Source organism: Rhodococcus spelaei (assembly GCF_006704125.1).
Taxonomy (GTDB): Bacteria; Actinomycetota; Actinomycetes; order Mycobacteriales; family Mycobacteriaceae; genus Rhodococcus_G; species Rhodococcus_G spelaei.
This window is the reverse complement of record NZ_VIGH01000010.1, coordinates 1-56,475: the sequence shown is the minus strand read 5'-3', so window position 1 is coordinate 56,475 and position 56,475 is coordinate 1. Positions and strand designations below refer to the sequence as shown.

Here is a 56,475-nt window from a genome sequence, read left to right as displayed (position 1 = left end):
CCGCAGCATGAAGTGGATGGTGTTCTCCGCGTCGACCGCGACCGCCAGTTGATGTGACTCGCCCGGCCGGGCCATGTCGATCCACACGCCGAGTTGCCCGTCGAGCCGGATGCCGATGATCCGGGCCGCGTCCACGAAGTGGTACCGGCGTTGCTCCCACGGGGTGCTCTGCGAGTAGCCCTGCTCGAGGACCTGAATCAGTATGGTCATGCGGCGCTCCCGACCTGGTGGTGGCCAATGGCCATTATCTCGCTGGTCAAGCCGACAAATCCAGTGCCAACCGGGACCGTCGGACCCGGGTGATTGGATGGGCGGATGGTGCACGCGCTCTGGTCTCCCGGATCGGGGTTGATGCTGTGGCGCGACGCCGGCGCGGCACAGACGCCGGACGGGGCCACCGACCTCCCCTCGGCGGCGCTGAACGCGGTCCTCGAGCGCAGGCCCCGGCACCGCGTGACGGTCTCCCTGCCCAACGGCGACGGCACGCTCGCCGACCTCACCCTCCCCGCGCTCGCCCTCGCCCCGGCTGCCGCTGCCGACGTGCTGCTCGGCCTTCCGACCGCCGACCCTCGGCTGTCGGGCGACCTCCGGTTCCTCGCGCACGTCGCGCAGGGTGTGCTGCGCTGGGTTCGCGCCGGCCGGGTGGTGCCCGCGATGTCCCGCCAGGACGGGCAGTGGTGGGTGCGGTGGCGCCTCGTCGGCGGCGAACGCCAACGGGCCTGGGTGTCCGAACTGGTCGTCGCCATGCCGGGCGCGCTCCGCAGTGCGCGCGGGGGCCGAAAGATGTTGGAAGATTTCATCTTCGAGATCACCGACCCGATCGTGCGGTCGGCACTGGGCGATCGCGGGGCCGAACACCCGCTCCTGCATGCCCTGCTCACCGACACCGCGCTGTCGGAGGGCACCCAACAGGTCGCGACGGACCTGCAGGAGTGGCGGAAGAGCCTCGCGGTGGACGAGCCCGACCTGGTGCTGCGACTGGTCGAACCCGAGGAGGTGGACGGCGACGAGCACGAGCCCGACGACGTGCTCTGGCGTCTCGAGGTCTGTCTGCGCCCGACCGGTGAGGCCCCGGCTCCCGTCCCCGTGCATCTCGCCGACCCGGTGGCCCTCAAGATCGGCGTCCGCAAGCTGGGCGAGGCCATGGACGCGTATCCCCGGCTACGCGGCGTGCCGTCGGACCCGGACAGCCTGGACCTGCTGCTCCCGCTCGCCGTGGTCACCGACCTGGTCGCGCACGGTGCGACGGCGCTGGCGGATGCGGACGTCACCGTGCTGCTGCCGCGGGCCTGGAGCGTGGCGTCACCGTCGCTGCGGCTGCGGGTCTCGAGCCCGCCGGTGCTGCTCGACACCGACGAGCGTGCCGTCGGCCTCGGTCAGCTGGTCACCTACAACTGGGAACTGGCCCTCGGCGAGATGGTGCTCACGAACGCCGAGATGGCGAAGCTCACCCGCACCAAGACCGACCTGGTCCGGCTGCGCGGACAGTGGGTGCAGGCGAACCAGGCCGTTCTGGCGAAGGCCGCCGCGTACGTCACCCGGCAACAAGCCGGACGCGAGCGCACGCTCGGCGAGCTGCTCGGTGAGCTCACCGCGCTCGATCCGCCGCCCGCCCCGGTGGAAGAGATCACCTCGACCGGATGGGTTGCGGGCCTGCTCGATTCGCAGGCACGGCCGGTCGGCGTTCCGGTCCCGGCGGGACTGACCGCCACCCTGAGGCCGTACCAGCGGCGTGGCCTGGACTGGCTCGCCTACATGAGCGACCTCGGGCTCGGCGCGGTGCTGGCCGACGACATGGGTCTCGGCAAGACGATCCAGTTGCTGGCGCTGCTCGCCCACGAGCGGGCCGACGCGGCCACGCGCCCCGATCCGACGCTGCTGGTGTGTCCGATGTCGGTGGTCGGGAACTGGCAGCGCGAGGCGGCACGGTTCACGCCGGGCCTGCGTGTGCACGTGCACCACGGCGTCGACCGGTTGCGAGCCGACGACCTCACCGCCGCCGTCGCCGAGCACGACCTGGTGATCACCACCTATGCGCTGCTCGCCCGGGACGTCGCGGCGCTGCGCGAGCTGTGGTGGGGCCGGATCGTGCTCGACGAGGCGCAACACGTCAAGAACGCCGCCACGAGGCAGGCTCACGCCGCCCGGGCCGTCCCGGCGCGGCACCGGCTCGCGTTGACCGGTACCCCGGTCGAGAACCGGCTCGACGAACTGCGCTCGATCCTCGACTTCGTGAACCCGAACATGCTCGGCTCCGCGCAGCAGTTCCGCGCCCGGTTCGCGGTCCCCATCGAGCGCGAGCACGACGAGGGAGCGCTCAGCCGACTGCGCGCGGCGACCTCCCCGTTCGTGCTGCGACGGGTCAAGACCGACCCCGAGGTGATTTCCGACCTGCCCGACAAGTTCGAGATGACGGTGCGCGCCAATCTCACCGTCGAGCAGGCCGCGCTGTACAAGGCGGTGGTCGAGGACATGGTGGCCAAGCTCCGCGAGGCGGAGGGGGTCGCCCGCAAGGGGGTGGTGCTCGCCGCCCTCACTCGGCTCAAACAGGTCTGCAACCATCCGGCGCACTTCCTCGGCGACGGCTCACCCGTACTGCGGCGCGGCCGGCACCGGTCGGGCAAGCTCGGACTGGTCGAGGACATCGTGGACTCGGTGCTCGCGGACGGTGAACGGGTGTTGCTGTTCACTCAGTTCCGCGAATTCGGGGCGATCGTCGCGCCGTACCTGTCGGAGCGGTTCGGTACCGAGGTCCCGTTCCTGCACGGCGGCGTCGCGCGCGGCAGACGAGACGCGATGGTGCGGGACTTTCAAGCCGAGCGCGCCAACGGAGACACTGCGCCGATCATGTTGCTCTCGCTCAAGGCGGGCGGCACCGGCCTCAATCTGACCGCCGCCAATCACGTTGTGCACCTGGACCGCTGGTGGAACCCGGCGGTCGAGAACCAGGCCACCGACCGCGCCTTCCGGATCGGCCAGCGGCGCGACGTCCAGGTCCGCAAGATCGTCTGCGTCGGCACCCTGGAAGAGCGGATCGACGCGATGATCGCCAGCAAGTCGGAGCTGGCCGACCTCGCCGTCGGCGCCGGCGAGAAGTGGATCACCGAGATGAGCACCGAGGAGCTACGCGAGCTGATGTACCTGAGCGAGGACGCGGTGGGCGAATGAACGCGTCACGGGGACACGGCTCGGGTCGTCGTCGCGGGCCGGACTTCAGCCAGTTCGACAGGCCGCGCAGGGCAGGCGGGGGAGCGCAGGCGACGCCCCGGCGCGGCGCGTTCGCGCAGTCGTGGTGGGGCCGGGCGCTGGTGTCGTCGATCGAACGCATCGCGGATGCAGGCCGGATCAGCCGCGGTCGCGGTCACGCGCGCGCCGGTCAGGTGATCAGCTTCCGGATCGCGCCGGGCGCGGTCGTCGGCGAGGTGCAGGGAAGTCAGATCGACCCGTTCACCGCGACGTTCACGCTGCGCCCGCTGGACCGGGACGTTGTCGACTCGCTGATCGGGCGGGTCCGGGGCACGCCCGGGATGCTCGCGGCGCTCGCCGCGGGCACCGTGCCCGCCGAACTCGGCGACCTGTTGCTGCCGCAGGACTCCGGCGAGATCGACTTCGGGTGCACCTGCCCCGACCCGGGCTGGCCCTGCAAGCACGCCGCGGCGGTGGTGTACCTGACCGCCGAGCGGCTCGACACCGACCCGCTGGCGATCCTGACGCTGCGTGGCCTGGACCTGGACACGCTGATCCGCGGCGTCGAGGACGGCGGCGAGGAGGCGGCGATCGACTTCGACGACTACTTCGGCGACCGCACCGCGCTGCCGGCGCTGCCCCGGGTGGAGTTCCGCCCCGCGCCCGAGGACCTCGACCCGGCGCTGCTGCGCAAGGCGCTGCGGGCGTTCCGGGTCGAGGAGCCGGCGGTCGCGCGGGCCCAGCGCGACCTCGACGCGCTGTACCGCGCGCTCGGGCGGGACTAGTTACATCCGCTGCGAGGAGATGTTGCCGCCGTCGACGACCAGTTCGGTGGCGGTGATGTAGCTCGCCTCGTCGGAGAGCATGAAGCGGACCGCGCGGGCGACCTCCTCCGGCCGTCCGAGTCGGCCGAGCAGGATGCGTCGCTCGAACGTGCCGGCGGGGAGGGCGTCGACAGTCGGCTGCAGCATCGGTGTCAGGATCTGGCCCGGGGAGACGCAGTTGATGCGGATCCCGTCCGGGCCGAGCCGGTCGGCGAGCGAGCGCACGACCGCGAGCATGCCGCCCTTGGCCGCGGAGTAGACCGGGTTGATCGCGTTGCCGAGGTGCGCGTTGATCGAGGCGACACCCACGATCGCCGAGCCCGGGTTGGCCTGGAAGTCCGGGAGCAGTTCCTTCGTCAGTAGCACCAGCGGGCGCAGGTGGGTGTTGATGCCGAGATCCCACACGTCGACGGTGACACCCTCGAGTGAACCCTGGTCGACGACGCCCGCGGCGTGCACCAGTCCGCCGATGTTCGGCAGCGCGGCGCGGGTGGTGGCCAGCGCGTCCGCGTACAGGTCGGGATTGCTCAGGTCGACACCGACGCCGATCGCCTCGACGCCGAAGTCGGCGGCGATCGCGGCGGCACCGGACTTCGCCTTCTCCTCGTTGATGTCCCAGAGGGCGACGGGCCGGCCGGCCTCGGCGAGCGAGCGGGCGGACGCCAGGCCGATGCCGGACGCCCCGCCGGTCACGATGACGGCGGTGGTGGGGGAAGTGGATTCAGACATGCAGCCAGCGTCTGCCGGTCTGCGGCCGTCCACAACCCCCGCTTCCCGCTGAGCGGCCACGCCGACCGTGAGTCCTTGTGGTCCCGTGGTGGGCCAGAAGGACTCACGGGCGCCGGAGGCGCCTCTGGACATAGATGGACATCCAACTATAGGATGGCAACATATTCAGAACTTCGCCGCCGGTCGCGGGCCGCGCGGGCTGTCTTCGAGTCAGGACGGGTCGAGAAAATGGTTCAGGAACTTACGCACTTCGTCGGTGGCAAGCGTGTCCCCGGCACCTCCGGCAGGTTTGGGGACGTGTACGACCCCAACACCGGTCAGGTCCAGGCGACGGTGCCACTGGCAGACAAGTCCGAGGTCGAGGCCGTCATCGCCGATGCGGCCGAGGCGCAGCGCGAATGGGCTGCCTGGAACCCGCAGAAGCGCGCCCGCGTGCTGATGAAGTTCGTGGCCCTCGTGCAGGACGAGATGGATTCGCTCGCCGAGTTGCTGTCTTCGGAGCATGGCAAGACGGTCCCGGACGCCAAGGGCGACATCCAGCGCGGCCTCGAGGTCATCGAGTTCGCCATCGGCATCCCGCACCTGCTCAAGGGCGAGTACACCGAGGGCGCGGGCACCGGTATCGACGTCTACTCCATGCGGCAGCCGCTCGGCGTCGTCGCCGGCATCACCCCGTTCAACTTCCCCGCGATGATCCCGCTGTGGAAGGCGGGCCCGGCGCTGGCATGCGGCAATGCCTTCGTGCTCAAGCCCTCCGAGCGTGACCCCTCGGTACCGCTGCGCCTCGCGGAACTCTTCGTCGAGGCCGGTCTGCCCGCAGGCGTGTTCAACGTCGTCAACGGCGACAAGGAGGCAGTCGACGCGCTGTTGCACGACCCCCGCATCAAGGCGGTCGGCTTCGTCGGCTCCACCCCGATCGCCCAGTACATCTACGAGACCGCCACCGCGAACGGCAAGCGCGCGCAGTGCTTCGGCGGCGCCAAGAACCACGCGATCGTGATGCCCGACGCCGACCTCGACGACGTGGCAGACCAGCTGATCGGCGCCGGCTACGGCTCCGCCGGTCAGCGCTGCATGGCCATCTCAGTGGCCGTGCCGGTCGGCGAGGACACCGCGGACAAGCTCGTCGAGAAACTGACCGAGCGCGTGCACAAGCTCAACGTCGGTCACTCGCACGACAAGGGCGTCGACTTCGGCCCCCTCGTGTCCTCGGATGCGGTCCAGCGGGTCGCCGACTACGTGCAGATCGCCGTCGACGAGGGCGCCGAGGTGGTGGTCGACGGCCGGAACCGGACGATCGACGGTGCGGGCGACGGGTTCTTCACCGGCGCAACGCTGCTCGACCGGGTCACCAAGGACATGCGGGTGTACAAGGAGGAAATCTTCGGCCCGGTGCTGCAGGTCGTCCGGGCGCACGACTACGAGGAGGCACTCGCGCTGCCCACCGACCACGAGTACGGCAACGGCGTCGCGATCTTCACCAGCGACGGCGACACCGCGCGGGACTTCGCCACCCGCGTCCAGGTCGGCATGGTCGGCATCAACGTGCCGATCCCGGTGCCGATCGCCTACCACACCTTCGGTGGTTGGAAGGCCTCCGGCTTCGGCGACCTCAACCAGCACGGGCCGGACTCGATCCGCTTCTACACCAAGACCAAGACGGTCACCCAGCGCTGGCCGTCGGGCAAGAAGGAAGAATCTGCCAACCACTTCGTCATCCCGACGATGGACTAGGACCGATCATGTTCACCCTCACCGACGACGAGCGGGCGATCAGCGACACCGCCGCCGACTTCGCCGCGGAGTACCTGGCCCCCAACGCAATCGAGTGGGACCAGACCAAGCACTTCCCGGTCGACGTCCTGCGCAAGGCCGCCTCGCTCGGCATGGGCGGAATCTACATCCGCGAGGACGTGGGCGGGTCGGGACTGTCCCGCCTCGACGCCGTCCGCATCTTCGAGCAGCTCGCCACGGGTGACCCGTCGATCGCGGCGTACGTCTCCATCCACAACATGGTGACGTGGATGATCGACACCTACGGCACCGACGAGCAGCGTCACCGATGGGTGCCCGGACTGTGCTCGATGGACCAGTTCGGCAGCTACTGCCTCACCGAGCCCGGTGCCGGGTCGGACGCGGCGGCGTTGTCCACCAAGGCGGTTCGCGACGGTGACGACTACGTCCTGACCGGGGTCAAGCAGTTCATCTCCGGTGCGGGCACCTCCGAGGTCTACGTGGTGATGGCCCGCACCGGGGAGCCCGGTCCGCGGGGCATCTCGGCGTTCGTCGTGCCCAAGGACTCGGCCGGGCTCTCCTTCGGCGCCAACGAGAAGAAGATGGGCTGGAACGCGCAGCCCACCAGGCAGGTGATCCTCGACGAGGTGCGGGTGCCGGCCGCGAACCGGCTCGGCGCGGAGGGTGACGGCTTCAAGATCGCCATGTCCGGGCTCAACGGCGGCCGACTGAACATCGCCGCCTGCTCGGTCGGCGGCGCCGAGGCCGCGCTGCGGATGGCGGTCGGCTACCTGGCCGATCGCAAGGCCTTCGGTGCGGCGCTGCTGGATTCGCAGGCGCTGCAGTTCCAGCTCGCCGACATGCGCACCGAACTCGAGGCCGCCCGGACCCTGCTGTGGCGGGCCGCGGCCGGACTCGACGAGGACGTGCCCGACAAGGTCGAACTGTGCGCGATGGCGAAACGCTTCGCCACCGACACCGGTTTCGATGTGGCGAACAGGGCGTTGCAGATGCACGGTGGCTACGGCTATCTCGCCGAGTACGGACTGGAGAAGATCGTGCGCGACCTGCGGGTGCATCAGATCCTGGAGGGCACCAACGAGATCATGCGGGTGGTCATCGCCCGCAGTGTCATCGGAAAGGCAGGCGCAGCGTGAACGAAGTGAGCAGCGTGAACGATGTGAACGGCGCCGAGGTCCTCGTCGAGCGGGCGGGCGCCCTGGGGAGGCTGACGCTCAACCGGCCCAAGGCGATCAACGCGCTCAACCACGCGATGGTCCGGTCGATGGCGTCGGCCCTGCTCGAGTGGGAGTCCGACCCCGAGGTGCGCGCGGTCGTCGTCGACGGGGCGGGCGAGCGCGGACTGTGCGCCGGCGGCGACATCGTCTCGATTTACCACGACGCCCGCAGCGGGGGCACCGGCTCGCGGGAGTTCTGGCGCGACGAGTACGTCCTCAACGCGGCGATCGGCCGGTACCCCAAGCCGTACGTGGCGATCATGGACGGCATCGTGATGGGCGGTGGGGTCGGGATCTCCGCGCACGGCAGCGTCCGGGTGGTCACCGAACGCTCGACCATCGCGATGCCCGAGGTCGGCATCGGGTTCGTGCCCGACGTCGGTGGTACGTACCTGCTCTCCCGCGCGCCCGGCGAACTCGGTACCCACGTCGCCCTGACCACCGGACGACTCGGTCCCGGCGACGCGATCGCACTCGGCTTCGCGGACCACTTCGTGCCGTCCGAGGCGATCGAGAAGTTCGTCACCGCACTGGAATCCGACTCGGTGGCCGATGCGCTCGACGAGCACTCCCGGCCCGCACCCGAGTCCGACCTGATGGCGCAGCGGTCGTGGATCGACGCCGCCTACTCGGCGACGACCGTGCCGCAGATCGTCGCGCGCCTACGAGAGAGCGAGGTCCCCGAGGCCCGGGCCGCCGCCGACCAGATCCTCGCCAAGTCCCCGGTCGCGCTGGCGGTCACCCTGCGCTCGCTCCGTCACGCCCGCGAACTCGACACGCTCGAGCAGGTGCTCGACGAGGAGTTCCGGGTGTCGGTCGCGGCGCTCGGGTCACACGACCTGGTCGAGGGCATCCGCGCGCAGGTCGTGGACAAGGACCGCAACCCGTCCTGGTCGCCGGCCAGCCTCGCCGACGTCACGGACGCCGACGTGGACCGTTACTTCCAGCCACTGGGCGAGCTCGAACTGGGCCTCGCCGCATCCGATCTCGAAGGGATCTGACATGAGCACCCAGCCGACGGTGGCGTTCCTCGGACTCGGCCACATGGGCGGACCGATGGCCGCGAACCTGGTCAAGGCCGGCTACCGGGTGACCGGGTACGATCCGGTCCCGGCCGCTCTGGAGCAGGCAGCCAGGGACGGTCTCGCCGTGGCGGATTCGGCGGTCGTGGCCGTCGCGGACGCCGACGTGGTGATCACCATGCTGCCCAACGGTCGCCTGGTACTCGATCTCTACGACGAGATCCTGCCCGCAGTGAAGGGCGACACCCTGTTCGTGGACAGTTCCACGATCGACGTCGCCGACGCGAGGGCCGCGCACGACAAGGCGCTGCAGGCCGGGCACCGCGCCGTGGACGCCCCCGTCTCGGGAGGGGTCGCCGGCGCCACCGCCGGGACCCTCGCGTTCATGGTCGGCGGCTCCGAGGCCGACTTCTCGTCGGCGCACCCCCTGCTCGACGTGATGGGCCGAAAGGTCGTGCACTGCGGCGCCTCCGGCGTCGGACAGGCCGCCAAGATCTGCAACAACATGATTCTCGGTGTCTCGATGATCGCGATCAGTGAGGCGTTCGTGCTCGGCGAGAAGCTCGGCCTGTCGAACCAGGCCCTGTTCGACGTGGCCTCCAACGCATCCGGCCAGTGCTGGGCGCTGACCAGCAACTGCCCGGTGCCCGGACCGGTGCCGACCACGCCGGCCAACCACGACTACCAGCCGGGATTCGCGGCTGCGCTGATGGACAAGGACCTGGGTCTCGCCGCGAATGCGGTGCGCGCCAACGGCGTCGACGCCGAACTCGGACTCCGCGCCGCGGAGTTGTACCACCGGTTCAATACCGATGGCGGCGGAGCATTGGACTTCTCCGCCATCGTGACCGACATCCGTACCCGCTCGAGCCAGGAGAGTGCCGGTGAGTGAGTTCGACACCATCCTCCTCGACCGCAGGGGCCGCGTCGGCGTCGTCACGCTGAACCGCCCGAAGGCGCTCAACGCCCTCGACAGCCAGCTGATGCGCGAGGTCGTGGCGGCGGTCGAGGAACTCGACGCCGATCCCGGAATCGGGGCGATCCTGCTCACCGGGTCCGACCGCGCGTTCGCGGCGGGCGCCGACATCAAGGAGATGCAGCCGAAGACGTTCGCCGAGGTGCATGCGGAAGATCTGTTCTCCCAGTGGGACCGGTTCTCGTCCGCCCGTACCCCGATCGTCGCGGCGGTCGCCGGGTACGCCCTCGGCGGTGGCTGCGAGCTGGCGATGCTGTGCGACTTCATCATCGCCGCCGACACCGCGAAGTTCGGGCAACCCGAGATCACGTTGGGTGTGATCCCGGGAATCGGTGGCTCGCAACGGCTGACGAGGGCGGTCGGCAAGGCGAAGGCGATGGACATGTGCCTGACCGGGCGGACCATGGACGTGAACGAGGCCGAGCGCGCCGGGCTGGTCTCGCGCATCGTCCCGGCGGCGGCCCTGCTCGACGAGGCGCTGAAGGTCGCGACGACCATCGCCGAGATGTCGCTCCCGATCGCGATGATGGCGAAGGAGGCGGTCAACAGGTCGTTCGAGACCACTCTCGCCGAGGGCGTGAAGTTCGAACGCCGGGTATTCCACTCGACGTTCGCCACCGCTGATCAGAAGGAAGGGATGGCTGCCTTCGTCGAGAAACGGTCGCCCCACTTCACCAACAGCTGAGCCTCACCGACAGCGCAGCCTCACCGACAGCGCGGCCTCATCGAAGCGCAGCGTCACCAGCGGCGCAGCGTCGACCCCGCCGCGGTGGCGGCGGCGAGGAGCACCGCTCCGCGCCCCGCGACCGAGGCCGGGTCCGGCGGCACCGTCACCGGGAGCCGCAGGAAAGTCTCGAGCCAGTCGCGCAACGCGGCGACGTGTCCGCCCCCGCCCAGCAGCACCACCGCCGCCGGCGACGCCGCGGACTCGCGGATCATGGTGCGCAGCAGGGACACCGAGTGCATCACGCCGTCCCGGGTCAGCGCGGCCAGGTCGTTGTTCGTCAGCACGGTCATGGCTCCGGTGCTCGGATCGGAGGCGGTCACGACCCGTTCGAACGACAACTGTTCCTTGAGGTCCCGGCAGGCCGTGAGATCGATCCGGACGCCGCTCGCGGCCAGGTGATCCTGCACCAGTCGGTCCAGCTGGTCGCCGCCGACCACCGCGCTGCGGCGGGAGGACAGGATCTCGCCGGACGGCGCGTCGGCCACACACACGGACAACCCGGAGCCGCCGACGTCGTAGATCACCACGGCGCCACGCCGGGGGAGTTGACCGGTGAACCGCAGATACCTCAGCTGGGCGGCAGTTTCGGGCAGCACCCGCACGTGGGCGCGGGTGGTCGAGGCCGCGGTGAACTCGACCACCTCCGGATCGATGCCGGTGCGCAGGGTGACTGCGGTGGCGGAGACGAGCTCGCCCTGCTCGACGGCCGTCGCGCGCAGGGTGCGGATCGCCGAGATCACGGGCTCTCCGATGGGGCTACCCGGTCGGCGTCGGACGTCGCAGCGGGCCAGCGGATCGTGATGCGGTCGATCCGAATGTGCCAGCACCGCACGCGCTCCGCTCGCCCCCGCCGACACGCCAAGAACCAGCACCACCGTCGCACTCCTCGTTGCTGTCGTATGTCACCACTTGGTGGGTGCGTCTCCGGTGTCGAAGTCGCCGGCGGTCCGGCGCAGCTCCGCGAGGATCCGCACGAGGGTGTCGAGCTTATCCGCGGACAGGCCGGGGCGCGCAAAGACCTGCGTGTTGAGCTGCTCGGTCGCCGCGAGCGCCAAACTGCGTCCCGCTTCGGTGATTTCGATCAGGGTGGTGCGGCGGTCGCTCGGATGCGGCACCCGCCGGACCAACTCGGCGGCCTCGAGCCGGTCGACGGCGTTGGTGACGCTGGTCGGGTGAACCTGCAGTCGCGCACTGGCCTTGGCCATCGGCAGCGCGCCGGTGCGGGTGAACGTCAGCAGGGTCAGCAACTCGTAACGCGAGAAGGTCAGCCCCGTCGGTTTGAGCACCTCCTCCACGCGGGCCATCATGATCTGCTGCGCGCGCATCAGCGAGGTGACCGCGGCCATCCCGTCCGCGACCTCACCCCAGCCGTGCTTCTCCCACTGGCGGTGCGCCTCCTCGATCGGGTCGAGCGGCAGCGGTTGCGAGGGCATGCCGCCATCATTCCACGAAGCGGCTGCGCCGCCCGTGCGCGCGGTTCATCCCAGCTGGGGTAATTCGCGCGCACAAGCGCGGAGCGCCTACCCGGGAGGCAGGTGGCCGGTCAGGCGATCCGCCCGTCGACGCAGCAGCTCGTCCGCACGCTCGGCGTCGGTGTAGATCCAGAACTCGCCCGTGGCCAACCCCTCGAACAGGGCGTCGGCGGCCGCGGCGGGTGTCACGCCGCGCTCGCGCAGGAAGTCCCGCATCCGGGCGCGCAGGGCATCGCCCGCGACGCCGTCCGCGTCGGCCCTCGCGTAGATGTCGGTGTGCACCGGGCCGGGCAGGAACGCCGCCACCCGGATCGGTGCGCCCGTCTCGGCGAGTTCGACTGCCAGGCACTCGGTCAACGCCAGCGCCGCGTGCTTGCTCGCCACGTACGCCGCCTGTGCCGGCATCGTGGTGACCGCGCCGACCGACGTGGTGTTGACGATGATCGCGTCGGTGGCGTCGGCGATCATCCGCGGCACGAAGGCGCGGATCCCGTGGAAGACCCCGGTGACGTTGACCGCGAGCACGCGCTCGAAGCGGTCCGGGGCCATTTCCCACAGGCGTCCGGTGCTCTCGACGCCGGCGTTGTTGACCAGTAACCGGACCGGGCCGAACCGGTCCGCTGTCGCGGCGGCCAGTCGGTCCACGTCGGCCGCGTCGGTGACGTCGCAGCGGACCGCGAACACATCGGCGTCGGCGAGTTCGGCGGCGATCCGCGCGAGCCCGTCGGCGTCGAAGTCGGCCAGCACCACGTGCATTCCGAGGGTTGCGGCGCGCCGCGCGAGTGCCGCACCGATCCCCGAGGCCGCGCCCGTCACCACCGCCGTGCCGCCCGCCAGGTCCCGCAAGTCGAGTGCAGTCATGCCCACACGGTATGAGCGCAGCCCAGCGGCGGCACCGCCTCTTCCCTGTCAGCGGGAGCCGTGCCGGCCGATCCGGCGTGGCGCAGTACCTTTGGTCGCGGAGGCGAGGAACCGTGACACAGCAACAGACACCCTGGCGACAGCACGGGCTGATCCAGGCGGTGTTCTTCCTGATGGGGGCAGAACTGTTCCTGGCCTCCCCGCTGTTGCCGACCATTTCCGGGGACTTCGGCACCAGCATCGCCGCCACCGCCTGGGTGGTCACGGTGTTCGGTCTGTCCTATGCGATTGCCAGCCCCCTCGTCGGTGCGCTGACCGAGCACCTACCGCGGCGACGGGTGATCGTCTCCGGCATAGCGGTTTTCGCGACCGGTGAGCTGCTGTGTGCGCTCGCTCCGGGGCTCGGCTGGCTCCTGGCGGCGCGGGTGATCGGCGGTATCGGCGGCGCGTTGGTCGGCCCGGCCATGTGGGCCTACCTCGCCGAGACTGCGGCGCCCCGTGAGCGGGGCCGGGCGATCGCGCGCGGGTCCGCTGCCTACGCGGGTGGTCAGATCGTCGGGGTGCCGTTGGCGACGTTCGCTGCGGCGGCGTCGAGTTGGCGGTTCGCGTTCGCGGTCGTCGCGCTCGGACTCGTGGTGGCGGGCACACTGATCGCGCTGCGGCTGCGCGAATCCATCAGGGCCGCAGGATCGTCCGCCCGCCCGCTCGGTGCGCTGCGATCGTCGTTCGGGCTGTGGAAGGTCGGTGTGTTCCGGACGATCATGGCCGGCAACTTCTTCGTGCAGGCCGCGAGGCTCGGCACCTACGCGTACGCGGGCGCGCTGTTCGCGACCCGATTCGACTTCGGGACCGGGGTGCTCGGGCTGGTGGGCATGGCGGTCGGGGTCGGTTCGCTGATCGGATCGCTGATCGCCGGTCCGCTGATCGACCGGTGGAGTTCGGCGGGCAGGCACGTGTCGCAGCTGAGCGTCGGGTGGGGACTGGCGCTGGCGGTCGGACTGGCGGTCGCGACGACGGCGGACAGCTGGCAGCTGATGCTGGCGGGATTCGTGCTCGCCTTCTTCTGCGGCACCGCGTTCTTCAGTACCGCCCAGGTGTACCTGACGACGGTGATGGCGGACCGGCGCGCTCCGGCGGTGTCCTGGAACAACTCGGTGCTCTACATCGGTACCGGTGCGGGTACGACCGCCCTGGGCCTCACCACGCTCGGCGGCACCGCCTTCGCGGTCTGCTCGGTGGTGTTCGCGCTGTGTGCTGCCGGATTCAGTGCGGTGCTCGCGCTGCGCCGCCCGGACGCCCGCATGCGGACTTCGGATCAGGCTGAGCGCAACTCTGGCCGACCTGCTCGCGGCCCGGCAGAGTGACTCATCGATGCGGGTGTGGCTGAGTGGCTAGGCACCGGCCTGCAAAGCCGTTTACACGGGTTCGAGTCCCGTCATCCGCTCGAAGGTCACCCTGCCGTTCGTCCCAGCGTCCGGCAGGGTGACCGCAGGTCGCCGGGGCGCTCAGGCGACAGTCGGAGGCTGGTCGACGGTCTGCGCGAGGTAGAGCTGCTCGCCCAGCTTGTCGATCAGTTCGAGCTGCGTCTCGAGGTAGTCGACGTGGTCTTCCTCCTCGGCGAGGATCTTCTCGAAGATCCCGGCCGACGTGTGGTCGCCCTTCGCCCGGCACATCGTGATGCCGGGTCGGAGACGTTCGACGACCTCCACCTCGACGGCAAGGTCCGAGGTGAACTGCTCGCGGAGGGTCTGGCCGACGCGCAGCGGCAGCAGTCGTTGGTAGTTCGGCAGCGCCTCGAGCATGAGAATCCGGTCGGTGAGGATCTCCGCGTGCTGCATCTCTTCGAAGGACTCCTGGCGGGTCCGCTCGGCGATTCTGGTCAGGCCCCAGTTGGCCTGCATCTTCGAGTGCAGGAAGTACTGGTTGATGGCCGTGAGTTCACTGGTGAGCTGCTCGTTGAGAAGTGCGATTACTTCGTCGTCGCCGCGCATGACGCCTCCACTGGGGGTGGGCTGAACCGTAGTGTCAGCCTAACGCCCAGCAGGCGAATTCACGCGCTGATCTGTCCGACCTCGTCGACCTCGCAACTCGAGAAGTGGTTTTCGATCATGGACTTGATCCGGTCGCGGCACAGTCCGCAGCCGCGGCCTTTTCCGGCGCCGCATCCCATCGCGACCTGCTTGGCCGTCTGCGCCCCAGCGGTGATGCACAGCTGCACCTGCTCTTCGGTTGCTGCCGCGCATATGCACACGTACATGTCGTACTTCCTCCGGCGCTTTCGGTTCCACAGGGCAGGCTACGCTAAGCGCACGAGAAAGAAAAGGGTAGCCTAACCGATCTTGATTTCGGGCTGGTCGAGCGGCGTTCGCGCCCGTCGTTGACTTCCCCTCCGAGCCATCTGTAACCTCCGGTAACACACAATCCTGTGAGGGGTGCAACATGGCGGAGTACGACATCGTGGTCAACGGCGGACTGTGGTTCGACGGGACCGGCGGCCGCCCGCTGCTGCGCAACCTCGGCGTCCGCGACGGCGTGGTCACCACCGTCTCGGCCGAACCGCTCCCCGTCGGACCCGACACCCAGGTCCTCGACGCGGCCGGCAAGTGGGTGCTGCCCGGATTCGTCGACGTGCACACGCACTACGACGCGGAGGCGCTGGTCAGTCCCGGTCTGCCGGAGTCGGTGCGGCACGGCGTCACCACCGTCGTCCTCGGCAACTGCTCGCTCTCGACCGTCTACTCGACGCCCCGCGAGTGCGCGGACCTGTTCAGTCGGGTCGAGGCCGTGCCGCACGACTCGGTGCTGCGGATCCTGGAGGAGAACAAGACCTGGCACCGGCCGGCCGAGTACGTGCAGGCGCTCGACGCGCTGCCGCTCGGACCCAACGTCGCCGGCTTCATCGGCCACTCCGACATCCGCACCCACGTCCTCGGGCTCGGTCGCGGCACCGACCGGAAGACCAAGCCCAGTGCCGCCGAACTCGACCGGATGGGCGCGATGCTCACCGAGGCGATCGACGCCGGACTCCTCGGACTGTCCTCGATGACCAATGCGCTCGACAAGATCGACGGCGACGAGTACCGGTCGCGGTCGCTGCCCTCGACCTACGCGCGCTGGCGCGAGTTCCGCTTCCTCAACCGCATCCTGCGCGACCGCGGCAAGATCCTGCAGAGCGCGCCGACGATCAACCTGCACCCGAACGTGGCGTCGTTCTTCGTGGAGAGCTCCGGCATCGGACGCCGCAGGCCGCTGAAGACGTCGCTGCTCTCGGGCGCGGACTCGAAGGCGTACCCCGCGATCGTGTACTTCATGCTCGCCGCCGCGCCGCTGCTCAATCGCTTCGCCAGGACCGACTTCCGCTGGCAGCACCTGCCGGTGCCCTTCACCGTCTACGCCGACGGCATCGACCTGGTCGTGTTCGAGGAGTTCGGTGCCGGCGCCGCGGCGCTGCACCTGAAGAACGAAGTCGAGCGCAACGAGCTGCTCCAGGACGAGGAGTATCGGCGCTGGTTCCGCAAGGACTACGACAACAAGTGGTCCCCGCGAATCTGGCACCGCAACTTCTACGACGCGGTGATCGTCAAGTGCCCCGACGAGACGCTCGTCGGAAAGACTTTCGGCCGGGTGGGTGACGAGCGGGGGGTCCACCCGGTCGACGCGTACCTCGACCTCGTCGTCGAGTACGGCAAGAACCTGCGCTGGCGCACCACGGTGGCCAACCACCGCCCCAAGTTCGCGCGCAAGTTGGCGGCAAGTCCGGGCGTGCAGATGGGATTCGGCGACGCGGGCGCGCACCTGCGCAACATGGCGTTCTACAACTTCCCGATCCGACTTCTCAAGCGCGTCAACGACGCCCAGCGCGAGCGCAAGCCGTTCCTGACCGTCGAGCGGGCGGTGCACCGGCTCACCGGTGAGCTCGCCGACTGGTACGGGATCGACGCCGGGCACCTGTGTGAGGGCGACCGCGCCGACCTGGTGATCGTCGACCCGGCGGGGCTCGACGACACTGTCGACGGTCTCTTCGAGGAACCGGTGGCCGAGTACGGCGGGCTGCGCCGCATGGTCAACCGCAACGACCGGGCTGCGGTGGCGACGGTGATCAACGGAAAACTGGTGTACCGCAACGGGGAATTCGAGCCCGGCTTCGGTGTCGAGAAGACCGGACAGTTCCTGCGCGCGGGCGCTCAGGCGCGCACGGTCGCCGGACGGGCCCGGGCCGCGGTCTCGTCGTGACCCCCACCCCGGCGCGGATCTCGTCCTTCACCCGGGACGGACTGGTCTTCGACATCCGCGACGAGGGGCCGATCGACGGGGTCCCCGTGGTGCTGCTGCACGGCTGGCCGCAGGACGCACGATCCTGGGACCGGGTGGCGCCGCTGCTGCACGCGCGTGGCCTCCGAACCCTCGCGCCGGACCAGCGCGGCGCCTCGCCGGGCGCGCGGCCCCGGTGGCGGTGGGCCTATCGCAGCACGCAGGTCGACGCCGACGTGGTGGCACTGATCGAGCGGGCCGGATTGGGCCCGGTGCATCTGGTCGGGCACGACTGGGGCGCAGCGGTCGCGTGGAGCGTGGCCGCTGACCGGCCGGACCTGGTGCGCACCCTGGCCGCGGTGTCGGTGCCGCATCCCGCGGCGTTCGCACGGGCGATGCTCACCAGCAACCAGATCGTCAAGTCCTGGTACATGTTCGCGTTCCAGCTGCCGGTCCTCCCGGAGTGGTTGATTCGCACCGGTGGCCGGGTGCGCCGGCACCTGCTCGCCAGCGGCATGAGCGCCGAGGCCGCCGACCGTGACCTCGAACCGATGCGGGACCGCGCGCGGGCCCGCGGGGGACTGCACTGGTACCGCGCGATCCCGTTCCGCAGGCCGTGGCGGGTGGCCTCGCGGGTGAGCGTGCCGACGCTGCACGTGTGGAGCGACCGCGACACCGCGCTGGGCCCGAAGGGAGCCGCATTGTCGTCCGGTTACGTCGACGGCCCGTACCGCTTCGAAGTCTTGAGCGGAGTGAGCCACTGGATCCCGGACGAGGCGCCGGACCAGCTGGACGCACTGCTCGGGGAGCATTTCCGGCAGGCCTGAGCGTTGCCGAGCGGGAACGCTCGCGCGGGGCTACTGTCCGACCCGTGCACTGCTGTAGGCCGCCGCGACGTCGGGTGCTCGGGCTGTTGGCCGCGGCCGCGGTCCTGCCGGTGCTCGGCAGTGCGCGCGGTGGCGTCGCACACGCCGCGGGTGAGCCGATGTGGGCCCGCGACCTCGAGGTCGTGACGATCACCGACACGTCCGTGATCGTCACGTGGGCCACGGTGTCGGCGGTCCGGGTCGACGACCACGGCATGCCGCTCCCGCTCGCTGCGGACACCGAACTGCGGCTCGCGCCGGCGGACTCACCCACCGCGCCGCGAGTGGTGATCCACGAGGACGTCCCCACCCCGTTCCACTACGCGGAGGTGCACGGACTCGAGCCGGGGCGCGAGTACCGGTTCGAGGCCTACTCGAACGGATTGCGCGCCGCCCCTACCCTTCTCGCGACCGGACGGCCCGGCGTTCCGGAATCGACGGGCCGCGTCACGACATTGGTGCCACCGCCCGGCCGCCTGCTGCGCACCATCGCTCTGTCCAACGACGTGCACTACGGCGAGGAGTTCAGCGGCATCGTCGCTGCCGGACTGCCGCCCGGATTCCGGCAGGATCCGGGACTGTTGCCGTACCCCGAGGTGATGCTGACCGCGATGCTCGCCGACCTGCGGGCCGCCGACCGGGACGCCGACCACTTGGTGGTCGCGGGCGACCTGACCGACGAGGCGTCGGCGCAGGACTCGACGGCGGTTCGCGCGATGCTCGACGGCTGGGGCGGCGCGGGAACGGACTACTTCGTCAGTCGTGGCAATCACGACCGCCCGCACGTCGGCGCCGCGTACGCAGGCTGCTCGGTCTTGCCCTCGGCCCGCGATCACCACGACTGCTGGGGCGACGTGTTCGCGCCCCGTCAGGTGATGCGGTCGTTCGACCTCGGCGGACTGCGCCTGCTGTCCGTCGACACCACCGCGGTCGACGGCTCCGGCGGCGTCGTCGAGCCCGCCCAGATGGCGCAGATCCGCGACTCCCTGCGCGCCGATCCCGACCGTCCGACGCTGGTGTTCGGCCACCATCCCGTCACCGCGGAGGCCGGGCTGACCAACGTCGCGGGTCCGAGTTTCGTACTGAATCAACCGGATTCGCGTCAGCTGCAGGACCTCTACGCCCGCGCGCCCGGGGTGTTCCTGCACCACGCCGGGCACACGCACCGGAACCGTCGCACCCGGCCCGACACCGCGGCGGCGGTCGAGTTCCTCGAAGTGGGTGCGGTCAAGGAGTACCCGGGCGGCTACTCGTTGCTGCGGGTGTACGAGGGCGGGTACACGGTGAACTTCTACAAGACCCGCGCAGACGACGCACGGCGGTGGAGCCAGCGCAGCCGGGGGGAGTTCCTCGGGCAGATGCCGGAGTACACCCTCGGTACCGCGGAGGACCGCAACCACGTGGTGTTGCGCGACCTGACGGGTCTCGTGGCGGCCTGAACGGGGGTCACGCGGCGCGTCGGACGGGAGACTGGGCGCGGCCGGCGCCCGTCCATGCCCGCAGCAGCGATTCGGTCAGTTGACGCTTGATCGTCGCGATGTGGTCGGCGGCGCCGTGTGGGTCGAGTGACTCGTGGAGCATCTGGAGGAACCGCGCGTGCGTGACGCCGAACGTCTCGAGCAGTTCCGCCGGGCTCGCGCCACCGAACGGCGCCCACGTGATGGCGAAGTTGATCACCCACCCGCCGTGGGGACTGACGGCGCCGGTGCGTTGCAGGACGTCGCAGACCCGACGCCACGCTCGAATGCGCTCGGCGTCCTTCCCGTCTGCGGCGCTCATGCGGCACCTGCCGGCACCAGGGCCGGGCGCCCGGTGGCGGCTGCCGCGCAGACGGCGAACACCGGGAACCGCTCGCCCCGCTCCGTCGGCCGGAACGTGACGCGGACCGGCCGGTCCGGACGCAGTGGGATGTCACCCTCGATCCACGTGTAGATCCGCGGTCCGTCGTCGAGTTCGACGATCGCGTTGACCGGCGGTGCCGCGGTGGTGTGCGGTTCGTCCGTCCCGGCGGGGGCGGGCTTCCACGACACGATCGACCCGGTGCCGGAGCATGGCGCGATCCCGAGGTCGGTGCCGAGGCAGGACGTGCAGGTCGCGGTCAGCGGGGCGAGCAGAGTGGCGCAGTTCGTGCAGCGCTTGAGGAGCAGCGCATCCGGCGGGAGGGTGCGCGGGCGCATGGTGTCGGACGCGGTGTGTGGGGAAACGTGCTGGTCCTGGTGCATCGGAACCTCGGTGGGTGGCGGATGGTGATACGAGTCACACTGTCCACCTGTCCGTCGTCGCCGGGGACGGCCGAAGTACGGGGGTACCTACCTGTTTCCGTGCCTGCGACGACTCCCCGGCCCGCGCGGGGGCAGCATCGCGGTTCGACCGGAGCGCGGAGCGGGGACCAGATCGCAGCAGTCCTGCTGGATCTGATCCCCGCACTCGGTGTGCCTGCGCCCCGGCGCTGAGCCGCCTCAGCCGGCGAAGCGCTCCTGGACCTCGGCCTCGGTCAGCCCGTACTCCTCGAGGGTGTACCGGTGCACCGGCTTGCGGTCGCCGGTCTGGGACTCGGCGTGCAGAGCCTCCATGTTCTGCTGAGCGCCGGAACTCAGGGGAATGCCGAAACGCGAGTAGATGCCCTCGACCGTGCCGAGCGGGTCGGCGTGGAAGTCCCCGAAGTCGACGTCGACGAACTGGGCCGGGTCGTACTTCGCGCGGGCGGCGGTGAATGTCTCCAGGCCGCGGGCCCAGAGTTCGAGCTGCCCGCGTCCGATCACCTCACCCGTGAACTTGTTGGACCAGCCCTCGGTGGCCTGCTCGGCGAGACTGCACACCGACGGGATGATGGTGCTCGGCGGGCGGTGGGTCTGGATGACGAGGGCATCCGGGTACACCGCCATCAGCTCGTCGAGCGCGAAAAGATGGCTCGGGTTCTTGAGCACCCAGCGCCGATCCTGGTCGGGCAGGCCGATCAGCTGCAGGTTCTTCTTGTGCCGCGCGTAGGCATTCGTCCAGTCCTGGCCCTCGAGCCACTTCGAGTACGTCGGCAGGTTCGCCAGGCACTCGTAGGAGACCGACTTGAAGGTCTGCCGCAGCAACTGCCAGCACTCCTCGACCTCGGCCGCCGACATGTAGTGCACGCCCATGAACTCGGGATGCTCGACGTGGTGCTGGCTGAACTTGGCCTCGATGCCCGCGAACACCGGGTTCGACTCCCAGGTCTCGCGCGGCGGACGCGGCTGTGGCATCTCCGTCAGCCACATTTCCAGACCCTGGTGCGCCGGGTCGACCGTGAGCAGTCGGTGCAGGGCGGTGGTCCCGGTGCGGGGCAGGCCGGTCACGAAGATCGGTCGCTCGATCTTCACGTCCGCGTGCTCGGGATTCGCCTTCCACGCGGCTTCGCTGAGCAGCCGGGCGACCAGCGCGCCGCGCAGGAACACGCGGGACATCTTGCTGCCCAGCGGCGTCAGGTCCTCATCGCGGGCATAGGAGTCGAGCAGGACACCGAGGGCCTCGGTGTAGTCGTCGACACCGAAGTCGGTCAGACCGGTCATCCGGGTGGCCGAGGCGTGCAGATCCTCGACGGTGCCGACGGTCGTGCGTTCTGTCATCTCGAAGTGGTCCTTCTAGTTGTGGGGTCGTTCCGCAGGCTCCACCCATTTGTGGGGTCGTTCCGCAGGCTCCACTCCCGGCCTAGTGGTGGAATTCGCCGCAGTTGACGTCGAGGCACTGCCCGGTGATGCCGCTGGCCATCGGGGAGGCCAGGAAGATCACCGCGTCGGAGACCTCCTCGGTGGTGGGCAGTCGCTTGAGGTCGGTGCCCGTGGCGGTGTGCTCGTAGATCTGCTCGACCGTCGTGCCGTACTTGCTCGCCTGGTGCGCGAAGTACTGCTTGAGGGTGTCACCCCAGATGTAGCCCGGAGCGACGGAGTTGATGCGAATTCCCTTGGGTCCCAGCTCGGTCGCGAGCGACTGGGAGGTGGCGAGCAGTGCGGACTTCGCCATCTTGTAGCTGCCGTAGCGCTCCTGCGAGTGACGCAGCACCATCGAGTTGATGTTGACGACCGAACCCGCGGACTCCTCGAGCGCGGGCGTGAACAACTGGGTCAGCCGGAGCGCGCCGAGAACGGTGAGCTCGATGCTGTCGCGGATGTGCTGGAAGTCGGTGCGGGCCAGCGGCTTCATCGACGGAACCGAGAAGGCGTTGTTGATCAGGGTGTCGACCCGGCCGTACGCCTCCAGGCTCGCCGCGACCAGGTGCTCGGCCGAGTCCTGGTCGGTGATGTCGGTGGCGACCGTCACTGCGCGGCGGCCCAGGTCGGTGACCTCCTTGGCGACCTCGTCGAGCCGGGACTGCGTGCGGGCGGCCAGCACCAGGTCGGCGCCTGCCTCGGCGCACCGCAGCGCCAGCGTCCGGCCGAGCGCGGGGCCGACCCCGGAGATCACGACGATCTTGTCCTGCAAGAGATTTGTCATGGTCGTACTACCCCAGCATCCGGTCGGCGATCGCGGCCTGCCGCGCCGCGATGCGGGCGGTCCAGTCCTCCGGCGTGATCTTGTTCTGTTCGTGGAAGGGGAGCTTCGCGGCCACCTCGTCGATCCCGACCACCTCCACCGTCGGTCCGTCGGCGGGGGCGAGCTCCCGTGAGGTGCGCTGCCACCGGAACTGCAGGATGCCGCGGGGGTGCCCGACGGTCTCGATCCAGTTCGTGACGCCGGGATTGCGCTCGCTGACCACCATCCGGACCATCCCGTCCGGGTCCACCTGCGCCTGGGTGTTGTTCAGCGACGTCTGGTGCCCGGTGTAGTCCAGCGAGATGTACCACATGCTGCCCAGCTGGAAACCCACATACGGCGCATCGGATTTCGGGACGGTGATGATCATGGCCTGGTCGTCGGCGAGTTCGTAGTGCCCGACCGAGGAGAACTGGGTGGCGAGTCCGCCCGGCGTCAGTCGCGGTTCGGTCATCGTGTTCACCGGCAGCTTGAGGTAGAACCACTCGGGGAACTGCAGCCAGGTCTTGACGCGGCCGACCAGTGCCTTGCCTGCCCGGGCGAAGCGCTTCTCGGTCTCCTCCTTGGTCAGGGCGTCGTACGGGACACCCATCCGGTCCACCCGCTCGATCCGGATCGTGCCGCGCTGCTGGGACCAGTCGCTGTAGACCTCGCGGACCACGAGCTGTGACGCGCCGGTGCCGAGGGTGAAGTGGTTGCGGCGTCCACCGCCGTAGGGGGAGCCGTCCTCGTTCGCGGGGCCGAAGCGGACCTCGAAGGTGCCGTCGGGCGCGATGTCGATGGCGCGGTCGTCGAACGCGGTCTCGCTGCCGGGGACGTTGGAGTCGGTGTAGTTGCCGCTGAGCACCTGGAAGCTGAGGTCGGTCGTGGTGCCGCGCGTTCCGCTGACGACGTACTCTGCGTCGTCGTTGACCCGGGCGCCGAAGTAGAGCGTGTCGGGGTTGTCCAGGCCCATCTTCGTGTACGGGCCCGTGCCCTGGATGAAGTTCGGGTGGGTCTTCTCGGTGGCCCAGGCCGCGTGCACGGTGGCCAGGATTCCGCCGGCGAGGTACTGGTAGCCCTCGAGCAGGTCCTGCTCGGACCGGATGTGCGGCGCTGCCTCGACAAGCTTCTCGGCCTCGGCGATCGCCTCGGCCAGTGGATCTGTCAGCACTCCCGCTCCTTGCGTTTCAGTGGTACAAATATGTACCTAAGTGGTAGATCTACGATGGTCCGACAATAGAGCGAATTCTGAGGAGTGGTCAATGGCCGCCGAGCCCGACGCAGTCGCCGGACGACGCTCGCCCCCGACCGAGCGAGTGGTGCAGGTTCTCGATCACCTCGTCGCGCGCCCCGACCAGCGCTTCGGGCTCTCCGAGCTGGCCCGGGCGCTGGGGATGAGCAAGCCGACCTGCCTCGGCATCCTGTCCGCGCTGGTCGCCGGGGGGTACCTGACCCGCGACGGCGCCGCCAAGACGTACGGCCTCGGTCCCGCCCTCATCGCGGCCGGCCGGGCCGCGCAGCGGGGCTTCGCGGTCGGGCCGATCGCGCGCGCCCAACTCGACCGCCTCGCCGCCGAGTTCGGGTCCGTCTGCACGGCGTCCGCGGTGGTGGGGGACCGGGTGATGATCCTCGAGGTGGCCGTCCCACCCGGGATGAAGGTCGGTCGCACGGCGGTCAAGGTCGGGCAGGCGTACCCCTTCGCGCCCCCGGTCGGACTCATGTACGTGCTGTGGAGTCACGACGAGGAACTCGAGGCGTGGCTGCGGCGTGAGCCCACCCTGCCGGTGGTGCTCGACCGCGACTTGCTGCACCAGGTGGTCGCGGAGTGCCGCGACACGGGCTATCTCGTCGAGCGCTTGACGCCGATGGGGCGCCGCCTCTTCTCGCTCATGCAGGGTGTCGCCGGGCACGACCTGCCGTCGGAGATCCGTCAGCTGCTCGGTGAGATGGTGTCGAGCCTGGGGGAGCGGGTGTACCTGAGTCGCGAGATGGCCTCGGACGCAGGGCATCCAGTGAGCCTGATCGCCGCGCCCACCTACGACGCCGACGGGCGTCAGGCGCTGGTGCTGACGCTGGACGTGGGTGCGTCGATCAGTGGCTCCGAGATCGCGCGCCGCGGCAAGGCGCTCGCCGCGGCCGCCGACGCCGTGACGGCCGAGGTCGGGGGGCGCTGGCCAGATCGACGCGGGGGCGTCGGCGAGATCGTTCCGGTCGAGGGGATTGACCCGACCTAGAACGCGTTCTATTCTCGGCTCGAACTGCATTTTCGAACCGGTCCGGTACAAAAACGTACCGACGTGCCGGGGATTCCGATCCAGTCGAGGAGCCGCACGTGACAACCCTCCACTCGCCGCCCGCCTACGAGCTGTCCCATCTCGGTGCGCTCGAGGCCGAGGCGGTCCACATCTTCCGTGAGGTCGCCGCCACGTTCGAGCGTCCGGTGCTGCTCTTCTCCGGCGGCAAGGACTCGGTGGTGATGCTGCACGTCGCGGCGAAGGCGTTCTGGCCTGCGCCGCTGCCGTTCGCGGTGATGCACGTCGACACCGGTCACAACTTCGACGAGGTCATCGAGTTCCGCGACCGGACGGTCGAGCGACTCGGGCTGCGACTTGTGGTTTCCAGCGTGCAGGACGACATCGACGCGGGCACGGTCACCGAGGAGGTCGGGCCGCGGGCGAGTCGCAACCGGCTCCAGACGCACGCGTTGCTGCGCGGCATCCGGGAGAACGCTTTCGACGCGGTGTTCGGCGGTGCCCGCCGGGACGAGGAGAAGGCCCGGGCCAAGGAGCGGGTGTTCAGCTTCCGTGACGAGTACGGCCAGTGGAACCCGCGTGCGCAGCGACCCGAACTCTGGAACCTCTACAACGGCAGGCATCGCAAGGGCGAACACATCCGGGTGTTCCCGCTGTCGAACTGGACCGAACTCGACATCTGGCAGTACATCCTCGAGGAGGGAATCGAGCTGCCCTCCATCTACTACGCGCATCGCAGGCCGGTCGTCCCGAGGGACGGAATGCTGTTGGCTCACACCAGATTCCTGACGCTGCTGCCCGGTGAAGAGTCGTACGAGGAGCTGGTCCGCTTCCGGACTGTCGGCGACGCGACGTGCACCGGTTGCGTCGAGTCGTCCGCCCAGACCGCCGACGCCGTGGTCGCCGAGGTCGCCGCGAGCCGCATCACCGAACGCGGCGCCACCCGCGCCGACGACCGGATCTCCGAGGCCGGGATGGAAGACCGAAAGAAGGAGGGGTACTTCTGATGCCTGCGCACACGGAGGCTCATCACGCCCAGCAGCTGCTGCGGGTCGCGACCGCTGGCAGCGTCGACGACGGTAAGTCGACGCTCATCGGACGGCTGCTCTACGACTCGAAGTCGATCTTCGAGGATCAGCTCGAGGCGGTCGAGCGCAGCAGCCGCGAGCGCGGCGACGAGCGCACGGACCTGGCGCTGCTGACCGACGGGCTGCGCGCCGAACGCGAGCAGGGCATCACGATCGACGTCGCGCACCGCTACTTCGCCACGCCGCGAAGGAAGTTCATCATCGCGGACACTCCCGGTCACGAGCAGTACACCCGCAACATGGTCACCGGCGCCTCGACCGCCGACCTCGCGCTCATCCTGGTGGACGCGCGCAAGGGCGTACTGGAACAGACCCGCCGGCATGCGTTCCTGTCCACCCTGCTCGGGATCCCGCACCTGGTGCTCTGTGTGAACAAGATGGACCTGGTCGACTGGTCGCAGGAGCGCTTCGAGGAGATCAAGGAGGAGTTCCGGCAATTCGCCACCAAGCTCGACGTGCACGACCTGACCTTCGTCCCGGTCTCCGCGCTCAAGGGCGACAACATCGTCACGCGCACGGAGAACATGCCCTGGTACGAGGGGTCGTCGCTGCTGCACCAGCTCGAGGAGGTGCACATCGCGTCGGACCGCAATCTCATCGACGCGCGTTTCCCGGTGCAGTACGTCATTCGTCCGCAACGTCAGACCGACGCGGACCTGCACGACTTCCGCGGCTACGCGGGAACGGTCGCCAGCGGCGTGTTCAAGCCGGGTGACGAGGTGGTCGCGCTGCCCTCGGGCTTCACCTCGACCGTGGAAGCGATCTACGGTCCCGGCGGCAGTGTCGTCGACGAGGCCTTCGCGTCGTCCGCGGTGTGTATCCAGTTGGCGGACAACCTCGACATCGCTCGCGGCGACATCCTGTGCCGACCGAACAACCGCCCGCTGGTCGGCCAGGAGGTCGACGCGATGATCTGCTGGCTCACCGAGCAGTCCACGCTGTCGGAGAACGCGCGGTACTCGCTGCTGCACACCACCCGATCCACCCGGGCGCAGGTGGCCCGGCTGGACTACCGCCTCGACGTCAACACCCTGCACCGCGACGAGTCGGCGCAGTCGTTGTCGCTCAACGAGATCGGCCGAGTCCAGCTCAGGACGCAGCAGCCGCTGCTCTTCGATCCCTACCGCCGGAACCGTGTCACCGGCAGCTTCATCCTGGTCGACGAGTCCACCGGCAACACCGTTGCCGCCGGCATGATCACCGGACCGACGCTCAAGGAGTCGAAGGTCGTCTGGCATGCCGCCGCGGTTGCCCGTGAGGAGCGTGCCACGCAGGGGGCCACCGTCTGGCTGACCGGACTGTCGGCGTCCGGAAAGTCCACAGTGGCAGTCGAACTCGAGCGACGACTGGTCGCCGCGGGAGTGCCTGCCTACCGGCTCGACGGCGACAACCTGCGGCACGGCCTCAACGCCGACCTCGGATTCTCGGCAGCGGACCGGGCCGAGAACGTGCGCCGCGTCGGGGCGGTCGCGCAGTTGCTCGCCGACGCCGGAACGGTCGCCGTGGCGTCGCTGATCAGTCCGTACCGCGACGACCGGGACCGGGTCCGCGCCGCGCACGAGGCGGCCGGCCTGCGGTTCGTCGAGGTGTTCGTCGACACCCCGATCGAGCAGTGCGAGACCCGCGATCCGAAGGGCATGTACGCCAAGGCGCGGGCGGGGGAGATCACCGGATTCACCGGCGTGGACGACCCGTACGAACGACCCGAGCGGGCCGAACTGGTGTTGACGCCCGAGGACGGCGATCCGGGTGCACAAGCCGCCCGGATCGTGGAATATCTGACTTCATGAACGCCGACACCGAATTCGCCGCCGACCTGGCCGCCCGTGCGGGTGAACTGCTGACCGAGATCCGGGCCGGGGAGCTCGGGTCCACACCGATCGACCCGACCCGGGCGCGGGAACTGGGGCGGCGCGGCGACCGCGAGGCCAATGCCCTGCTGCTCGACCTGCTCGCCGCGGGCCGGCCTGCCGACGCCGTGCTCTCCGAGGAGTCGGCCGACGACCTCGTGCGTCTCGACCGGGACCGGGTGTGGATCATCGACCCGCTCGACGGCTCCAAGGAGTACGGGCTGGCGGGACACACGGACTGGGCCGTGCACGTGGCGCTGTGGGAGCGCGGCCGCGGAATCACGGATGCCGCCGTCGCGCAGCCCGCGATCGGTGCCGTGTACGCATCCGGTGCGGTCGGCCTGGCCGCGCGCACGCCCGGACCGCTGCGCATCCTGGTCAGCGGCAGTCGTCCGCCGGCGTTCGTCAGCGAGCTGGCGCAGCGGGTCGGTGCGGAGGTGCTGCAGATGGGCTCGGCCGGAGCGAAGGCGATGGCGGTCCTGCGCGGGGAGGCCGACGCGTACGTGCACGCCGGCGGGCAGTGGGAGTGGGACTCCGCGGCTCCCGTCGGGGTGGCGCAGGCGGCGGGGCTGCATTGCTCGCGGGTCGACGGTAGCGCGTTGCGCTACAACGAGACCCGTCCCTATCTGCCGGACCTGCTCATCTGCCGGCCGGAGGTGGCGGACACGCTGCTCGGCGAGATCGCGACGCTGACGTCCGAGCAGGGCAGTCAGGCCATCGCGCTGGCCCGCGAGTACCTCGGTTCGCTGGTGACCCATGACGCCACGAAGGTGCGGTTGGCCGAGAACTGCTTCCGGGTGGAGAACGGTCAGCGCACCGGCAGCACTGGTGAGGAGATCCGACACGAGCTCGAGCACGGTCACCAGTACGAGCCGATCACCGGGATCCGCGACCTACGGATGAGCGAGTGGGGACCGAACGTGGTGGGCCGCTACCTGCTCGACATGCGCTCGGGCGAAGGCACACTCACGGTCGCGATCACCGAGCACTTCGCGATCTCGGGGGCGGAGATAGCGGCGATCACGGCGATCATCGAACCGCACGGCAACTGAGCGGAGCGAGTGAATGTACCGTTCGGTCGATCTGATCGAGCGAACGTCTCCGTTCACTCGACGCGCGAGAGGGAAGTTGGGCGGAGCGGGTGAAGGTGTACGCGGGAACCGATCCGCGGCTCGGACTGACCGAGATCGGTGACTACGCGCGACGGGTCGAGGCCGCCGGATACGACGGCATGCACGTCTCCGAGACGGTGCACGACCCGTTCCTGCTCGCCCTCCAGGCGCTGCAGGCGACCTCTCGAATAGTCGTGCGCACCTCCGTTGCGCTCGCATTCGTACGAAGCCCGGTGTTGACCGCCTACACCGCCTGGGACCTCTCGGCGATCTCCGGTGGGCGGTTCCACCTGGGACTCGGCAGTCAGGTCCGGCAGAACATCGAACAGCGGTACGCGATGCCGTGGTCGGAACCCGCCCCGCGGATGCGCCAGTACGTGCAGGTGGTGCGGGCGGCCTTCGAGACGTTCCGGACGGGCGAGTTGACCCCTTTCGACGGCAAGCACTACCGCTTCCTGCGGATGCAGCCGTACTTCAATCCCCACCGCGGCGCCACCGATCGAACCGCCCCGGACATCGCGGCCCCGCCGATCTATCTCGGTGGGGTGGGGCGCGGTATGTGCCTGGCGGCAGGGGAGTTGGCGGACGGCTTCGTCACCCACCCGACCAACTCGAGCCCCCAGTACCTCGAGCAGGACTGCCTGCCCGCGCTCGCCGAGGGCGCCGCGGTGGCCGGGCGCACGCGGGCCGATCTCGACCTGGTCGCGGGCGTCCAGGTGATCACCGGCGCCACCGACGCCGACGTGTCCCGTGAGCGCGAGCGTCAGCGACGCCTGTTCGCCTTCCTGTACTCGACCCCCGCCTACCATCGCGAACTCGAACGAAGTGGTCTCGGGGGCCTGCGGGAGCCGCTCGCGCGGATGGTCCGCCGCGACAGCTGGTCCGAGCTGCGGGAGGTCGTCACCGACGACGTGCTCGACGCGATGCTGCCGACTGCGCCGTACTCGCGGCTCGCGGAGGTGATCCGGGACCGGGTCGGTGGGCGGGCCGACGCCGTCACGCTGGCTCTGCCGAGCGATCCCGAGCACGACGCCCTGATGGCCGAGGTCGTCGGGCAGTTGCACGAATGACAACTGTGCGCGGCGTTCACCCCAGTTGGGGTGAACGCCGCGCACGGGCGCCGAAGGCGCACCCAACAATGGAGGAGCCCTATGAATCCCGAGGCCATCGTCACCGAGTTCTGCGCAGGCTGGGCGCAGCCGGATCCGGACAAGATCGCCGAGTACTTCACCGAAGACGCTGTCTACCACAATATTCCGATGGAGCCGGTCACGGGCAAGACGGCCATCCGGGACTTCATCGCGGGATTCGTGGGGAGTTTCGGCGGCATCGACTTCCGGATCCAGCGGCAGGTCTCGGGCGGCTCGATCGTCATGAACGAGCGCGTCGACGTGTTCGCGATCAACGGCAAGACGGTCGAACTGCCGGTGACGGGTGTCTTCGAGCTCACGGAGGACGGCAAGATCGCCGCTTGGCGTGACTACTTCGACATGGCACCACTGGCTGCACTCGGGAGCTGACCCGACCGCCCGGCCCCGAACAAGCGAAAACCCCCGCCGACATCGTCGACGGGGGTTTTCTCAGCTGTGGCGCACTCGAAATGCGAGTGCCCCCGGCAGGATTCGAACCTGCGGCCTTTCGCTCCGGAGGCGAACGCTCTATCCCCTGAGCTACGGGGGCGCACCGGAAAACCGGTGTGCCGTTTGGGCGGGGTTAGCGTAACCCATCACCACCCGAGATCCACAACCGGTGCCCCGGGGCCCGTGTCAGTTCATCGGCAGCGGGGCCGCGCCCTTCTCGGTGAGCAGCTGCGTCATTCGCGTCGACTCGCTCTGCTGGGTATCCACCATGGTCTGTGCGAGCGCCCGGACCGTCGGTACCTCGGCGTGCTGGGCGCCGTACTCCATCATCGGCTTTCCGCCCTCGTGGTGACGGAGCATCAACTGCAGGAACAACACGTCCGCGGCGGGACCGCGGGCCTGACGCAGGGCCGCCATGTCCTCGGAGCTGGCCATACCGGGCATCGTCGCCGCACCGGACTGCTGCTGCCCGCTGCTCGGCGTCGCAGAGGCGGTGCCGTGGCTCATGCCGGTGTGACCGGACATGCCGGTTCCGTCCGCGGTCATCCAGGCCATGTAGTCCCCGGTCGGCAGGAGCGGCTGGTTCCACAGTGACAGCCAGCCGGTCATCTGGCCGATCTGGTTCTGCTGCGTGGTCAGGATGTCGTACGCCAGGTCCCGGACCATCGGGTCGGCGGCGTTGGCGATGGCGATCGCCGCCATTTCCACCGCCTGGTTGTGGTGCACGGTCATGTCCTGCGCGAACCCGACGTCGACCGAGCCCGCGACCGGGGTCGCGGGCTGGTCGTCGTGCAGGAACTGGTTTGCGAGGAACCCGAGCCCGAAACCGATCGCGATCGCCGCGATCAGCCCGAGCACGGCGAGGGCGGTGCGCTGACTGCGCAGGCTGCCGGTTCCAGTGCCGTCAGCGACCGTCATGTCAGCTGCCAGGGGTCGGCTGCGGGGCGATCGGCAGTCCCGCGCCCGAGCCGGCCTCGGAGGTGTCGGGGGTCAGACCCTTGCCGTCCATCGACACCGCGTCGGGTCCGGGCGGCGTGGCGTCGAAGGCCGGCGGGTTGTCCGGGTCGAAAGCGCCGGGGATGGTCGAGCAGCTAGCACCCTTCTCCGGGTAGGCCCCGAAGTTGTTCAGGCGCAGCGCGGCGACGAACTCGTTGATCCGCTTGTCGTCGGCGCTGTCCAGCTTGAGCTGGTGCCCCCAGCTCTGCAGCGAGATCGGCGAGTCGAGGCCCGGGTACGGCGACATCAGCATGTAGGACTTGCCGTCGACCTTGGACTTGAGCGTGTCCAGGTCGCTACCCGAGACCTTGTCCGGGTTGTAGGTGATCCACACCGCGCCGTGCTCGAGCGAATGCACCGCGTTCTCGGTGCGGATCGCGTTCGGGTACACGATGCCCGTGCAGGTGGCCCACGTCGCGTCGTGCGGACCGCCGAACGGCGGGCTCTGGTCGTACGCGACACGCTGGGTCGCCGAGATGTGCAGGGCGGCCGGATAGTCCTTCTTCACGACGCCGTCGATGGACGTCGACGGGTCCGGATTGTCGGCGGTGGGCGCGTACTTGTCGGCGGCGGTCTTGTCCTGGTACTTAGGGACCAGGTTCACCGCGAGGATGGCGAGCAGGGCGATCACGGCGACCACCGCTCCGACAGTCAACCAGGGAATTTCCCGCTTCTTGGGCATTCCCGACCTCGGCTTGGCGCCGCCGGAACTCTTCTTGGCGGCTTTGATCGCCTTGGCTGACTTGGCGCCGCTGTTGCGGGCGCCGCGATTATCCGAACCGCTGGGCATCGGTGAGCGCTCTTTCGGTCGAGTGACACAGTCTCGGTGTGCGGGGGTGGCCCCCGCGGGCGAACCCACTCTACGTTCCGTGCCTGAGCGCAGGCTTTGAACGGCCAGACCATAGGATAGATACCTGTGACTCCCGCCGACCTTGCCGAACTCCTTCGTGTCACTGCCGCGAAGGTCCTCACCGACCGCGACCTCGACGCGAGCGTGCTGCCCGCGACCCTGACTGTCGAGCGCCCGCGTAACCCCGAACACGGGGACTACGCCAGCAACGTCGCCATGCAGGTCGGCAAGAAGGCAGGCGTCAACCCGCGTGAGTTCGCGACCTGGCTGGCCGATGCGCTGACCGCGACGGACGGCATCGAGACCGCGGAGGTCGCCGGACCGGGATTCCTCAACATCCGGCTCGCCGCGGCGGCACAGGGCGCCATCGTCGCGAAGGCGATCGCCGCAGGTCAGGGCTACGGAAGCTCGGCGACGAAGGCCGGTACCCGGATCAACCTCGAGTTCGTCTCCGCGAACCCGACGGGCCCGATCCACCTCGGCGGCACCCGCTGGGCCGCGGTCGGCGACGCCCTCGGCCGGATCCTGGCCGCCCAGGGTGCCGAGGTGACGCGCGAGTACTACTTCAACGACCACGGCGCTCAGATCGACCGGTTCGCCCGCTCGTTGATCGCCGCGGCCAAGGGCGAGCCGGCCCCCGAGGACGGGTATGCGGGCGCGTACATCGCCGACATCGCCGCGGAGGTCCTGAGGCAGCGTCCCGACGCGCTCGACCTGACGGAGACGGACCAGCAGGAGGCCTTCCGTGCGGTCGGCGTCGCGCTGATGTTCGACCACATCAAGCGGACTCTGCACGAGTTCGGCACCGACTTCGACGTCTACTTCCACGAGAACTCGCTGTTCGAGTCCGGGGCGGTGGAGAACGCGGTTGCCACGCTCAAGGCCAGCGGGAACCTCTACGAGGAGGACGGCGCCTGGTGGCTCAAGAGCACCGACTTCGGTGACGACAAGGACCGCGTCGTCATCAAGTCCGACGGCAACGCCGCCTACATCGCCGGCGACATCGCCTACTTCCAGGACAAGCGCTCGCGCGGCTTCGACCTGTGCATCTACATGCTCGGCGCCGACCACCACGGCTACATCGGGAGGCTCAAGGCCGCTGCCGCCGCGTTCGGCGACGACCCGGCCACCGTCGAGGTCCTGATCGGTCAGATGGTCAACCTGGTGCGCGACGGTGTCGCGGTGAAGATGAGCAAGCGCGCCGGCACCGTGATCACCCTCGACGATCTCGTCGAGGCGATCGGCGTCGACGCGGCCCGGTACGCGATGATCCGGTCGTCGGTGGACTCGAGCCTCGACATCGATCTCGAACTGTGGGCGAGCACCACCAGTGAGAATCCCGTCTACTACGTGCAGTACGCCCACGCCCGGTTGGCCTCGTTGGGCCGGAACGCCGCGGAACTCGGCCTCGTCACCGACAATCCGAAGCTGGAATTGTTGACCCACGAGCGGGAGGGCGAGCTCATCCGCACGATCGGCGACTTCCCGAAGGTGGTGACCGCGGCCGCCGACCTGCGTGAGCCGCACCGCATCGCGCGCTACCTCGAGGAGCTCGCAGGCGCCTACCACCGCTTCTACTCCGAGTGCCGGGTTCTGCCGCAGGGCGACGAGCAGGCAGGCGACCTGCACACCGCGCGGCTCGCGTTGTGCGGGGCGGCCCGTCAGACGCTCGCCAACGGGCTCGGCCTGCTCGGCGTCAGCGCACCGGAGCGGATGTGAGCGCGCACCCGGCCGGACCGCGGCACGCGGACATCCAGCACGCCCCCGGACTGCCGTCGCGACCCGCGACGCCCGCCGAACTGACGGCACTGCCGGCGGCCGTGTGGCCGCGCGGGGCCACCCGTGGCGACGACGGTGTGGTGCGCCTGGCGGGCGTGCCGGTCACGGCGCTGGCCGAGCAGTACGGCACCCCGCTGTTCGTGATCGACGAGGACGACTTCCGGTCCCGTTGCCGGGACATGGCGCGTGCCTTCGGGTCCGCCGAGCGGGTGCACTACGCGTCCAAGGCATTCCTGTCCGTCGAGATCGCCCGCTGGGTGGCGGACGAGGGACTGTCGATGGACGTGGCGTCCGGCGGCGAGCTGGCGGTGGCGCTGCACGCGGGGTTCCCGGCCGAGCGAATCACCATGCACGGCAACAACAAGTCCCTCGCCGAACTGCGCTCTGCAGTCACTGCGGGAGTCGGGCACGTGGTGCTCGACTCGATGCAGGAGATCGACCGGCTCGACGCGACCGCCCGCGAAGCCGGTGTGGTGCAGGACGTCCTGATCCGGGTCACGGTCGGCGTGGAGGCGCACACCCACGAGTTCATCGCGACCGCCCACGAGGACCAGAAGTTCGGCTTCTCCCTCTCCGGCGGCGCCGCGATGGACGCCGTGCGGAAGGTCTTCGCCGCCGAGCACCTGCGTCTCGTCGGACTGCACAGTCACATCGGATCGCAGATCTTCGAGGTCGACGGCTTCGAACTGGCCGCGCACCGGGTCATCGGTCTGCTCCGCGAGATCGTCGACGAGTTCGGCCCGGACCGGACCGAGCAGGTCTCGATCGTCGACCTCGGTGGCGGACTGGGCATCTCCTACCTGGAGAGCGACGACCCGCCGCTGGTCGACGACCTCGCCGCCAAGCTCGCCCACATCGTCGCGACCGAGTCCGCGGCCGCCGGACTGCCCGCGCCGACCCTCATGGTCGAGCCCGGCCGGGCGATCGCCGGCCCGGGCACGGTGACGCTGTACGAGGTCGGCACCGTCAAGGATGTCGGCTTGGACGGCAACGCAACTCGGCGCTACGTGAGCGTCGACGGCGGAATGAGCGACAACATCCGGACGTCGCTCTATCAGGCCGAGTACGATTGCCGGCTGGTCTCCCGGACCAGCGAGGCAGAAGCCGTCGTTGCGCGCGTGGTGGGAAAGCACTGCGAGAGCGGTGACATCGTCATCCGGGACGCCTGGATGCCCGAAGACGTCGGGGCCGGAGACCTGCTCGCGGTCGCGGCCACTGGCGCATACTGCTACTCGATGTCCAGCCGCTACAACCTGCTGACCCGCCCCGCCGTCGTTGCGGTCAGGGGCGGCGAGTCCCGACTCGTCCTGCGCAGGGAAACAGTGGAAGATCTGCTCAGCTTGGAGGTACAGCAAGATGACTGAACCGAACGGTGCCGCCCCCATTGGTGTGGCGGTCCTCGGCCTCGGCAACGTGGGCAGTGAGGTCGTCCGGATCGTGCGCGAGCACGCCCGCGACCTCGAGTCCCGGATCGGTGCGCCGCTGGTGCTCCGCGGTATCGCGGTGCGCCGGATCGAGGGCGACCGGGGGGTTCCCGCGGACTTGCTGACCACCGACGCCGACTCGCTGGTCGCGCGCGACGACGTGGACGTCGTCGTCGAGGTGATCGGCGGCATCGAGGTGCCCCGCAAGCTCATTCTGGCCGCGCTCAATTCGGGTAAGTCGGTGGTGACGGCGAACAAGGCGCTGCTGGCCGACTACACCGGCGAGCTCGCCGAGGCCGCCGAGAAGGAGGGGGCCGACCTGTACTTCGAGGCGGCCGTCGCCGGCGCGATCCCCGTGATCCGGCCGCTGACCCAGTCGCTCGCCGGTGACCGCGTCAACAAGGTCGCGGGAATCGTCAACGGCACCACCAACTTCATCCTGTCGGCGATGGACGAGACCGGCGCCGACTACGCCGACACCCTCGCCGAGGCCGGCCGACTCGGCTACGCCGAGGCCGATCCGACCGCTGACGTCGAGGGCTTCGACGCCGCCGCGAAGGCCGCGATCCTGGCGTCCATCGCGTTCCACACCCGGGTCACCGCAGCCGACGTGTACCGCGAGGGGATCTCGAAGATCACCTCCGCGGACCTCGAGGCCGCGAAGTCGCTCGACTGCACGGTCAAGCTGCTCTCGATCTGCGAACGCCTCACCGACGAGGCCGGCGAGGAGCGGATCTCGGCCCGCGTCTACCCGGCGCTGGTGCCGCTCGAGCACCCGCTGGCCTCCGTCAACGGCGCGTTCAACGCGGTCGTCGTCGAGGCCGAGGCCGCGGGCCGGCTGATGTTCTACGGCCAGGGCGCGGGCGGCGCGCCCACCGCGTCCGCGGTGATGGGCGATCTCGTGATGGCCGCCCGCAACAAGGTGCACGGCGGACGTGGACCGCGCGAGTCGAAGTACGCGGACCTCGCGATCGCGCCCATCGGCGACATCCCCACGCGCTACTACGTCAACATGGAGGTCGCAGATCGTGCCGGGGTGCTCTCGGCGGTCGCCGCGGAGTTCGCCAAGCATGACGTCAGCATCTCCACGGTGCGGCAGGAGGGGGCCGGCGACGGCGCCCGGCTGATCGTCGTCACCCACTGGGCGCGCGACGAGGACCTCTCGGAAACCGTTGCCGCCCTAGCCAAACTCGACTTCGTCACCGCAGTCACCAGCGTTCTCCGATTGGAAGGTTCCAGTGAATAGCCCTCGCCAGCACACGCCCGTCCACAAGCCCTGGCCAGGGTTGATCGAGGCGTACCGGGACCGGCTCGCCATCGGTGCCGACTGGAAGACGATCACCCTCCGCGAGGGTGGTACCCCGCTGCTGCCCGCCGCCCACCTGTCGGAGCTGACCGGCTGTGAGGTCCACCTCAAGGTCGAGGGCCTCAACCCGACCGGGTCGTTCAAGGACCGCGGGATGACGATGGCCGTCACCGACGCGCTCGCGCGTGGACAGAAGGCCGTGCTGTGCGCGTCGACCGGCAACACGTCCGCGTCCGCGGCCGCCTACGCAGCCGTCGCGGGCATGTCCTGCGCGGTGCTGGTGCCGCAGGGCAAGATCGCGATGGGCAAGCTCGCCCAGGCGGTCATGCACGGCGCGAAGATCATTCAGGTCGAGGGCAACTTCGACGACTGCCTCGAACTGGCCCGCAAGACCACCGCGGAGTTCCCGACCATCGGCCTGGTCAACTCCGTGAACCCGGTCCGTATCGAGGGTCAGAAGACCGCGGCCTTCGAGATCTGTGACGCCCTCGGCAAGGCCCCCGACATCCACGCCCTCCCGGTCGGCAACGCCGGCAACATCACCGCGTACTGGCGGGGCTACTCGGAGTACTACGCCGACGGCATCACGTCGGTCCGTCCGCGGATGCTCGGCGTGCAGGCCGCGGGCGCCGCACCGCTGGTGCACGGCGCGCCGGTCAAGGATCCCGAGACCATCGCGACCGCCATCCGGATCGGTTCGCCCGCGTCGTGGGACGGCGCCGTCGCGGCCAAGGAGGAGTCGAACGGCGTCTTCCGTGCCGCCACCGACGAGGAGATCCTCGCGGCGTACCGGCTGATCGCCCGCACCGAGGGCGTGTTCGTCGAGCCCGCATCGGCGGCCTCGGTGGCCGGCCTGCTCGCCGCCCACAAGGAGGGCTGGCTGGACGCCGGTCAGACCGTGGTGTGCACGGTGACCGGCAACGGCCTCAAGGACCCCGACACGGCGCTGGCGGGAATGCCTGCGGTGCAGCCCATTCCGGTTGACCCGGTTGCGGTCGCCGCTGCGCTCGAGCTGGTCTGAGTTGGTCAGTTCGAGGATCGCGGAGAGCGCCATGACCCAGACCTTGCCGACCGGGCTCACGGTGACGGCACGGGTGCCCGCGTCGACCGCGAACCTCGGTCCCGGGTTCGACACGCTGGGTATGGCGCTGGGTCTCTACGACGAGATCACGGTCACCACCACCGCGGCCGGGCTGACCGTTCGGGTCGAGGGTGAGGGCGCCGACGACGTGCCGTGGGGACCCGCCCATCTCGTGGTGCGGGCGATCGAGCGTGGACTCGAGGCCGCCGGGGTCTGGGCGGGCGGCCTGGACGTGGTGTGCCGCAACGTGATTCCACATTCGCGTGGCCTGGGCTCGTCCGCATCTGCGGCGGTCGGGGGACTGGCTGCAGCGAACGGTCTGGTGGCCCTTCTCGATCCGGCTCTGACGTTGACCGCGGCGCAGCTGGTGCAGCTGTCGTCCGAGTTCGAGGGGCACCCGGACAATGCCTCCGCGAGCGTGCTCGGGGGAGCGGTGGTGTCCTGGAGTGAGGACCCCGAGACGGCTGACGGCCCGCGCGCGTTCTCGGCGGTGCGCCTGGCCGTGCACCCCGACATCCGGGTCGTCGTGCTGGTTCCCTCCGAGCGGTCGTCGACGGCCCACACCCGGGGGCTGCTGCCCGCGGTGGTCCCGCACGCCGACGCGGCCTTCAACGTCAGCAGGGGTGCACTCGCGGTGGTCGCGTTGACCGCTCGGCCGGACCTGTTGATGGCGGCGACCGAGGACCGTTTGCACCAGAGTCAACGCGCCCCGGCACTTCCGGTCACCAGCCGGTGGATCGCCACGCTGCGTGAGCACGGCATCGCGGCGGTCGTGTCCGGTGCGGGCCCGACCGTGCTGGCTCTGACCACCGAGCCGTTCCCGGAGTCGCTGCGCCGAGCTGCGGAGTCAGAGGGTCTGACGGTGCTCGATCTCGCGGTGGCGGACGGCGTGCAGGTCAGCTGACGTCGGTCGCGGGTGGTGCGCGGCACACCGGGGGGTCGGTTCTTGCCGCGAACCGGGTTCACGGCTATCCTGAGGGCGTCCGCCCATCGTGCGTGTCAGTCGCCGGTGCTCTACCAGGGCAATCACTCCAGAATTCCGGAGCTTCCGTATCGCGGAAGCGTCGATCCTCGGAGTATCAGTTCCTGGCCCGAACCTCTCGCGAAACTTCTGCGGTGTCGGTTTCGGAACGTTCCTGCTTGTCAGGCCACGTGGGGTGGACGGCCCGACATTCTCGAAACATGTCCGGCACATCCGAGTTCATCCATTGAGCTGCGGGACGAACCCTCGACTTTGCGCCGCGCGAGCGAGGGAAGGAAAGGATCTCCGTGACCGATACGGACCTGATCGCCACTCCTGTACTCGATACTGCGGTTTCCACCGCGACGAGCCAGGTCAGCGGTTCACAATCTTCAGACTCGGCTCCGGCCGTTGCTGCCGCGACCAAGCGTGCCGATGCGCGCCGCGGCTCCGGACTGTCCGGCATGGTCCTCGCCGAGCTGCGCGGACTCGCCGGCGAGCTGGGTATCAAGGGCACTTCCGGTATGCGCAAGGGCGACCTGATCGCCGCCATCAAGGAGCGTCAGGGCGGCGGTGCCGCGGCGCCGAGCAAGGCGCCGAAGGCCCAGGCGCCCGCTACCGTCGCGCCGGCAGCGACCACGCCCGTCGCCGAGACCCGCACTGCGCAACCGGCATCCGCGCCGGCCGAAGCCGAGGCGAGCCGTCCCGCGGCCGACCAGACCCGTACCGATTCGGAGCAGTCCGGTGACGGTGAGCAGTCCGGTCGTCGCGGCAGGCAGCGTCGCGGCGCAACCCGGGCCGCGGGCTCCGTCGAGCAGGCGGAGACCGCCGCGCCGGCCGGCGAGCAGACCACCGAGCGTCAGGGCGGTCGCCAGGAACAGGGTCGCCAGGAACAGGGCGGTGACCGCAATCGCCGGGACCGCAACCAGGGTGACCGCAACCAGGGTGACCGTAACCAGGGCGACCGCAACCAGGGGAACAACGGTCCGCGCGGCGAGGGTCGCGACAACCGCAGCGAGGACGAGGGCGACGGCCGCGGCCGTCGCGGCCGTCGGTTCCGCGAGCGTCGTCGTGGACGTGACCGCGGCGAGGGCGGCGGCAACGAGCGCGAGCCGGAGATCCGCGAGGACGACGTCCTGCAGCCGGTCGCCGGCATCCTCGACGTCCTCGACAACTACGCCTTCGTGCGGACCTCCGGCTACCTGGCCGGCCCGAACGACGTCTACGTGTCGATGAACCTGATCCGCAAGAACGGCCTTCGTCGCGGCGACGCCATCACCGGCGCGGTCCGGGTGCCCCGCGAGGGCGAGTCGGCCGGCGCAGGCAACCAGCGTCAGAAGTTCAACCCGCTGGTGCGCATCGACACCGTCAACGGCGGCGACATCGAGGCGGCCAAGCGTCGCCCCGAGTTCGGCAAGCTCACTCCGCTGTACCCCAACCAGCGGCTGCGGCTCGAGACGACGCCGAACATCATCTCCACCCGCGTCATCGATCTGGTCATGCCGATCGGTAAGGGTCAGCGCGCGTTGATCGTCTCGCCCCCGAAGGCGGGTAAGACGACGGTGATTCAGGACATCGCGAACGCGATCGCCACCAACAATCCCGAGTGCTACCTGATGGTGGTTCTGGTCGACGAGCGACCGGAAGAGGTCACCGACATGCAGCGCTCGGTGAAGGGTGAGGTCATCGCCTCGACCTTCGACCGCCCGCCGTCAGACCACACCTCGGTTGCCGAGCTCGCGATCGAGCGGGCCAAGCGGTTGGTCGAGAACGGTCGGGACGTGGTGGTCCTGCTGGACTCGATCACTCGACTGGGACGCGCGTACAACAACTCGTCGCCCGCGTCGGGACGCATCCTCTCCGGCGGCGTCGACTCGACCGCTCTGTACCCGCCGAAGCGCTTCCTCGGTGCTGCGCGCAACATCGAGAACGGTGGCTCGCTCACGATCATCGCCTCCGCGCTGGTCGAGACCGGCTCCACCGGCGACACCGTGATCTTCGAGGAGTTCAAGGGCACCGGCAATGCGGAGCTCAAGCTCGACCGCAAGATCGCCGAGCGTCGGGTGTTCCCCGCGGTCGACGTCAACATGTCCAGCACCCGCAAGGACGAACTGTTGATGAGTCCGGACGAGTTCGCGGTCGTGCACAAGCTGCGCCGCGTGCTCTCGGCACTCGATACCCACCAGGCCATCGACCTCCTCGTCAATCGACTCAAGAAGTCGAAGAGCAATGTCGAGTTCCTGATGGAGGTCTCCAAGACCGCACCGGGTGCGATGGGCGACAACGACTAGTCGGCATCCTCACGATCTCGGGCCGGGCCTGTTCCTTCGCGGGAACAGAACCCGGCCCGGGGTCGTTTAGGAGAACGTGCGAGGCCTCTGGCAGAATGAAACATCGCGCATCAGGCATTCGCCGCGTGCAAGTACAACCATGTCCGGTTCCGGTTCACGGCTTCGACAGTCGAAGGCGACCCGGCGACCACTGAAAGGGACACCATGAAGGCAGGAATTCACCCCACGTACGTGGCGACCACCGTCGTCTGCGGTTGCGGGAACACGTTCGAGACCCACAGCACCAAGGAGTCCGGACGGATCAACGTCGAGGTCTGCTCGCAGTGCCACCCGTTCTACACCGGCAAGCAGAAGATCCTCGACACCGGCGGACGCGTTGCCCGCTTCGAGGCTCGTTACGGCAAGCGCGCCGGCAAGAAGGCCGACGCCGACAGCTAGCTGTACCGCCGACGCCCGTCCTGTGTTCCTTGCAGGCCGGGCGTCGGCTTTTTTGTACCTTTCCCAGCGGGCTGAATCCCGTTACTACAGATCAGGACGGGCCTCGCCCCGGCCACCGCACCGCGTAGGGAGCACACCATGGCGGGCACCACCCAGCCGTCGGCGATCGACGACATCCTGGCCGAGCACGCCGGCCTCGAACTCCAGCTGTCCGACCCGGCGCTGCACAACGACCCCGCCGCCGCGCGCAGGGTCGGCAAGCGGTTCGCCGAGCTCGCGCCGATCATGGCGACCTACACCAAGCTGCAGTCCGCGCAGGAGGACCTCGAGGCCGCGCGTGAACTGGCTGCCGACGACGCGAGCTTCGCCGCCGAACTGCCCGACCTCGAGGCCGTGGTGGCCGAACTGGACGTCGCACTGACCGATCTGCTCGCACCGCGCGACCCGCACGACGGCGACGACGTGGTGCTCGAGGTGAAGTCGGGGGAGGGCGGCGAGGAGTCGGCCCTGTTCGCGTCCGATCTGGCCCGGATGTACGTGCGCTACGCGGAGCGGCACGGTTGGCGGGTCGAGGTTCTCGACGCCACCATCTCGGACCTCGGTGGATACAAGGACGCGACCATCTCGATCAAGTCGAAGGGCGACGTCCGCGACGGCGTGTGGGCGCGGCTGAAGTTCGAGGGCGGCGTGCATCGCGTGCAGCGCGTGCCGGTGACCGAGTCGCAGGGCCGCGTGCACACCTCCGCGGCCGGGGTGCTGATCTACCCCGAGCCCGAGGAGGTCGAGGAGGTGCAGATCGACGAGACCGATCTGCGCATCGACGTGTACCGCTCGTCCGGCAAGGGCGGTCAGGGAGTCAACACCACCGACTCCGCCGTGCGGATCACGCACCTGCCCACCGGCATCGTCGTCACCTGTCAGAACGAGCGGTCGCAGCTGCAGAACAAGGCCCGTGCGATGCAGGTGCTCGCGGCGCGGCTGCAGGCGGCGGCGGAGGAGGCTGCGGACGCCGAGGCCTCGGCCGGACGGCAGAGTCAGGTGCGCACCGTGGACCGCTCGGAGCGCATCCGCACCTACAACTTCCCCGAGAACCGGATCACCGATCACCGGATCGGGTTCAAGGCGCACAACCTCGACGCGGTGTTGGACGGGGACATGGACGCCCTGCTCGACGCGCTCGGCAAGTCCGACCGCGAGGCGCGCCTCGCAGCCGAGTGAGCCTCTGCGAGCTCGCGCCGGGTCCGAGTAGCCGACGGCACACCGGCGTTGCCGCCGCGTCGCGGCAACTGTGTCGGCGGCGCGTGGCAGGCTGAACGGCGTGAGCCGACAACCGCTGCGCCTAGCGATCCTCGAAGCTACCCGTCTTCTCGAGGAGGCCGGTGTGAACAGCCCGCGTACGGACGCCGAACTGCTCGCCGCCCACGTGGTCGGCGTGGAGCGCACCCGGCTCGGCCTCGTGCCGCTCGTGGATCCCGAGGTCATCGAGACCTACCGCGGGTTGGTCGCGCGGCGGGCCCAGCGAATCCCGCTGCAGCACATCACCGGCGTCTCCTCGATGGGTGAGATCGACGTCGAGGTGGGACCCGGGGTGTTCGTGCCGCGCCCCGAGACCGAACTGCTGCTCGCCTGGGCGATCGCGGTGCTCGAAGACTGCCCCGCCCGACCGCCGGTCGTACTGGACCTGTGCACCGGGTCCGGAGCCCTCGCCCTCGCCGTCGCGCACGCTCGCCCCGACGCCGACGTCCACGCGGTCGAACTCGACCCGAAGGCGTTGTCGTGGGCCCGTCGCAATGCCGACACGCGTGCCCTCGACGGCGACACCGCGATAACCCTGTACCAGGGCGACGTCACCGACCGGGCTCTGCTCACGGACCTCGAGGGCCGGGTCGACCTGGTGGTGTCGAACCCGCCCTACATCCCGGAGGGAGCCGAACTCGACCGCGAGGTCGCCGAACACGATCCGGCGGTCGCACTGTTCGGCGGACCGGACGGCCTGTCCGTCATCACCCCGATGGTGTCGAACATCGCCCGCTGGCTGAAGATCGGCGGCGCGCTGGCGATCGAACACGACGACACGAACGGTGGCCAGGTCGCCGCGTTGCTCCGCGAACGTCGGGTGTTCGGCGAGGTTGCCGAACACCCCGACCTCGCGGGCAAGCCGCGCTTCGTGGTGGCTCGACGGGTCGCCACCGAGGCCGAGGCGGCGCGTCGCGCTTGAGGTGCCTGCGCAGCGATCGGAATCGCCAGGGTGAAAGGATGGCGGGGTGAGCATTGTCTACGACTGCGGAGAACCCGATACGCGCGCGGCGGGAATCTCGGCCGCCACCAACGCACTCAAGGCCGGACGCCTGGTGGTCGTCCCCACCGACACGCTGTACGGACTGGCCGCCAACGCCTTCGACGGTGAGGCCGTCACGAGCCTGCTGCGCGCCAAGGGGCGCGGGCGGGACATGCCGGTACCGGTCCTGGTCGGCTCCTGGAACACGATCGACGGACTGGTGTTCACGGTCCGTCCGCAGGCGCGCGAGCTGATCCGTGCCTTCTGGCCCGGTGGACTGAGTCTGGTTGTGCAGCAGGCACCTTCGCTCGCCTGGGACCTCGGTGACACCCGGGGGACCGTGATGCTGCGCATGCCTTTGCACCCGGTCGCGCTCGAGCTGCTCCGTGAGGTCGGCCCGCTCGCCGTCTCCAGCGCCAACATCTCGGGCCAGCCGCCGGCGACCACGGTGGAGGAGGCGCGGGACCAGCTCGGTGGCGCGGCGAGCGTCTACCTCGACGGCGGTCCCGCCGATCACGCCGTAGCGTCCACGATCGTGGACCTGACCGCCGATCAGCCGCGCATCCTCCGGGAGGGGGCGGTCCCGGCCGCTGCGGTCGCCGAGGTGCTCGGGGTGACGGCCGAGAGCCTGCTCGGGGGCGGAGCGCAGGGATGACGAGTGCAGGGATGGCGATCGACGGAGAGGCCGGCACGACGCCGGTACCGTCAGCGACGTGATCGCTGCCCACGCCGCGCTTCTCGCGGCCTCGGACGCTCAGGTGAGTCGCGGCGCGGGCGTGCCGTTGCGGGAGCTCCTGCTGGTCCTGTTCACCGCGGCGGTCGTCACCTTCCTGGCGACCGGCGGGGTGCGGTTGTTCGCGATCAAGTTCGGGGCGGTGGCGGTACCCCGCGACCGTGACGTGCACGTCGAACCGACCCCGCGCCTCGGCGGCATCGGGATGTACCTGGGGTTCGTCGCCGCACTCCTGTTCGCGCAGCAACTGCCGGCGCTGACCAGGGGATTCGAGTACCACACCAAGGACATTCCGGCGGCACTGATCGCCGGCCTCGTGATCGTCGTGGTCGGCGTCGTCGACGATCGCTGGGGCCTCGACGCGCTCACCAAGTTCGTCGGCCAGGTCACCGCGGCAGGGGTGATGGTCGTGATGGGCGTGAGCTGGCTCGTGCTGTACGTCCCGTTCGGGGGCGGCACCACCGTGGTGCTCGACCAGCTACAGGGCGGCCTGTTCACCGTGCTCGTCGCGGTGGTGATGATCAACGCGATGAACTTCGTCGACGGCCTCGACGGACTGGCGGCCGGCCTCGGGCTGATCGCGTCCGTTGCGATCTGCGTGTTCTCGGTCGGACTTCTGCACGAGCAGGGCGGCGACGTCAGCGCCTACCCGCCCGCCATGCTCGCCGCCGCACTCGCCGGTGCCTGTCTCGGGTTCCTGCCGCACAACTTCCAGCCCGCCCGGATCTTCATGGGGGACTCGGGGTCGATGCTGATCGGTCTGATGCTCGCCGCGATCTCGACGAGCGCGTCGGGTCGGATCCCGCTCAACGCGTACGGATCCCGCGACATGCTCGGACTGCTGTCTCCGCTGCTGCTGGTCGGCGCGGTGATGTTCATCCCGATCCTCGACCTGCTGCTCGCGGTGGTGCGCCGGACCATGGCCGGGCGCAGTCCCTTCGCCCCCGACAAGATGCACCTGCACCACCGGCTGCTCGAGATCGGTCACTCGCACCGACGCGTGGTGCTGCTCATCTACTTGTGGGTCGGAGTGCTCGCCTTCGGAGCGGTCGGGACGGCGCTGCTGGACCGACGGCTGGTGGTGCTGCTGGTCGCGGGCGGGTTGGTGTTCGCGCTGGTCGTCACCGCGGTCCCCTCCCTGCGCGTCCAGCAGGTCCGCGGGCGCAGCGGCGACGGTCGTCGGTAGGCTTGCGGACCGTGACCTTCTCACCAGAACCCGTGCCCGATCAGTCCGCGCCGCTTCGTGCCGCCGTGCGCTATGGAGTCGTCGGGCTGATCGCCCTCGCGGTCGTCGGGTCGGCGATTGCGGCCGCGGTCGCCGGGTTGTCCGGATTGTGGGGCGCGCTGATCGGTGTCGCGGTCGGCGGCGGATTCATCCTGTGCACCGCGTTGGCCGTGCTGTTCACCGAGAAGTTGCCGCCCGCCACGTCGGGTGCGGTGCTGCTGGGCAGTTGGTTGCTCAAGATGATCCTCGCGGTCCTGGTACTCGGGATCCTCAAGGGCATGGACTTCTACAGCAAGGGTGCGCTGGTCATCGTCATGGTGCTGGCGCTGGTCATCGTGCTCGGTGCGGAGACCTACGGGCTGCTGCGGGTCAAGGTTCCGTACGTCCAGCCTGCTCCGTCGGAGGGTCCGGCCGACGACCAGAAGGCCGACGGCCAGTAGTACTACGAATCGTCGTAATTTGTTGAGCAGGGACCCCCGTCTACACAACGTCGTAGTTGTATTGGTAGGGTCAGGGCCACGCGAGCGCCGGAACGACGCGAATCAGACAGAGAGCATCGCCCGGCAACCGCGCAGGTAGCTCCGATCGACAGTTTCGCATGGCCGAAACTGGACCGCACGGGGATGCCGAGTCGACGACAGTCCGCCGACACCGACAGACGCAGGGCCCTCATCGGGTGGCTCACAGCAGCTGACGAATACGCGAGCCGACCATGTCGACTTGTTAGATCGTCAATGTCCGATCGAACCGCAGGCGATGCCGCCTGCGGCCACGACTACGGGAGAGACCGCTGAGCGTCACCACCCTGGCCGCGGAGTTCCATCCGCCGTCACTTGCAGACTTCTTCCCTCCCGCTGTGCTGTTCGAGGGCACCCCATTCGAGCTCGACCGACTGATGCTCATCCGCATCCTGATGACGGTCGTCCTGCTCGCGTTCTTCGCCCTCGCGATGCGCAGCCCGAAGCTGATTCCGCGCGGCGCGCAGAACGTCGCGGAGATCGGCCTCGGCTTCGTCAAGGATCAGATCGCCGACGAGGTGCTCGGCAAGGAGCAGGGCAAGCGCTTCCTGCCCGTGCTGACCACGATCTTCTTCACGGTTCTGTTCCTGAACTTCTCGAGCGTGATCCCGTTCCTGAACATTTCGTCGAACGCGCGCGTCGGCATGCCGATCGTGCTCGCGGCACTGGCGTACATCACGTTCAACTACGTCGGAATCAAGAAGTACGGCTTCTTCAAGTACGTGAAGAGCAGCATCGTCGTGCCGGACGTTCCGATCGCGCTGCACGTCCTGCTGATCCCGATCGAGTTCATCTCGACGTTCATCCTCCGGCCGTTCACGCTGACCGTCCGTCTCATGGCCAACATGCTGGCCGGCCACATCATGCTCGTGCTGTTCTTCAGCGCCACCCAGTTCTTCTTCTTCGAGGCAGCTGCCGGAATGAAGGTCTTCGGTGTGTTCTCGCTGGCAGCCGGCTTCGGATTCACCCTCTTCGAGTTGCTGGTGATCTTCCTGCAGGCGTACGTCTTCGCCCTGCTGACCGCCGTGTACATCGACCTGGCGCTCCACGCCGACTCGCACTGATCTGAAGATCAGGCCCGCACAGACCGCACTACGCACCACACAAACTGACCCTCCCGCCAATCCCCGGCGGTGGGCAACAGAAAGGGAACGGAACACCACATGAGCCTCTCGTACCTGGCACAGGCCGCCGTCGAGCAGACCACCACGGGTAAGGGCTACGGCGCCATCGGTTACGGTCTCGCCGCCATCGGCCCCGGCATCGGCGTGGGCATCGTCGTCGGTAAGGCCATCGAGGGCATCGCTCGTCAGCCCGAGCTGGCCGGCCAGATCCGGACCAACATGTTCCTCGGTATCGCGTTCACCGAGGCCCTCGCGCTGATCGGCCTTGTCGCCGGCTTCATTTTCTGATCTCGCCATGTCGAACATTGCAGTGATCGCGGCCTCGGAGGGGGAGAGCATCAACCCTCTCGTCCCCGAGACCTACGACATCGTGTGGTCGGCGGTCTGTGTCATCGTCATCGGCTTCGTCTTCTGGAAGTACATACTTCCGAAGTTCCAGCAGGTGCTGGCCGATCGCTCCGACCAGATCGAAGGCGGCATCAAGCGTGCCGAGGAGGCCCAGGCCGAGGCCAAGGAGACGCTGGAGCAGTACCGCGCCCAGCTCGCCGAGGCTCGCACCGAGGCCGCGGCCATCCGCGAGGATGCCCGCACCCAGGGTCAGCAGATCATCTCCGAGATGAAGGTGCAGGCCCAGGAGGAAAGCGACCGCATCGTGGCGGCAGGCAGCAGCCAGCTCGCCGCACAGCGTCAGCAGATCGTCGCCGAACTCCGCAGCGATCTCGGCCGCACCGCGGTCGACCTCGCCGAGAAGGTCATCGGTGAGTCCCTCGCCGACGACGTGAAGCGGGCAGGCACGATCGACCGTTTCCTCGGTGAACTGGACGCCGTCAGCGCTGACTCCGCAGCAGGGAAGTGAGCACCATGTACGCAGCAAGCCGTGAGGCGCTCACTCAGACGAGGAGCGCCCTGGAATCGGCGTTGGCCGGAGTCTCGGCCGGCGCGGCAACCGCGGCTGCGGCACAGACCGGCGCCGAGCTGTTCACGGCGGTCGAGGTTCTCGACGGCCAGCGCACGCTCCGCGCCGCGTTGGCCGACCCCTCGGCCCCCGCGGCCGTTCGGGAGGCGCTGGCCGAGCAGGTGTTCTCGGCCAAGGTTTCGGCTGAGACTCTTGCGACGCTGAAGGCTGCGGCAGGCCAGGACTGGTCGAGCTCCGCGGACCTGCGCAACTCGCTGGTGCTGCTGGGCCGGGAGTCGCTGCTGCGCGCAGCCGACGACCAGAACCAGCTCGACACCGTCGAGGACGAGCTGTTCCGGCTCGGCCGCATCGTGGCCGGCAACTCCGAGCTCGAGCAGGCCCTTTCGGACCGCGCCCGGCCGAGTTCCGCCAAGCGCGAGCTGCTGTCCAAGCTGCTGTACGGCAAGGTCACGGCGGTCACCGAAGCGTTGTCCAACCAGGCTGTCGGCCGGCTGAACACCGCTCCGGCGGATGCGTTCAACGAGCTGTCGGAACTGGCTGCGGCCCGGCGGGACAAGGCGGTCGCACATGTGCGCAGCGCCTCGGCACTGTCGGATGCCCAGGTGGAGCGGCTCTCCGCGACCCTGAGCCGGACCTACGGCAAGCCGGTCACGGTGCACGTGGAGGTCGACCCCGAGCTCCTCAGTGGCCTCGTGGTTCGCGTGGGTGACGAGGTCATCGACGGTAGCGCCGCGGGACGACTCGCGTCGCTGCGCAAGACCCTCAAGTAGCCCGGCGACAACGCCGCCCCGCAGCACCCAACCTCCAGATTCATTTCGAAGACCAGATACCGAGAGCAGGAAGAACATGGCGGAGCTGACGATCTCCTCCGACGAGATCCGTAGCGCGATTGAGAACTACACCGCGAGCTACTCCCCGGAGGCCTCCCGCGAGGAGGTCGGAGCGGTGTCCGACACCAGTGACGGCATTGCGCACGTCACCGGCCTGCCTTCGGCGATGGCCAACGAGCTGCTGGAGTTCCCCGGCGGCGTCCTCGGCGTGGCGTTGAACCTCGACGCCACCGAGATCGGTGCTGTCATCCTGGGTGACTACGAGCACATCGAAGAGGGCCAGCAGGTCAAGCGGACCGGCGACGTGCTGTCCGTGCCTGTCGGCGACGGCTTCCTCGGCCGCGTCGTGAACCCGCTGGGCCAGCCCATCGACGGCCTCGGCGACATCGAGAGCACCGAGAACCGTGCCCTCGAGCTGCAGGCCGCGACCGTGCTGGAGCGTCAGCCGGTCGAGGAGCCGCTGCAGACCGGCATCAAGGCCATCGACGCGATGACCCCGATCGGCCGTGGCCAGCGCCAGCTGGTGATCGGCGACCGCAAGACCGGCAAGACCGCGGTCTGCGTCGACGCCATCCTGAACCAGAAGGCGAACTGGGCGACCGGCGACCCGAAGCAGCAGGTTCGCTGCATCTACGTCGCGATCGGCCAGAAGGGCTCCACCATCGCCGGCGTCAAGCAGGCGCTCGAGGAGCAGGGCGCGATGGAGTACACCACCATCGTCGCCGCCCCGGCCTCCGATTCGGCCGGCTTCAAGTGGCTCGCCCCGTACACCGGCTCGGCCATCGGCCAGCACTGGATGTACCAGGGCAAGCACGTCCTCATCGTGTTCGACGACCTGACCAAGCAGGCCGAGGCGTACCGCGCCATCTCTCTGCTGCTGCGTCGCCCGCCGGGACGCGAGGCCTACCCCGGTGACGTCTTCTACCTGCACTCCCGTCTGCTGGAGCGCTCGGCGAAGCTGTCCGACGCCCTCGGTGGCGGCTCGCTCACCGCGCTGCCGATCATCGAGACGAAGGCCAACGACGTCTCCGCGTACATCCCGACCAACGTCATCTCCATCACCGACGGTCAGGTGTTCCTCGAGTCCGACCTGTTCAACAAGGGCATCCGCCCCGCGATCAACGTCGGTATCTCGGTTTCCCGAGTCGGTGGCGCCGCGCAGACCAAGGGCATGAAGAAGGTCTCCGGTTCGCTGCGTCTGGAGCTCGCCCAGTTCCGTGAGCTCGAGGCCTTCTCGGCCTTCGCCTCCGACCTGGACGACGCCTCGAAGGCCCAGCTCGAGCGTGGCCAGCGTCTGGTCGAGCTGCTCAAGCAGGACCAGTACAGCCCGATCGCAGTCGAGGACCAGATCATCTCGATCTACCTCGCCGGCGAAGGTGTCTTCGACTCCGTGCCCGTCGGCGACGTCCGTCGCTTCGAGTCCGAGCTGCTCGAGGACCTGCACCGCAACGCTGCCGGTGTCTACGAGTCGATCAAGGGCGGCAAGGCCCTCGACGCCGACTCGACCGCGGCCCTCATTGCGGCGACCGACAAGTTCAAGCAGGGCTTCCTCGCCTCCGACGGCAGCCGCGTCGTCAACGAGGCCGAGGCGACCGCGCTCGGTGCCGACGAGGTCAGCCAGGAGCAGGTTTCCGTCACTCGCAAGCACGTCAGCAAGTGAGCGTGACGGCCGTGACGGATTCTCGTGGGAAGGGAGTGTGACTGAGTAGATGGCAAGCCTGCGCGAACTGCGCTCACGTATCAAGTCAGTCAACTCGACCAAGAAGATCACCAAGGCGCAGGAGCTGATCGCCACCTCCCGCATCACCAAGGCGCAGATTCGGGTTGCGGCCTCCAAGCCGTACGCCGAGGAGATCACCAAGGTGCTCTCCGCGCTGGCGAGCGCCTCGGGGTCACTCGACCATCCGCTCCTCAACGAGCGCCCGAACCCGAAGCGTGCCGCCGTGCTCGTGGTCACCAGTGACCGCGGCATGTGTGGTGGCTACAACTCCAACGTCCTCAAGGAGGCCGAGGAGCTGTTCGCGCTGCTGCGCAGCGAGGGCAAGGAGCCGGTGCTGTACGTGCTCGGTGCGAAGGGCCTGACGTACTACACCTTCCGTGACCGGGACCTCAAGGGTTCGTGGACCGGGTTCTCCCAGGACCCCGGTTACGCGGACGCCGCGCGGGCGAGCCGGCACCTGGTGGAGCTGTTCATGGCCGGGTCCGGCAACGAGGTGCCCACGTACAACGGCGAGGGCACCATCGAGGGCGTCGACGAACTGCACATCGTCTACACGAAGTTCGTGTCGATGCTGACGCAGTCGCCGGAGGTCCGTCGGATGGCTCCGCTCGAGGTGGCCTACCAGGACGAGAACTTCGAGTTGGGCGACGACATGCTCTCCGACTCGAACGGTGCTGTGCCGACGGCCCAGTACGACTTCGAGCCGGAGGCCGGGACGCTGCTGTCGGCACTGCTGCCGAAGTACATCAACACCCGGATCTACTCCTCGCTGCTGGAAGCTGCGGCATCGGAGTCGGCTTCGCGCCGTACCGCCATGAAGGCGGCGACGGACAACGCAAACGAGCTGGTGAACACCCTGAGCCGTCAGGCCAACCAGGTGCGCCAGGCCCAGATCACCCAGGAAATCAGCGAGATCGTCGGTGGCGCGAATGCGCTCGCCTCGAGCGCAGGAAGTGACTAGCACATGACCGCAGCAGTAACCCAAACCAACGCGAACGGTGCGGCCGCCACGGCCGGCCGCGTCGTGCGGGTCATCGGTCCCGTTGTGGACGTTGAGTTCCCGCGTGGCGCCGTTCCCGCCCTGTTCAACGCACTGAACGCAGAGGTCACTCTGCCGACCGTCGCGAAGACCCTGACCCTCGAGGTCGCGCAGCACCTGGGCGACAACCTGGTGCGCACCATCTCGATGCAGCCGACCGACGGCCTGGTGCGCGGCACCGCGGTCGTCGACTCCGGCAAGCCGATCTCGGTTCCCGTCGGCGACGTCGTCAAGGGCCACGTCTTCAACGCCCTCGGTGACTGCCTCGACACCCCGGGCCTCGGTCGCGACGGCGAGCAGTGGGGCATCCACCGCAAGCCCCCCGCCTTCGATCAGCTCGAGGGCAAGACCGAGATCCTCGAGACCGGCATCAAGGTCATCGACCTGCTGACCCCGTACGTCAAGGGCGGCAAGATCGGTCTGTTCGGTGGCGCCGGCGTCGGCAAGACCGTTCTGATCCAGGAGATGATCACCCGTATCGCCCGTGAGTTCTCCGGAACCTCGGTGTTCGCGGGCGTCGGTGAGCGCACCCGTGAGGGCACCGACCTCCACCTCGAGATGGAAGAGATGGGCGTCCTCCAGGACACCGCCCTTGTCTTCGGTCAGATGGACGAGCCGCCGGGAACGCGTATGCGCGTCGCCCTGTCGGCGCTGACCATGGCGGAGTACTTCCGCGATGTGCAGAACCAGGACGTGCTGCTCTTCATCGACAACATCTTCCGCTTCACCCAGGCCGGTTCCGAGGTCTCGACCCTGCTCGGTCGTATGCCCTCCGCCGTGGGTTACCAGCCGACGCTGGCGGACGAGATGGGTGAGCTCCAGGAGCGCATCACCTCGACCCGTGGCCGCTCGATCACCTCGCTGCAGGCGATCTACGTCCCCGCCGACGACTACACCGACCCGGCGCCGGCGACCACGTTCGCGCACCTCGATGCGACCACCGAGCTCTCGCGTCCGATTTCGCAGATGGGTATCTACCCCGCTGTGGACCCGCTGACGTCGACCTCGCGCATCCTCGAGCCCGGCATCGTCGGCGCGGAGCACTTCCGCGTCGCCAACGAGGTCAAGCGGATCCTGCAGAAGTACAAGGAACTGCAGGACATCATCGCAATCCTCGGTATGGACGAGCTGCAGGAAGAGGACAAGATCCTCGTCGGCCGCGCACGCCGTATCCAGAAGTTCCTCGGTCAGAACTTCATCGTCGCCGAGAAGTTCACCGGTGAGGCCGGTTCGGTGGTGCCGCTGCGCGACACCATCGAGGCCTTCGACCGCGTCTGCAAGGGCGAGTTCGACCACCTGCCCGAGCAGGCGTTCAACAGCTGCGGTGGACTCGACGACGTCGAGGCCGCTGCCGCCAAGATCGCGGGGAAGTAGTCGACCATGGCTGAGATGACCGTTGAGCTCGTCGCCGTAGAGCGGCGGCTGTGGTCGGGCACGGCGACGCTCGTCAGCGCCCAGACCACCGAGGGCGAGATCGGCATCATGTACGGACATGAGCCGGTCCTCGGTCAGCTGGTCGATGCGGGTGTCGTGGCCATCACCACCACGGACGGCGAGCGTGTCGTCGCCGCGGTGCACGGTGGTTTCCTCTCCGTGACCGGCACGTCGGTGACCGTCCTTGCCGAGTCCGCGGACTTCGCAAGCGACATCGACGTCGACGCCGCCAAGGCAGTGCTCGCCGACACCACCGCAGAGGACGAGGCGATCGCGATCGCCAAGGGTCAGCTGCGCGCGGTCGAGCGGGCCTGACAGGTACACACGAGAAGCCGCGACGGGTAGGCCGACGAGTAGTGACAGCTGGAGTGATCGTTCTCTTCATTCTGGTTGTGCTGCTCGCGGCCCTCGTCGCGGCTTTCGTGTACCGGTTGTCGGTACTGCGCCGCGGCGGGACCGCGGCGATCATGCGGGCGACGCCGACCGGCGAGGGTCAGGGGTGGCGGCACGGAATCATTCGCTACGGCGAGGAATCCCTGGTGTTCTTCAAGCTCTCCAGCCTCCGCCCGGGCCCCGACTCCCGGATCTCGCGTCAGGGGATCGAGCTCGGCGAGCGTCGGTCTCCGCGCGACACCGAGTTCGACATCATGACGGACGACATCGTCGTCGTCGCCGTGCACGACGGCGACCAGAGCTACGAGTTCGCCCTCGACCGCGGCGCGCTGACCGCGTTCCTGTCCTGGGTGGAATCGCGACCGTCCGGTCGTTCGATGCGCGGCCGTCCGGCCTGACGCTGCACACAAGTGAACCCCGACCTCTTTGCGGTCGGGGTTCTTCTCGTTTCCGGCTTCAGTTGGCGGAGTAGGTGAGTAGGCGGGGCCGTTCAGTTCCCGGGAGCGCTCGCATCGCCGCCGGCACCGGGACGCCACAGCACGTCGCCGTCCGGGTTGGCCAGCCGGCCGAGGATGAACAGCAGGTCCGAGAGCCGGTTGAGGTACTTCGCGGGCAGGACGCCGGTGTCCGCCGGGCTCGCCTCCACCGCGGCCCACGCCGACCGCTCCGCGCGGCGCGTGACAGTGCGTGCCACGTGCAGCAGAGCGCCGAGCGGGGTGCCACCGGGCAGGATGAACGAGCCCAGCGGCGCGAGATTCTCGTTGAACTCGTCGCACCACCCCTCGAGACGGTCGACGTACGACGGCAGGACCCGCAACGGTGGATACTTCGGATCCGTGACGACGGGAGTCGAGAGGTCCGCGCCCGCGTCGAACAGGTCGTTCTGCACCTGGCGGAGCACCGCCGTGATCGCTTCGTCGGGCTGCCCCATCGCGAGCGCGACGCCGATGGCCGCGTTCGCCTCGTCGCAGTCCGCATACGCGATCAGCCGCGGGTCGTTCTTGGACACTCGCGAGAAGTCGCTCAATCCGGTCGTGCCGTCGTCGCCGGTACGGGTGTAGATGCGGGTCAAGTGGACTGCCATGGGTGTCACGCTACCGTCGCGTCGTCCGCGGCTAGGCTGTGCGACTGTGAGTGAACGCTTTCTTGTCACCGGCGGTAACCGGCTGACGGGTGAGGTCTCGGTCGGTGGCGCGAAGAACAGTGTCCTCAAGCTGATGGCGGCAGCGCTGTTGGCCGAGGGCACGAGCACCATCACGAACTGCCCGGACATCCTGGACGTGCCGCTGATGGCCGAGGTGCTGCGCGGGCTGGGCTGCGAGGTCGAACTCGTCGATGACGAGGTTCGGATCACGACCCCTGCCGAGCCCAAGTACCACGCAGACTTTCCCGCCGTGACCCAGTTCCGTGCCTCGGTGTGCGTCCTCGGACCACTGGTGGCCAGGTGCAAACGCGCGGTCGTCGCGCTGCCCGGCGGGGATGCGATCGGATCGCGGCCGCTCGACATGCACCAGTCGGGCCTCGAGTTGCTCGGAGCACGGAGCGAGATCCAGCACGGGTGCGTAGTAGCCGACGCCGACGATCTGCACGGTGCGAGCATCCGTCTCGCCTTCCCGTCAGTGGGGGCGACCGAGAACATCCTGATGGCGGCGGTGCTGGCCAAGGGGGAGACGGTGATCGACAACGCCGCTCGCGAACCCGACATCGTCGACCTGTGCAACATGCTGGTCCGGATGGGCGCCCAGATCGAGGGTGCGGGTTCGTCGACCCTGACGATCCGCGGCGTGAAGAGCCTGCGCCCGACCACGCACCGGGTGATCGGGGACCGGATCGTCGCGGCCACCTGGGGGATCGCGGCGGCGATGACGCGCGGGGACGTGACGGTGCGCGGTGTGAACCCGAAGCACCTGTCCCTGGTGCTGGACAAGCTCCGGGCGGCGGGATCGCAGATCACCACCGAGGCGGACGGCTTCCGAGTGGTGCAGGCGTCGCGTCCGGTCGCGGTCAACTTCGCGACCCTGCCGTTCCCCGGATTCCCGACCGACCTGCAGCCGATGGCGATCGGGCTGGCTGCCGTCGCGGACGGAACATCGATGATCACCGAGAACGTCTTCGAGGCGCGGTTCCGGTTCGTCGAGGAGATGATCCGCCTCGGTGCAGATGCGAGGACGGACGGACACCATGCGGTGGTGCGGGGGATCGCCCAGTTGTCGAGTGCGCCGGTGTGGTCGTCGGACATCCGGGCCGGCGCGGGTCTGGTGCTCGCGGGCCTGGTCGCGGACGGGACAACGGAGGTGCACGACGTGTTCCACATCGATCGGGGATATCCGCGCTTCGTGGAGAACCTGACCGAGCTCGGTGGCGACATCGTGCGTGTGCCGGCGGCCGGCTGAATCCGGTCTGATCGTCAAGGGCATCCCGCTCCTCGGAGCGGGGTGCCCTTTGCTCGTTTCCGGGCCCCAGAGCATGGGTGTCCGGCGTCACAATGAATGAAAATTGGAAATGGTGATGATTCGGAGGCGGCCTCATAGCGCTCTACCTGCAATTATGTTTGCGGCACCCGGCGCCGACCAGGCGATTTGCCTCCGCGTTCATCGCCGCGTAACTTTTGTCGAGTCAGAGCGACACGGACACCGACCCGGCCGAGAGGCGCGGGACACGAGGTTGGACGAAGGCGCCTGAATTTCCCAGCCAGTCACCCCGGGTTTGCGCCCGATGACTTGCTGGGGTAAGCTGGAACAGTTGCCCCGGAGAGGCCGAGCATGGCTCGGAATTGATGGTGTGTGCGTGTTCTTTGAGAACTCAACAGTGTGCCGATGAATGTCAGTGCCAAATGTTTTTGGTACTCCACCCCGCTTTTGTGGGGTGGGTATTGCTGACCGTCTCATT

54 protein-coding genes and 2 tRNA genes (1 of these 56 only partly in view) are annotated in these 56,475 nt (G+C 68.9%); 40 read left to right on the top strand and 16 right to left on the bottom strand.

Translation table 11 applies throughout. The features are described 5' to 3' along the window. Positions 1-210, bottom strand: partial view of a hypothetical protein gene (locus FK531_RS20070; RefSeq protein ID WP_142102626.1) — the 5' portion only. 108 nt of this gene lie to the left of the window's left edge; the window shows 210 of its 318 coding nt (coding positions 1-210); it begins with the start codon at positions 208-210; the stop codon falls past the left edge of the window. Between the two features lie 105 nt (positions 211-315). On the opposite strand from FK531_RS20070, the gene FK531_RS20065 reads away from it, so the two are divergent. Further along, a complete protein-coding gene (locus FK531_RS20065) occupies positions 316-3,168 on the top strand; it encodes a DEAD/DEAH box helicase (RefSeq protein WP_142102624.1) in 2,853 nt (950 codons plus the stop codon). Next, complete coding sequence (locus FK531_RS20060; protein ID WP_142102622.1) at positions 3,165-3,971, top strand: SWIM zinc finger family protein; 807 nt, start codon at positions 3,165-3,167, stop codon at positions 3,969-3,971. Before FK531_RS20065 ends, FK531_RS20060 begins: the two co-directional genes overlap by 4 nt. Here FK531_RS20060 and FK531_RS20055 read toward each other — a convergent pair whose 3' ends face one another. Then, positions 3,972-4,739, bottom strand: a complete 768-nt coding sequence (locus FK531_RS20055; RefSeq protein ID WP_142102620.1) for an SDR family NAD(P)-dependent oxidoreductase — start codon at positions 4,737-4,739, stop codon at positions 3,972-3,974. A gap of 228 nt (positions 4,740-4,967) precedes the next feature. On the opposite strand from FK531_RS20055, the gene FK531_RS20050 reads away from it, so the two are divergent. From FK531_RS20050 to FK531_RS20030, 5 genes are read left to right on the top strand one after another with little or no spacing between them, the layout of a single operon-like run. Next, positions 4,968-6,473 (top strand): CoA-acylating methylmalonate-semialdehyde dehydrogenase, encoded by a 1,506-nt coding sequence (locus FK531_RS20050; RefSeq protein ID WP_142102618.1) that lies wholly within the window; start codon positions 4,968-4,970, stop codon positions 6,471-6,473. 8 nt (positions 6,474-6,481) lie between these two features. Continuing rightward, the gene (locus FK531_RS20045) at positions 6,482-7,630 is read left to right on the top strand and encodes an isobutyryl-CoA dehydrogenase (protein ID WP_142102616.1); all 1,149 of its coding nucleotides are present in this window, start codon (positions 6,482-6,484) and stop codon (positions 7,628-7,630) included. A 14-nt stretch (positions 7,631-7,644) separates the two neighbouring features. Further along, positions 7,645-8,712 carry an enoyl-CoA hydratase/isomerase family protein gene (locus tag FK531_RS20040; protein ID WP_142102809.1) on the top strand — a complete coding sequence of 356 codons (1,068 nt, stop codon included), beginning with the start codon at positions 7,645-7,647 and terminating at the stop codon, positions 8,710-8,712. 1 nt (position 8,713) lies between these two features. Further along, a complete protein-coding gene (mmsB, locus tag FK531_RS20035) occupies positions 8,714-9,625 on the top strand; it encodes a 3-hydroxyisobutyrate dehydrogenase (protein ID WP_142102614.1) in 912 nt (303 codons plus the stop codon). After that, the gene (locus tag FK531_RS20030) at positions 9,618-10,394 is read left to right on the top strand and encodes an enoyl-CoA hydratase (RefSeq protein ID WP_142102613.1); all 777 of its coding nucleotides are present in this window, start codon (positions 9,618-9,620) and stop codon (positions 10,392-10,394) included. The genes mmsB and FK531_RS20030 overlap by 8 nt, the downstream gene beginning before the upstream one ends. A gap of 53 nt (positions 10,395-10,447) precedes the next feature. Here FK531_RS20030 and FK531_RS20025 read toward each other — a convergent pair whose 3' ends face one another. The 3 genes from FK531_RS20025 to FK531_RS20015 form a co-directional block, all read right to left on the bottom strand. Beyond that, entirely contained in the window at positions 10,448-11,311 is an 864-nt protein-coding gene (locus FK531_RS20025; RefSeq protein ID WP_142102611.1) for a DUF7159 family protein, read from the bottom strand. 27 nt (positions 11,312-11,338) lie between these two features. Next, positions 11,339-11,869: a MarR family winged helix-turn-helix transcriptional regulator gene (locus FK531_RS20020; protein WP_142102609.1), complete on the bottom strand. Its 531-nt coding sequence runs from the start codon at positions 11,867-11,869 to the stop codon at positions 11,339-11,341. 87 nt (positions 11,870-11,956) lie between these two features. Next, entirely contained in the window at positions 11,957-12,769 is an 813-nt protein-coding gene (locus tag FK531_RS20015; protein ID WP_142102607.1) for an SDR family NAD(P)-dependent oxidoreductase, read from the bottom strand. 113 nt (positions 12,770-12,882) lie between these two features. On the opposite strand from FK531_RS20015, the gene FK531_RS20010 reads away from it, so the two are divergent. Then, complete coding sequence (locus tag FK531_RS20010; protein ID WP_246098285.1) at positions 12,883-14,133, top strand: MFS transporter; 1,251 nt, start codon at positions 12,883-12,885, stop codon at positions 14,131-14,133. Between the two features lie 9 nt (positions 14,134-14,142). Beyond that, positions 14,143-14,213 (top strand) — tRNA-Cys (locus tag FK531_RS20005). Positions 14,214-14,274: 61 nt separating this feature from the next. Here the strand turns inward: FK531_RS20005 and bfr are convergent. Then, positions 14,275-14,760, bottom strand: a complete 486-nt coding sequence (bfr, locus tag FK531_RS20000; protein WP_142102604.1) for a bacterioferritin — start codon at positions 14,758-14,760, stop codon at positions 14,275-14,277. Between the two features lie 59 nt (positions 14,761-14,819). After that, the gene (locus tag FK531_RS19995) at positions 14,820-15,026 is read right to left on the bottom strand and encodes a (2Fe-2S)-binding protein (protein WP_142102602.1); all 207 of its coding nucleotides are present in this window, start codon (positions 15,024-15,026) and stop codon (positions 14,820-14,822) included. Between the two features lie 182 nt (positions 15,027-15,208). On the opposite strand from FK531_RS19995, the gene FK531_RS19990 reads away from it, so the two are divergent. Genes FK531_RS19990 through FK531_RS19980 form a run of 3 tightly spaced genes read left to right on the top strand, consistent with a single transcriptional unit; the run spans position 15,209 to position 19,325 of the window. Next, positions 15,209-17,002, top strand: coding sequence for an N-acyl-D-amino-acid deacylase family protein (locus FK531_RS19990; RefSeq protein ID WP_142102600.1), 1,794 nt, complete (start codon positions 15,209-15,211; stop codon positions 17,000-17,002). Then, a complete protein-coding gene (locus FK531_RS19985; RefSeq protein WP_142102598.1) occupies positions 16,999-17,847 on the top strand; it encodes an alpha/beta fold hydrolase in 849 nt (282 codons plus the stop codon). The genes FK531_RS19990 and FK531_RS19985 overlap by 4 nt, the downstream gene beginning before the upstream one ends. Positions 17,848-17,891: 44 nt before the next feature. Beyond that, positions 17,892-19,325, top strand: a complete 1,434-nt coding sequence (locus tag FK531_RS19980; RefSeq protein WP_181763048.1) for a metallophosphoesterase — start codon at positions 17,892-17,894, stop codon at positions 19,323-19,325. Between the two features lie 7 nt (positions 19,326-19,332). On the opposite strand, the gene FK531_RS19975 is transcribed toward FK531_RS19980, so the two are convergent. The 5 genes from FK531_RS19975 to FK531_RS19955 all read right to left on the bottom strand — a co-directional run bounded on the left by FK531_RS19975 (position 19,333) and on the right by FK531_RS19955 (position 23,539). After that, on the bottom strand, positions 19,333-19,665 hold the full coding sequence (locus tag FK531_RS19975) for a hypothetical protein (RefSeq protein ID WP_142102596.1): 333 nt from the start codon (positions 19,663-19,665) through the stop codon (positions 19,333-19,335). Beyond that, positions 19,662-20,108, bottom strand: coding sequence for a Zn-ribbon domain-containing OB-fold protein (locus FK531_RS19970; protein WP_246098284.1), 447 nt, complete (start codon positions 20,106-20,108; stop codon positions 19,662-19,664). Before FK531_RS19970 ends, FK531_RS19975 begins: the two co-directional genes overlap by 4 nt. Positions 20,109-20,345: 237 nt before the next feature. Further along, positions 20,346-21,482 (bottom strand): sulfotransferase family protein, encoded by a 1,137-nt coding sequence (locus FK531_RS19965; RefSeq protein WP_142102594.1) that lies wholly within the window; start codon positions 21,480-21,482, stop codon positions 20,346-20,348. An 82-nt stretch (positions 21,483-21,564) separates the two neighbouring features. Continuing rightward, on the bottom strand, positions 21,565-22,347 hold the full coding sequence (locus FK531_RS19960; protein ID WP_142102592.1) for an SDR family oxidoreductase: 783 nt from the start codon (positions 22,345-22,347) through the stop codon (positions 21,565-21,567). A gap of 7 nt (positions 22,348-22,354) precedes the next feature. Further along, positions 22,355-23,539, bottom strand: coding sequence for a hypothetical protein (locus FK531_RS19955; RefSeq protein ID WP_142102579.1), 1,185 nt, complete (start codon positions 23,537-23,539; stop codon positions 22,355-22,357). 91 nt (positions 23,540-23,630) lie between these two features. On the opposite strand from FK531_RS19955, the gene FK531_RS19950 reads away from it, so the two are divergent. From FK531_RS19950 to FK531_RS19925, 6 genes are all read left to right on the top strand, one after another. After that, positions 23,631-24,602, top strand: a complete 972-nt coding sequence (locus tag FK531_RS19950) for an IclR family transcriptional regulator (protein ID WP_142102578.1) — start codon at positions 23,631-23,633, stop codon at positions 24,600-24,602. Between the two features lie 98 nt (positions 24,603-24,700). After that, the gene (cysD, locus tag FK531_RS19945; protein WP_142102576.1) at positions 24,701-25,627 is read left to right on the top strand and encodes a sulfate adenylyltransferase subunit CysD; all 927 of its coding nucleotides are present in this window, start codon (positions 24,701-24,703) and stop codon (positions 25,625-25,627) included. Further along, complete coding sequence (cysN, locus tag FK531_RS19940; protein ID WP_142102574.1) at positions 25,627-27,498, top strand: sulfate adenylyltransferase subunit CysN; 1,872 nt, start codon at positions 25,627-25,629, stop codon at positions 27,496-27,498. Before cysD ends, cysN begins: the two co-directional genes overlap by 1 nt. Then, complete coding sequence (locus tag FK531_RS19935; protein WP_142102572.1) at positions 27,495-28,610, top strand: 3'(2'),5'-bisphosphate nucleotidase CysQ; 1,116 nt, start codon at positions 27,495-27,497, stop codon at positions 28,608-28,610. Before cysN ends, FK531_RS19935 begins: the two co-directional genes overlap by 4 nt. Before the next feature lie 95 nt (positions 28,611-28,705). Continuing rightward, positions 28,706-29,740 (top strand): TIGR03617 family F420-dependent LLM class oxidoreductase, encoded by a 1,035-nt coding sequence (locus FK531_RS19930; protein WP_246098283.1) that lies wholly within the window; start codon positions 28,706-28,708, stop codon positions 29,738-29,740. Positions 29,741-29,821: 81 nt separating this feature from the next. Then, a complete protein-coding gene (locus FK531_RS19925) occupies positions 29,822-30,190 on the top strand; it encodes a nuclear transport factor 2 family protein (RefSeq protein ID WP_142102568.1) in 369 nt (122 codons plus the stop codon). Positions 30,191-30,277: 87 nt separating this feature from the next. On the opposite strand, the gene FK531_RS19920 is transcribed toward FK531_RS19925, so the two are convergent. The 3 genes from FK531_RS19920 to FK531_RS19910 form a co-directional block, all read right to left on the bottom strand. After that, positions 30,278-30,350: transfer RNA gene (locus FK531_RS19920), tRNA-Arg, on the bottom strand. An 86-nt stretch (positions 30,351-30,436) separates the two neighbouring features. Beyond that, positions 30,437-31,168: a DUF305 domain-containing protein gene (locus FK531_RS19915; RefSeq protein WP_142102566.1), complete on the bottom strand. Its 732-nt coding sequence runs from the start codon at positions 31,166-31,168 to the stop codon at positions 30,437-30,439. 1 nt (position 31,169) lies between these two features. After that, on the bottom strand, positions 31,170-32,036 hold the full coding sequence (locus FK531_RS19910; protein ID WP_142102564.1) for a thioredoxin-like domain-containing protein: 867 nt from the start codon (positions 32,034-32,036) through the stop codon (positions 31,170-31,172). Positions 32,037-32,162: 126 nt separating this feature from the next. On the opposite strand from FK531_RS19910, the gene argS reads away from it, so the two are divergent. From argS to FK531_RS19805, 21 genes are all read left to right on the top strand, one after another. Further along, positions 32,163-33,815, top strand: coding sequence for an arginine--tRNA ligase (gene argS, locus FK531_RS19905; RefSeq protein WP_142102562.1), 1,653 nt, complete (start codon positions 32,163-32,165; stop codon positions 33,813-33,815). Further along, positions 33,812-35,239 carry a diaminopimelate decarboxylase gene (lysA, locus tag FK531_RS19900; protein WP_142102561.1) on the top strand — a complete coding sequence of 476 codons (1,428 nt, stop codon included), beginning with the start codon at positions 33,812-33,814 and terminating at the stop codon, positions 35,237-35,239. The genes argS and lysA overlap by 4 nt, the downstream gene beginning before the upstream one ends. Further along, the gene (locus FK531_RS19895) at positions 35,232-36,545 is read left to right on the top strand and encodes a homoserine dehydrogenase (RefSeq protein WP_142102559.1); all 1,314 of its coding nucleotides are present in this window, start codon (positions 35,232-35,234) and stop codon (positions 36,543-36,545) included. Before lysA ends, FK531_RS19895 begins: the two co-directional genes overlap by 8 nt. Further along, positions 36,538-37,626, top strand: a complete 1,089-nt coding sequence (gene thrC, locus FK531_RS19890) for a threonine synthase (RefSeq protein ID WP_142102558.1) — start codon at positions 36,538-36,540, stop codon at positions 37,624-37,626. The genes FK531_RS19895 and thrC overlap by 8 nt, the downstream gene beginning before the upstream one ends. 31 nt (positions 37,627-37,657) lie before the next feature. After that, entirely contained in the window at positions 37,658-38,590 is a 933-nt protein-coding gene (gene thrB / locus FK531_RS19885; RefSeq protein WP_142102556.1) for a homoserine kinase, read from the top strand. Positions 38,591-38,955: 365 nt separating this feature from the next. Further along, positions 38,956-40,938, top strand: coding sequence for a transcription termination factor Rho (rho, locus tag FK531_RS19880; RefSeq protein WP_142102553.1), 1,983 nt, complete (start codon positions 38,956-38,958; stop codon positions 40,936-40,938). Between the two features lie 204 nt (positions 40,939-41,142). Then, positions 41,143-41,376, top strand: a complete 234-nt coding sequence (rpmE, locus tag FK531_RS19875; protein ID WP_142102551.1) for a 50S ribosomal protein L31 — start codon at positions 41,143-41,145, stop codon at positions 41,374-41,376. A gap of 138 nt (positions 41,377-41,514) precedes the next feature. Then, entirely contained in the window at positions 41,515-42,594 is a 1,080-nt protein-coding gene (gene prfA / locus FK531_RS19870; protein WP_142102549.1) for a peptide chain release factor 1, read from the top strand. Positions 42,595-42,694: 100 nt separating this feature from the next. Further along, a complete protein-coding gene (prmC, locus tag FK531_RS19865) occupies positions 42,695-43,594 on the top strand; it encodes a peptide chain release factor N(5)-glutamine methyltransferase (protein WP_142102547.1) in 900 nt (299 codons plus the stop codon). Positions 43,595-43,640: 46 nt separating this feature from the next. After that, on the top strand, positions 43,641-44,309 hold the full coding sequence (locus FK531_RS19860) for an L-threonylcarbamoyladenylate synthase (RefSeq protein WP_142102545.1): 669 nt from the start codon (positions 43,641-43,643) through the stop codon (positions 44,307-44,309). 58 nt (positions 44,310-44,367) lie between these two features. Next, the gene (locus FK531_RS19855; RefSeq protein WP_181763047.1) at positions 44,368-45,573 is read left to right on the top strand and encodes a glycosyltransferase family 4 protein; all 1,206 of its coding nucleotides are present in this window, start codon (positions 44,368-44,370) and stop codon (positions 45,571-45,573) included. A 2-nt stretch (positions 45,574-45,575) separates the two neighbouring features. Beyond that, positions 45,576-46,052 carry a Cg1360 family ATP-synthase-associated protein gene (locus FK531_RS19850; RefSeq protein WP_142102543.1) on the top strand — a complete coding sequence of 159 codons (477 nt, stop codon included), beginning with the start codon at positions 45,576-45,578 and terminating at the stop codon, positions 46,050-46,052. A gap of 323 nt (positions 46,053-46,375) precedes the next feature. Next, on the top strand, positions 46,376-47,194 hold the full coding sequence (gene atpB / locus FK531_RS19845; RefSeq protein ID WP_494338135.1) for a F0F1 ATP synthase subunit A: 819 nt from the start codon (positions 46,376-46,378) through the stop codon (positions 47,192-47,194). Positions 47,195-47,293: 99 nt separating this feature from the next. Further along, entirely contained in the window at positions 47,294-47,542 is a 249-nt protein-coding gene (locus FK531_RS19840; protein ID WP_072846400.1) for an ATP synthase F0 subunit C, read from the top strand. A gap of 7 nt (positions 47,543-47,549) precedes the next feature. Continuing rightward, on the top strand, positions 47,550-48,110 hold the full coding sequence (locus FK531_RS19835) for a F0F1 ATP synthase subunit B (RefSeq protein ID WP_142102539.1): 561 nt from the start codon (positions 47,550-47,552) through the stop codon (positions 48,108-48,110). A 5-nt stretch (positions 48,111-48,115) separates the two neighbouring features. Beyond that, entirely contained in the window at positions 48,116-48,940 is an 825-nt protein-coding gene (locus FK531_RS19830) for a F0F1 ATP synthase subunit delta (RefSeq protein ID WP_142102537.1), read from the top strand. Positions 48,941-49,016: 76 nt separating this feature from the next. After that, positions 49,017-50,660 (top strand): F0F1 ATP synthase subunit alpha, encoded by a 1,644-nt coding sequence (gene atpA, locus FK531_RS19825; protein ID WP_142102535.1) that lies wholly within the window; start codon positions 49,017-49,019, stop codon positions 50,658-50,660. 49 nt (positions 50,661-50,709) lie between these two features. Beyond that, on the top strand, positions 50,710-51,681 hold the full coding sequence (locus FK531_RS19820) for a F0F1 ATP synthase subunit gamma (protein ID WP_142102533.1): 972 nt from the start codon (positions 50,710-50,712) through the stop codon (positions 51,679-51,681). A 3-nt stretch (positions 51,682-51,684) separates the two neighbouring features. Further along, on the top strand, positions 51,685-53,133 hold the full coding sequence (atpD, locus tag FK531_RS19815; RefSeq protein WP_142102531.1) for a F0F1 ATP synthase subunit beta: 1,449 nt from the start codon (positions 51,685-51,687) through the stop codon (positions 53,131-53,133). Positions 53,134-53,139: 6 nt separating this feature from the next. Continuing rightward, positions 53,140-53,508, top strand: a complete 369-nt coding sequence (locus FK531_RS19810; RefSeq protein WP_142102529.1) for a F0F1 ATP synthase subunit epsilon — start codon at positions 53,140-53,142, stop codon at positions 53,506-53,508. A gap of 41 nt (positions 53,509-53,549) precedes the next feature. Further along, positions 53,550-53,984 (top strand): DUF2550 domain-containing protein, encoded by a 435-nt coding sequence (locus tag FK531_RS19805; protein WP_142102527.1) that lies wholly within the window; start codon positions 53,550-53,552, stop codon positions 53,982-53,984. Between the two features lie 92 nt (positions 53,985-54,076). Here the strand turns inward: FK531_RS19805 and FK531_RS19800 are convergent, their stop codons facing one another. Then, complete coding sequence (locus FK531_RS19800) at positions 54,077-54,670, bottom strand: cob(I)yrinic acid a,c-diamide adenosyltransferase (protein WP_142102525.1); 594 nt, start codon at positions 54,668-54,670, stop codon at positions 54,077-54,079. Between the two features lie 46 nt (positions 54,671-54,716). Here FK531_RS19800 and murA point away from each other — a divergent pair, with 46 nt between their 5' ends. Further along, complete coding sequence (gene murA / locus FK531_RS19795; RefSeq protein ID WP_142102523.1) at positions 54,717-55,979, top strand: UDP-N-acetylglucosamine 1-carboxyvinyltransferase; 1,263 nt, start codon at positions 54,717-54,719, stop codon at positions 55,977-55,979. Positions 55,980-56,475: the final 496 nt, after the last annotated feature.

What these genes read in the sequence shown, in the direction of transcription:
- FK531_RS20065 (WP_142102624.1), top strand. Translation starts at nt 316, where the DNA reads ATGGTGCACGCGCTCTGGTCTCCCGGATCGGGGTTGATGCTGTGGCGC.
- FK531_RS20060 (WP_142102622.1), top strand. Translation starts at nt 3,165, where the DNA reads ATGAACGCGTCACGGGGACACGGCTCGGGTCGTCGTCGCGGGCCGGAC.
- FK531_RS20055 (WP_142102620.1), bottom strand. Translation starts at nt 4,739, where the DNA reads ATGTCTGAATCCACTTCCCCCACCACCGCCGTCATCGTGACCGGCGGG.
- FK531_RS20050 (WP_142102618.1), top strand. Translation starts at nt 4,968, where the DNA reads ATGGTTCAGGAACTTACGCACTTCGTCGGTGGCAAGCGTGTCCCCGGC.
- FK531_RS20045 (WP_142102616.1), top strand. Translation starts at nt 6,482, where the DNA reads ATGTTCACCCTCACCGACGACGAGCGGGCGATCAGCGACACCGCCGCC.
- mmsB (WP_142102614.1), top strand. Translation starts at nt 8,714, where the DNA reads ATGAGCACCCAGCCGACGGTGGCGTTCCTCGGACTCGGCCACATGGGC.
- FK531_RS20020 (WP_142102609.1), bottom strand. Translation starts at nt 11,869, where the DNA reads ATGCCCTCGCAACCGCTGCCGCTCGACCCGATCGAGGAGGCGCACCGC.
- FK531_RS20015 (WP_142102607.1), bottom strand. Translation starts at nt 12,769, where the DNA reads ATGACTGCACTCGACTTGCGGGACCTGGCGGGCGGCACGGCGGTGGTG.
- bfr (WP_142102604.1), bottom strand. Translation starts at nt 14,760, where the DNA reads ATGCGCGGCGACGACGAAGTAATCGCACTTCTCAACGAGCAGCTCACC.
- FK531_RS19995 (WP_142102602.1), bottom strand. Translation starts at nt 15,026, where the DNA reads ATGTACGTGTGCATATGCGCGGCAGCAACCGAAGAGCAGGTGCAGCTG.
- FK531_RS19990 (WP_142102600.1), top strand. Translation starts at nt 15,209, where the DNA reads ATGGCGGAGTACGACATCGTGGTCAACGGCGGACTGTGGTTCGACGGG.
- FK531_RS19975 (WP_142102596.1), bottom strand. Translation starts at nt 19,665, where the DNA reads ATGAGCGCCGCAGACGGGAAGGACGCCGAGCGCATTCGAGCGTGGCGT.
- FK531_RS19970 (WP_246098284.1), bottom strand. Translation starts at nt 20,108, where the DNA reads ATGCACCAGGACCAGCACGTTTCCCCACACACCGCGTCCGACACCATG.
- FK531_RS19965 (WP_142102594.1), bottom strand. Translation starts at nt 21,482, where the DNA reads ATGACAGAACGCACGACCGTCGGCACCGTCGAGGATCTGCACGCCTCG.
- FK531_RS19960 (WP_142102592.1), bottom strand. Translation starts at nt 22,347, where the DNA reads ATGACAAATCTCTTGCAGGACAAGATCGTCGTGATCTCCGGGGTCGGC.
- FK531_RS19950 (WP_142102578.1), top strand. Translation starts at nt 23,631, where the DNA reads ATGGCCGCCGAGCCCGACGCAGTCGCCGGACGACGCTCGCCCCCGACC.
- cysN (WP_142102574.1), top strand. Translation starts at nt 25,627, where the DNA reads ATGCCTGCGCACACGGAGGCTCATCACGCCCAGCAGCTGCTGCGGGTC.
- FK531_RS19935 (WP_142102572.1), top strand. Translation starts at nt 27,495, where the DNA reads ATGAACGCCGACACCGAATTCGCCGCCGACCTGGCCGCCCGTGCGGGT.
- FK531_RS19925 (WP_142102568.1), top strand. Translation starts at nt 29,822, where the DNA reads ATGAATCCCGAGGCCATCGTCACCGAGTTCTGCGCAGGCTGGGCGCAG.
- FK531_RS19915 (WP_142102566.1), bottom strand. Translation starts at nt 31,168, where the DNA reads ATGACGGTCGCTGACGGCACTGGAACCGGCAGCCTGCGCAGTCAGCGC.
- FK531_RS19910 (WP_142102564.1), bottom strand. Translation starts at nt 32,036, where the DNA reads ATGCCCAGCGGTTCGGATAATCGCGGCGCCCGCAACAGCGGCGCCAAG.
- FK531_RS19895 (WP_142102559.1), top strand. Translation starts at nt 35,232, where the DNA reads ATGACTGAACCGAACGGTGCCGCCCCCATTGGTGTGGCGGTCCTCGGC.
- thrB (WP_142102556.1), top strand. Translation starts at nt 37,658, where the DNA reads ATGACCCAGACCTTGCCGACCGGGCTCACGGTGACGGCACGGGTGCCC.
- rpmE (WP_142102551.1), top strand. Translation starts at nt 41,143, where the DNA reads ATGAAGGCAGGAATTCACCCCACGTACGTGGCGACCACCGTCGTCTGC.
- prfA (WP_142102549.1), top strand. Translation starts at nt 41,515, where the DNA reads ATGGCGGGCACCACCCAGCCGTCGGCGATCGACGACATCCTGGCCGAG.
- FK531_RS19840 (WP_072846400.1), top strand. Translation starts at nt 47,294, where the DNA reads ATGAGCCTCTCGTACCTGGCACAGGCCGCCGTCGAGCAGACCACCACG.
- FK531_RS19835 (WP_142102539.1), top strand. Translation starts at nt 47,550, where the DNA reads ATGTCGAACATTGCAGTGATCGCGGCCTCGGAGGGGGAGAGCATCAAC.
- FK531_RS19830 (WP_142102537.1), top strand. Translation starts at nt 48,116, where the DNA reads ATGTACGCAGCAAGCCGTGAGGCGCTCACTCAGACGAGGAGCGCCCTG.
- atpA (WP_142102535.1), top strand. Translation starts at nt 49,017, where the DNA reads ATGGCGGAGCTGACGATCTCCTCCGACGAGATCCGTAGCGCGATTGAG.
- FK531_RS19820 (WP_142102533.1), top strand. Translation starts at nt 50,710, where the DNA reads ATGGCAAGCCTGCGCGAACTGCGCTCACGTATCAAGTCAGTCAACTCG.
- atpD (WP_142102531.1), top strand. Translation starts at nt 51,685, where the DNA reads ATGACCGCAGCAGTAACCCAAACCAACGCGAACGGTGCGGCCGCCACG.
- FK531_RS19810 (WP_142102529.1), top strand. Translation starts at nt 53,140, where the DNA reads ATGGCTGAGATGACCGTTGAGCTCGTCGCCGTAGAGCGGCGGCTGTGG.
- FK531_RS19800 (WP_142102525.1), bottom strand. Translation starts at nt 54,670, where the DNA reads ATGGCAGTCCACTTGACCCGCATCTACACCCGTACCGGCGACGACGGC.